Annotated in this window: 51 protein-coding genes and 1 pseudogene; 39 read left to right on the top strand and 13 right to left on the bottom strand. The window is 41.5% G+C overall.

What is annotated here, in order from left to right:
- Window positions 1–123: 123 nt before the first annotated feature.
- A complete protein-coding gene (gene orn / locus BTO21_RS18690) occupies window positions 124–669 on the bottom strand; it encodes an oligoribonuclease (protein ID WP_045031432.1) in 546 nt (181 codons plus the stop codon).
- Window positions 670–741: 72 nt separating this feature from the next.
- Here orn and rsgA point away from each other — a divergent pair, with 72 nt between their 5' ends.
- From rsgA to BTO21_RS18705, 3 genes are all read left to right on the top strand, one after another.
- Entirely contained in the window at window positions 742–1794 is a 1053-nt protein-coding gene (rsgA, locus tag BTO21_RS18695; protein WP_045031429.1) for a small ribosomal subunit biogenesis GTPase RsgA, read from the top strand.
- A gap of 226 nt (window positions 1795–2020) precedes the next feature.
- Window positions 2021–2887: an archaetidylserine decarboxylase gene (gene asd, locus BTO21_RS18700; protein WP_045031427.1), complete on the top strand. Its 867-nt coding sequence runs from the start codon at window positions 2021–2023 to the stop codon at window positions 2885–2887.
- Between the two features lie 254 nt (window positions 2888–3141).
- A complete protein-coding gene (locus BTO21_RS18705) occupies window positions 3142–3867 on the top strand; it encodes a carbonic anhydrase (RefSeq protein ID WP_105026974.1) in 726 nt (241 codons plus the stop codon).
- A 304-nt stretch (window positions 3868–4171) separates the two neighbouring features.
- On the opposite strand, the gene epmA is transcribed toward BTO21_RS18705, so the two are convergent.
- A complete protein-coding gene (gene epmA, locus BTO21_RS18710) occupies window positions 4172–5143 on the bottom strand; it encodes an elongation factor P--(R)-beta-lysine ligase (RefSeq protein WP_045031423.1) in 972 nt (323 codons plus the stop codon).
- 555 nt (window positions 5144–5698) lie between these two features.
- Between epmA and frdA the strand changes: the two genes are divergently transcribed.
- The 4 genes from frdA to frdD are packed head-to-tail and all read left to right on the top strand — an operon-like array spanning window position 5699 to window position 9033.
- The gene (gene frdA, locus BTO21_RS18715) at window positions 5699–7534 is read left to right on the top strand and encodes a fumarate reductase (quinol) flavoprotein subunit (protein WP_105026975.1); all 1836 of its coding nucleotides are present in this window, start codon (window positions 5699–5701) and stop codon (window positions 7532–7534) included.
- A complete protein-coding gene (locus BTO21_RS18720; RefSeq protein WP_045031421.1) occupies window positions 7534–8274 on the top strand; it encodes a succinate dehydrogenase/fumarate reductase iron-sulfur subunit in 741 nt (246 codons plus the stop codon). Before frdA ends, BTO21_RS18720 begins: the two co-directional genes overlap by 1 nt.
- A gap of 2 nt (window positions 8275–8276) precedes the next feature.
- Complete coding sequence (frdC, locus tag BTO21_RS18725) at window positions 8277–8660, top strand: fumarate reductase subunit FrdC (protein WP_045031420.1); 384 nt, start codon at window positions 8277–8279, stop codon at window positions 8658–8660.
- A 10-nt stretch (window positions 8661–8670) separates the two neighbouring features.
- A complete protein-coding gene (gene frdD / locus BTO21_RS18730; protein ID WP_036788863.1) occupies window positions 8671–9033 on the top strand; it encodes a fumarate reductase subunit FrdD in 363 nt (120 codons plus the stop codon).
- Window positions 9034–9178: 145 nt separating this feature from the next.
- Here the strand turns inward: frdD and efp are convergent, their stop codons facing one another.
- Window positions 9179–9745, bottom strand: a complete 567-nt coding sequence (gene efp / locus BTO21_RS18735; protein ID WP_045031418.1) for an elongation factor P — start codon at window positions 9743–9745, stop codon at window positions 9179–9181.
- 33 nt (window positions 9746–9778) lie between these two features.
- On the opposite strand from efp, the gene epmB reads away from it, so the two are divergent.
- The 3 genes from epmB (at window position 9779) to BTO21_RS18750 (ending at window position 13041) form a co-directional block, all read left to right on the top strand.
- The gene (gene epmB / locus BTO21_RS18740; protein WP_045031416.1) at window positions 9779–10801 is read left to right on the top strand and encodes an EF-P beta-lysylation protein EpmB; all 1023 of its coding nucleotides are present in this window, start codon (window positions 9779–9781) and stop codon (window positions 10799–10801) included.
- A gap of 461 nt (window positions 10802–11262) precedes the next feature.
- On the top strand, window positions 11263–12165 hold the full coding sequence (gene rimK, locus BTO21_RS18745; RefSeq protein ID WP_045031413.1) for a 30S ribosomal protein S6--L-glutamate ligase: 903 nt from the start codon (window positions 11263–11265) through the stop codon (window positions 12163–12165).
- A gap of 423 nt (window positions 12166–12588) precedes the next feature.
- Window positions 12589–13041 carry a hypothetical protein gene (locus BTO21_RS18750; protein ID WP_045031412.1) on the top strand — a complete coding sequence of 151 codons (453 nt, stop codon included), beginning with the start codon at window positions 12589–12591 and terminating at the stop codon, window positions 13039–13041.
- Between the two features lie 1012 nt (window positions 13042–14053).
- On the opposite strand, the gene groL is transcribed toward BTO21_RS18750, so the two are convergent.
- On the bottom strand, window positions 14054–15697 hold the full coding sequence (groL, locus tag BTO21_RS18760) for a chaperonin GroEL (RefSeq protein ID WP_045031408.1): 1644 nt from the start codon (window positions 15695–15697) through the stop codon (window positions 14054–14056).
- 42 nt (window positions 15698–15739) lie between these two features.
- Window positions 15740–16030 (bottom strand): co-chaperone GroES, encoded by a 291-nt coding sequence (locus BTO21_RS18765; RefSeq protein ID WP_045031406.1) that lies wholly within the window; start codon window positions 16028–16030, stop codon window positions 15740–15742.
- Window positions 16031–16236: 206 nt separating this feature from the next.
- Here BTO21_RS18765 and BTO21_RS18770 point away from each other — a divergent pair, with 206 nt between their 5' ends.
- Window positions 16237–17592 (top strand): MATE family efflux transporter, encoded by a 1356-nt coding sequence (locus BTO21_RS18770; RefSeq protein WP_045031404.1) that lies wholly within the window; start codon window positions 16237–16239, stop codon window positions 17590–17592.
- Window positions 17593–17673: 81 nt separating this feature from the next.
- Here BTO21_RS18770 and BTO21_RS18775 read toward each other — a convergent pair whose 3' ends face one another.
- Window positions 17674–18168 carry an FxsA family protein gene (locus BTO21_RS18775; protein WP_045031402.1) on the bottom strand — a complete coding sequence of 165 codons (495 nt, stop codon included), beginning with the start codon at window positions 18166–18168 and terminating at the stop codon, window positions 17674–17676.
- Between the two features lie 448 nt (window positions 18169–18616).
- On the opposite strand from BTO21_RS18775, the gene aspA reads away from it, so the two are divergent.
- From aspA to BTO21_RS18795, 4 genes are all read left to right on the top strand, one after another.
- Window positions 18617–20077: an aspartate ammonia-lyase gene (aspA, locus tag BTO21_RS18780; RefSeq protein ID WP_082056898.1), complete on the top strand. Its 1461-nt coding sequence runs from the start codon at window positions 18617–18619 to the stop codon at window positions 20075–20077.
- A 114-nt stretch (window positions 20078–20191) separates the two neighbouring features.
- On the top strand, window positions 20192–21499 hold the full coding sequence (locus BTO21_RS18785; RefSeq protein WP_045031400.1) for an anaerobic C4-dicarboxylate transporter: 1308 nt from the start codon (window positions 20192–20194) through the stop codon (window positions 21497–21499).
- A gap of 136 nt (window positions 21500–21635) precedes the next feature.
- On the top strand, window positions 21636–22136 hold the full coding sequence (locus BTO21_RS18790; protein WP_052672702.1) for a thioredoxin family protein: 501 nt from the start codon (window positions 21636–21638) through the stop codon (window positions 22134–22136).
- A gap of 127 nt (window positions 22137–22263) precedes the next feature.
- Window positions 22264–22893 carry a response regulator gene (locus BTO21_RS18795; RefSeq protein WP_045031399.1) on the top strand — a complete coding sequence of 210 codons (630 nt, stop codon included), beginning with the start codon at window positions 22264–22266 and terminating at the stop codon, window positions 22891–22893.
- Window positions 22894–22969: 76 nt separating this feature from the next.
- Here the strand turns inward: BTO21_RS18795 and BTO21_RS18800 are convergent.
- Together BTO21_RS18800 and BTO21_RS18805 are read right to left on the bottom strand one after the other, a co-directional pair.
- Window positions 22970–24820, bottom strand: a pseudogene (locus BTO21_RS18800) (hybrid sensor histidine kinase/response regulator); the annotation flags it as partial.
- A 202-nt stretch (window positions 24821–25022) separates the two neighbouring features.
- Window positions 25023–26195 carry a 3-phenylpropionate MFS transporter gene (locus BTO21_RS18805; RefSeq protein ID WP_045031397.1) on the bottom strand — a complete coding sequence of 391 codons (1173 nt, stop codon included), beginning with the start codon at window positions 26193–26195 and terminating at the stop codon, window positions 25023–25025.
- 362 nt (window positions 26196–26557) lie between these two features.
- On the opposite strand from BTO21_RS18805, the gene acs reads away from it, so the two are divergent.
- The 21 genes from acs to BTO21_RS18915 all read left to right on the top strand — a co-directional run bounded on the left by acs (window position 26558) and on the right by BTO21_RS18915 (window position 47846).
- Window positions 26558–28507, top strand: a complete 1950-nt coding sequence (gene acs, locus BTO21_RS18810) for an acetate--CoA ligase (RefSeq protein WP_045031396.1) — start codon at window positions 26558–26560, stop codon at window positions 28505–28507.
- Window positions 28508–29022: 515 nt separating this feature from the next.
- Window positions 29023–29475 carry a type II 3-dehydroquinate dehydratase gene (aroQ, locus tag BTO21_RS18815; protein ID WP_045031394.1) on the top strand — a complete coding sequence of 151 codons (453 nt, stop codon included), beginning with the start codon at window positions 29023–29025 and terminating at the stop codon, window positions 29473–29475.
- Window positions 29476–29501: 26 nt separating this feature from the next.
- A complete protein-coding gene (gene accB / locus BTO21_RS18820) occupies window positions 29502–29963 on the top strand; it encodes an acetyl-CoA carboxylase biotin carboxyl carrier protein (RefSeq protein ID WP_045031391.1) in 462 nt (153 codons plus the stop codon).
- Window positions 29964–29978: 15 nt separating this feature from the next.
- On the top strand, window positions 29979–31322 hold the full coding sequence (accC, locus tag BTO21_RS18825) for an acetyl-CoA carboxylase biotin carboxylase subunit (RefSeq protein WP_045031389.1): 1344 nt from the start codon (window positions 29979–29981) through the stop codon (window positions 31320–31322).
- A 195-nt stretch (window positions 31323–31517) separates the two neighbouring features.
- On the top strand, window positions 31518–31799 hold the full coding sequence (locus BTO21_RS18830; RefSeq protein ID WP_045031387.1) for a YhdT family protein: 282 nt from the start codon (window positions 31518–31520) through the stop codon (window positions 31797–31799).
- On the top strand, window positions 31792–33246 hold the full coding sequence (gene panF, locus BTO21_RS18835; RefSeq protein ID WP_045031385.1) for a sodium/pantothenate symporter: 1455 nt from the start codon (window positions 31792–31794) through the stop codon (window positions 33244–33246). The genes BTO21_RS18830 and panF overlap by 8 nt, the downstream gene beginning before the upstream one ends.
- 167 nt (window positions 33247–33413) lie before the next feature.
- Window positions 33414–34298 carry a 50S ribosomal protein L11 methyltransferase gene (gene prmA / locus BTO21_RS18840; RefSeq protein WP_045031383.1) on the top strand — a complete coding sequence of 295 codons (885 nt, stop codon included), beginning with the start codon at window positions 33414–33416 and terminating at the stop codon, window positions 34296–34298.
- Window positions 34299–34474: 176 nt separating this feature from the next.
- Window positions 34475–35440: a tRNA dihydrouridine synthase DusB gene (dusB, locus tag BTO21_RS18845; protein ID WP_045031435.1), complete on the top strand. Its 966-nt coding sequence runs from the start codon at window positions 34475–34477 to the stop codon at window positions 35438–35440.
- 23 nt (window positions 35441–35463) lie between these two features.
- Complete coding sequence (gene fis / locus BTO21_RS18850) at window positions 35464–35760, top strand: DNA-binding transcriptional regulator Fis (protein WP_005372656.1); 297 nt, start codon at window positions 35464–35466, stop codon at window positions 35758–35760.
- A 135-nt stretch (window positions 35761–35895) separates the two neighbouring features.
- Complete coding sequence (locus tag BTO21_RS18855) at window positions 35896–36441, top strand: hypothetical protein (RefSeq protein ID WP_128973093.1); 546 nt, start codon at window positions 35896–35898, stop codon at window positions 36439–36441.
- An 87-nt stretch (window positions 36442–36528) separates the two neighbouring features.
- The gene (locus tag BTO21_RS18860; RefSeq protein ID WP_036788905.1) at window positions 36529–36735 is read left to right on the top strand and encodes a helix-turn-helix transcriptional regulator; all 207 of its coding nucleotides are present in this window, start codon (window positions 36529–36531) and stop codon (window positions 36733–36735) included.
- Between the two features lie 2 nt (window positions 36736–36737).
- On the top strand, window positions 36738–37148 hold the full coding sequence (locus tag BTO21_RS18865) for a hypothetical protein (protein ID WP_052672701.1): 411 nt from the start codon (window positions 36738–36740) through the stop codon (window positions 37146–37148).
- Window positions 37149–37616: 468 nt separating this feature from the next.
- The gene (locus tag BTO21_RS18875) at window positions 37617–38186 is read left to right on the top strand and encodes an HGGxSTG domain-containing protein (RefSeq protein WP_045031371.1); all 570 of its coding nucleotides are present in this window, start codon (window positions 37617–37619) and stop codon (window positions 38184–38186) included.
- A gap of 116 nt (window positions 38187–38302) precedes the next feature.
- Window positions 38303–40687: a type I restriction-modification system subunit M gene (locus BTO21_RS18880; protein WP_045031369.1), complete on the top strand. Its 2385-nt coding sequence runs from the start codon at window positions 38303–38305 to the stop codon at window positions 40685–40687.
- Complete coding sequence (locus tag BTO21_RS18885) at window positions 40687–42138, top strand: restriction endonuclease subunit S (RefSeq protein WP_045031367.1); 1452 nt, start codon at window positions 40687–40689, stop codon at window positions 42136–42138. Before BTO21_RS18880 ends, BTO21_RS18885 begins: the two co-directional genes overlap by 1 nt.
- Entirely contained in the window at window positions 42135–45383 is a 3249-nt protein-coding gene (locus BTO21_RS18890; RefSeq protein ID WP_105026978.1) for a type I restriction endonuclease subunit R, read from the top strand. Before BTO21_RS18885 ends, BTO21_RS18890 begins: the two co-directional genes overlap by 4 nt.
- A gap of 193 nt (window positions 45384–45576) precedes the next feature.
- Window positions 45577–45906 (top strand): hypothetical protein, encoded by a 330-nt coding sequence (locus BTO21_RS18895; protein WP_045032916.1) that lies wholly within the window; start codon window positions 45577–45579, stop codon window positions 45904–45906.
- 428 nt (window positions 45907–46334) lie between these two features.
- Window positions 46335–46544, top strand: coding sequence for a hypothetical protein (locus tag BTO21_RS20185; RefSeq protein WP_205068425.1), 210 nt, complete (start codon window positions 46335–46337; stop codon window positions 46542–46544).
- Between the two features lie 298 nt (window positions 46545–46842).
- Window positions 46843–46962, top strand: a complete 120-nt coding sequence (locus tag BTO21_RS18910; protein WP_045032638.1) for a hypothetical protein — start codon at window positions 46843–46845, stop codon at window positions 46960–46962.
- A gap of 3 nt (window positions 46963–46965) precedes the next feature.
- Complete coding sequence (locus tag BTO21_RS20360; RefSeq protein WP_258179316.1) at window positions 46966–47100, top strand: hypothetical protein; 135 nt, start codon at window positions 46966–46968, stop codon at window positions 47098–47100.
- A gap of 59 nt (window positions 47101–47159) precedes the next feature.
- Entirely contained in the window at window positions 47160–47846 is a 687-nt protein-coding gene (locus tag BTO21_RS18915; protein ID WP_045032636.1) for a hypothetical protein, read from the top strand.
- A 293-nt stretch (window positions 47847–48139) separates the two neighbouring features.
- Here the strand turns inward: BTO21_RS18915 and BTO21_RS18920 are convergent, their stop codons facing one another.
- The 3 genes from BTO21_RS18920 to malX form a co-directional block, all read right to left on the bottom strand.
- Window positions 48140–49363, bottom strand: a complete 1224-nt coding sequence (locus BTO21_RS18920; RefSeq protein WP_045032635.1) for a tyrosine-type recombinase/integrase — start codon at window positions 49361–49363, stop codon at window positions 48140–48142.
- 1040 nt (window positions 49364–50403) lie between these two features.
- Complete coding sequence (locus BTO21_RS18925) at window positions 50404–51582, bottom strand: MalY/PatB family protein (protein WP_045032633.1); 1179 nt, start codon at window positions 51580–51582, stop codon at window positions 50404–50406.
- A 76-nt stretch (window positions 51583–51658) separates the two neighbouring features.
- Window positions 51659–53236: a maltose/glucose-specific PTS transporter subunit IIBC gene (malX, locus tag BTO21_RS18930; RefSeq protein WP_045032631.1), complete on the bottom strand. Its 1578-nt coding sequence runs from the start codon at window positions 53234–53236 to the stop codon at window positions 51659–51661.
- A gap of 284 nt (window positions 53237–53520) precedes the next feature.
- Between malX and malI the strand changes: the two genes are divergently transcribed.
- A complete protein-coding gene (malI, locus tag BTO21_RS18935; RefSeq protein ID WP_045032630.1) occupies window positions 53521–54549 on the top strand; it encodes a Mal regulon transcriptional regulator MalI in 1029 nt (342 codons plus the stop codon).
- A 73-nt stretch (window positions 54550–54622) separates the two neighbouring features.
- On the opposite strand, the gene ppnP is transcribed toward malI, so the two are convergent.
- On the bottom strand, window positions 54623–54904 hold the full coding sequence (gene ppnP, locus BTO21_RS18940; protein ID WP_036788928.1) for a pyrimidine/purine nucleoside phosphorylase: 282 nt from the start codon (window positions 54902–54904) through the stop codon (window positions 54623–54625).
- A gap of 183 nt (window positions 54905–55087) precedes the next feature.
- Between ppnP and BTO21_RS18945 the strand changes: the two genes are divergently transcribed.
- Window positions 55088–55288 carry a hypothetical protein gene (locus BTO21_RS18945; RefSeq protein ID WP_045032641.1) on the top strand — a complete coding sequence of 67 codons (201 nt, stop codon included), beginning with the start codon at window positions 55088–55090 and terminating at the stop codon, window positions 55286–55288.
- Here the strand turns inward: BTO21_RS18945 and zntR are convergent.
- Entirely contained in the window at window positions 55285–55755 is a 471-nt protein-coding gene (gene zntR, locus BTO21_RS18950; protein ID WP_045032629.1) for a Zn(2+)-responsive transcriptional regulator, read from the bottom strand. The two genes, BTO21_RS18945 and zntR, sit on opposite strands and share 4 nt — an antisense overlap.
- Before the next feature lie 227 nt (window positions 55756–55982).
- On the opposite strand from zntR, the gene purH reads away from it, so the two are divergent.
- A complete protein-coding gene (purH, locus tag BTO21_RS18955; RefSeq protein ID WP_045032628.1) occupies window positions 55983–57593 on the top strand; it encodes a bifunctional phosphoribosylaminoimidazolecarboxamide formyltransferase/IMP cyclohydrolase in 1611 nt (536 codons plus the stop codon).
- The last annotated feature ends 78 nt before the right edge of the window (window positions 57594–57671 follow it).

Genomic DNA, 57671 nt, shown 5'->3' on the forward strand with positions numbered 1-57671 from the left:
ACAACGAAAGAAAACAAACTCGTTATCTCCTTTCGAGGCTGCGCATTATACGACTAAAATTATCGGATGCAATAGATCTTCATCTAAAAAACGCAGATTTTTTTCTAACTGCTTATTTTCATATCAAATATTGAAAATATGCTCACGATAATAGCGTAACTCGGCAATTGAATCATGAATATCATCTAATGCTAAGTGACTTCCTTTCTTAGAAAAACCATCCAGTAACTCAGGTTTCCAACGACGGGTTAATTCCTTAAGTGTACTGACGTCAAGATAACGGTAATGGAAATACTGTTCAAGGATTGGCATGTGCTTATATAAAAAACGACGATCTTGGCCAATACTGTTACCACAAATTGGAGATACGCCCTTTGGCACCCACTGCTCTAAAAAATCGATGGTTTGAGCAACCGCTTGTGCTTCTATAATCGTACTTTGACGAATACGTTCGACTAAACCACTATTAGTATGTGTGGTTGTACACCAATCATCCATTTTTGCTAATTCAGCTTCTGGCTGATAAATAGCTAGAACAGGGCCTTCAGCCAACACATTAAGCTGTGGATCGGTCACAACTGTGGCGATTTCAATGATTTTATGAGTTTCTGGATCTAATCCGGTCATTTCCAGATCAATCCAAATAAGGTTCTGATCGCTGATTGTCATTCGATATTGCCTCTTTTGTGACTAAACCATGTATGATAATACCGAAAGCCAACCAAATAGAACGATATTCTTGTGGCAAAAAAGAAAAAATTGACTCAAGGTCAGAGCCGACGTGTCCGCTCTAACCAAAATAAGCGCTTAGATCGTGCTAAAAATGAAGTCCAATGGGACGAAGCTCTATTGGAAAGTGCCCGTGAAGGGCTGGTTATTACTCGATTCGGTCAACACGCTGATGTTGAAGATCCGCAAACGGGTATTATTCACCGTTGTAACTTACGTCGCAGTATTCAGAGCCTTGTTTCTGGAGATCGTGTCGTCTGGCGTCCCGGTGTTGAAGCATTACAAGGCATTGCTGGTGTTGTAGAAGCAGTACATGAACGAAAAACAATGCTGACGCGTCCTGATTACTACGACGGTGTAAAAGCGGTTGCAGCTAACGTTGATCGAATTGTGATTGTGTCGTCAATACTGCCAGAGCTATCACTGAACATTATTGACCGTTACATTATTGCAGCTGAAACCATCGGCATTAAACCTCTAATTGTCGTCAACAAAGTTGATTTATTGACGCCAGAACAACGGGTTGAGGTTGAGCGTAAATTAACGCAATACCAAAACATTGGCTATAGCGTGCGCCTAGTTAGTACTGATACCGGTGAAGGACTTGATGATCTTAAAGTTGATTTAAAAGATCATGTCAGTATCTTTGCAGGCCAATCAGGTGTTGGTAAATCCAGCATGGTTAACTCATTAATGCCTGACGTTGAAGCTGATATTGGTGATGTTTCGACAAACTCGGGTTTAGGTCAACACACGACCACCGCAGCAAGACTGTATCACTTTGCTGATGGCGGCGATTTAATTGACTCCCCAGGTGTGCGTGAATTTGGTTTATGGCATCTAGAGCCTGAACAAATTACCGAAGCCTTTGTTGAATTTCGTCAACACTTAGGTGGCTGTAAATTCCGTGATTGTAAGCACGGTAACGATCCTGGTTGTATTATCCGCGAAGCGGTTGAACGTGGTGATATTAGTCGTGCACGTTATAACAGCTACCATAAAATCATTGAAAGCATGTCGGAAACTGTCGCGAACCGTCAATTTTCACGTAACAAGCCAAACTGATAATCAATATATGCCTAAGAGAACTGATTATTTTCTTAGGCTTATTTTTTTATCGACTATAATGCTAATTAACACTGACAAGCTTGCCTTACCCCCTCCCTGCGTAACACTAGAATAACTGACATTATTACAATAATTCGGTACTATTATGGGTTGACGTTATTCTTCCAAATAAGCAAAGAATAACTAACTTATTGATTAATTAATATTTAGTGGAAGAATAATTGTGTTAGATAAGATTAAGATTGGCCTTCAATATAGTATGCCCAAACATGCATTAACCCGCCTCGTGGGTAAATTAGCAGCTTTTGAAGGTGGCAAGCTAACCACCGCCGTTATTCGCTGGTTCATCAAACAATATAACGTCAATATGGCAGAAGCACGTAATCCAGATCCAACGGCTTACCCTACCTTTAATGCTTTTTTTGTACGTGAACTAATGGAAGGTGCTCGCCCAATTAATAATGACCCACAAATTATCAGCCATCCAGCAGATGCTTGTGTAAGTCAATTCGGTCCAATTAAAGCAGGACGCTTATTCCAAGCTAAAGGACACTATTTTAGTGCCTGTGAATTATTAGGCGGTGATAGCGACTTAGCGGATGAGTTTATGGGCGGTGAATTTGCGACATTATATCTGTCACCGAGTGACTATCACCGCGTTCATATGCCATGTGATGGTGTATTACGCCAAATGATTTATATTCCTGGCGATCTTTTTTCAGTAAACCCACTAACAGCAACTAACGTACCTAATTTATTTGCGCGTAATGAACGGGTTGTGTGCGTGTTTGAAACTGAATTTGGCCCACTCGTTCAAGTTTTGGTTGGTGCCACTATTGTTGGTAGCATCGAAACAGTATGGGCTGGTACGGTAACGCCACCGACAGGTCCTGAAATTCGTCGTTGGAATTACCCAATCGCTGGCGAGCAAGCAATCAGTTTAAAGAAAGGCCAAGAAATGGGGCGTTTTAAGTTAGGATCTACTGTCATTAACTTATTCCCTAAAGACAGCATCCGTTTTGTAGAAAGCATGCAACCACGCCAAGTAACACGCATGGGACAACCTTATGCTGAATATCTAGTCAAATAAGCCATCTAAAAAATACTATTACACAGGGTAGCAATTGCCCTGTGTTTTTTCTTTTACTACTCCATATTCCGCAACTCTATCTTTTCACTTAGCGTCATTTCCCCTGCTTTATATTACTGCTATCGACCAAGTCTATTCCATAAAGGTACTTTTCAATACCAAATCAAAAGATTACTGTGCTAACGTTAGTGCTTCATCTCGCGTATCAAGTGCTACTATTAGGTCGGGATAATTATCACTCATAGGTAATCATAATGAAAAAAAACACAGTATCCGCATTAGTACTCGCCTTAGCGACCTGCTTCTCTCTTTCTGCACACGCTAATGCAGCATGGGGATATGGTGACCAGCAAGGTTCCGAGCACTGGGTAGCGAGTTATCCGACTTGTGGTGGGGAGAACCAAAGCCCAATTGATATTCAAGATCCTATTCAAGCCCAAACGCAGCCATTACAAATCGACTATGATGGTAAAATAACCAGCATCACCAATAACGGCCACACTATCTCAGCTAATGTCAGTGGCGATAATAAAGTTATTATCGATGGGGATACTTATACCCTGAAGCAATTCCACTTTCATACCCCGTCTGAGAACTATATTGACGGTAAACAATACCCGCTAGAAGCACATTTCGTTAACGTTGATGCTAACGGTCATATTGCCGTGATTGCGGTTATGTTTGAAAATGGTCCTCGGGCTAATAATGAACTAACCACCTTACTAAAAACAATTCCGACCAAAGGCGAGACCATTGACTTTAATGGTGATCTAACCCCTAATGCACTCCTTCCAAGAGAGCGTCAATATTTCCGTTACAATGGCTCATTAACCACACCACCATGTACAGAAGGTGTACGTTGGTATGTCATGCAAAGTCATCTCACCAGTTCAGCCGCTCAAATTGAACAACTTAACCAAATGATGGGTGACAATAACCGTCCATTACAACCACTCAATGCTAGAATTGTGATCGACTAATCACTGATGTAAATGATAACCAGTTGCATTAACGACCAAGTCAAGCTACACTTTTTTCACGGTTAAAATGCCTTGAAATCCTACTTGTCGTTTAACTTAATCATTTACACTAAATAAATCGTCGATGTTCATTGCACGTTCCCTCAGTATGCGGTTTTTGAACAATAATCACAGACATCAGCTGGTGCATAACGAATAATTGATAACTAAAAAAGCACGGTCATAATCACCGTGCTTTTTTAGCTCAATCTATTTTAGGACGAATTAAGCCTACTTAGAGTCAAACAGATATTGTCGAGAACGATTAGGCGATTTCGATAGGAAAAGCCGTAACTTGATCAATATGATCGCGTTCTAATGCCAACATAATCACCCGATCAATCCCTAATGCCACTCCAGCGCAATCTGGAAATCCAGCCCGTAATGCTTCAACGAGATGCATGTCGATAGGTTGAGGCTGTAAACCCATGCTGACCCGCTTTTTATTATCATCTTCAAACCGCTGCAATTGTTCATCACCATTAGCTAGTTCATGAAAACCATTGGCAAGCTCAATGCCTTTAAAATAAACTTCAAACCGTTCAGCAACGCGTGGATCTTGCGGGTTAATTTGTGCCAATGCCGCTTGTGAGGCAGGGAAATCATACACAAAAGCAGGTACTGTTTGGCCTATTTTAGCTTCAACGCCAACACTAAACAGTAACTGTAATAAGGTATCACGATCTTGCTCAGGCTCGGCAATATCAGCCAATCCTAATCGAGCAGCAACTGCTTTTAGCGCCGTCAGCGAACCTTCTAGTGGGCACACACCTAATACATCAACAAAGGCTTGTTGATAAGTCATTTTTTCAGCCGCACCACAGCCTAATACTTGCTGCAATAACAGATCCATCTCAGCCATTAATTGATGATGGTCGAACCCTGGTCGATACCACTCTAGCATTGTAAATTCAGGGTTATGATAACGTCCCGATTCTTCATTTCGAAATGATTTACAAATCTGATAGATAGCACCACTACCCGCCGCTAATAACCGCTTCATATGAAACTCAGGGCTAGTCATCAAATACAATGTTTGCCCATTAGCATAACCTGGGCCAACAAATTGGGTTTTAAAAGCATGTAAATGAACATCCGTCACTGTCGCCTGACTCATGGCAGGCGTATCCACTTCGATAACATCACGATCAGCAAAAAATTGACGAATTGTCGCGAGTAAAATAGCACGCTGTTTTAATTGAGTAATATCAGCAGTAGGCTGCCAAGGCTGAGACATAACCGTTTCTTCTTATATAAAAGGAAATCTGGTCATTATTCTAACAAAGCCACGCTTCTAACCAAGTATTGAGCGCATTATATTTATAGCTAACTCATGCTCATTATGAATAAAAATGAATGGCATTAACAAAAGTAACCCTAATATCGACGAACAACAGCAGCAATTCTGGCAACTAAATGAACCATACCTAATAACAAAACAAACACACTAACACCATAAGCATCACATTAACGATTAGTTAAATGCATCTCGGAGCTTATAAAATCTTTTGCAACAAGGTGTTACACCTCAACTTTGTTACACACAGTTAATGATTTACAAACAACTCATCACAAACAAAACAACTCACTAACAACAACAAGACATGACAACTTGTGACAATAATCACATTTTTTGTAATCAGATTACATTTTTTGATTATTTCATTAAAAAGACGCGTCTACATCATATTTTATCTTAATGAGGTTTCATAAAATACGCGCAGGATTTCAAGGATAGGTACGCATGACGTACCTTTTCATTTTTTTACCGTCTTACCTTCGGAGGATAGCTGTGAAGACTATTACCACAGATATCGCTGTAATTGGCGCGGGTGGTGCAGGCCTACGTTCTGCCATCGCTGCTGCAGAAGCAAACCCAGAACTAGAAATCGCACTTATTTCAAAAGTCTATCCAATGCGCTCGCACACAGTTGCCGCTGAAGGTGGATCTGCTGCTGTTATCAAAGACGAAGATAGCTTTGATAATCACTTCAACGATACTGTTGGTGGTGGTGACTGGCTATGCGAACAAGATGTGGTTGAATATTTCGTAGAAAACTCAACCCGCGAAATGATTCAAATGGAACAATGGGGCTGCCCATGGAGCCGTAAAGAAAACGGTGAAGTGAACGTTCGTCGTTTTGGTGGCATGAAAGTTGAACGTACATGGTTCGCGGCAGATAAAACTGGCTTCCATATGCTACACACCCTATTCCAGACTTCTATCAAATACCCACAAATCAAACGTTACGATGAATACTTCGTGGTTGATCTTTTAATTGAGAATGGCGAAGTTCAAGGTCTGATTGCAATTCATATGGCTGAAGGTGAACTGGTTTGTATTAAAGCAAAATCAGTGATCTTAGCAACCGGTGGCGCGGGTCGCGTTTACCACTGTAATACTAACGGCGGTATTGTAACTGGCGATGGTATGGCAATGGCGTTCCGTCATGGTATTCCACTGCGTGACATGGAATTTGTTCAATACCACCCAACAGGCTTACCTGGTACGGGTATTTTGATGACCGAAGGTTGTCGTGGTGAAGGCGGTATTATCGTTAATAAAAACGGTTACCGTTACCTACAAGATTATGGCATGGGCCCTGAAACACCAGTGGGCGAGCCAAAAAACAAATACATGGAACTGGGTCCTCGTGACAAGGTTTCACAAGCGTTCTGGCATGAACAACAAAAAGGCAACACTATTCAGCACCCACTAGGTGATGTAGTAATGCTTGATTTACGCCACCTTGGTGAAGAATACTTACATGAGCGTCTACCGTTCATCTGTGAGCTAGCGAAAGCATACGTTAACGTTGATCCCGCTAAAGAGCCGATTCCAATTCGCCCAACAGTGCACTACACCATGGGTGGTATTGAAACTAACGGTACCTGTGAAACCCGCATTAAAGGTCTATTTGCTGTTGGTGAATGTGCCTCTGTCGGTCTTCACGGTGCTAACCGCCTAGGTTCAAACTCACTGGCTGAGTTTGTCGTATTTGGTCGCGTTGCAGGTGAACACGCAGTTAAACGCGCTGAAGAATTCAAAGGCTGGAACGACGCTTCAATCAATACCCAAATTGACGCAGTACAAGCACGTATTGATGCCCTAATGGCACAAGAGGGTGATGAAAACTGGGCTCAAATCCGTACTGAAATGGGTCACACCATGGAAGCGGGTTGCGGTATTTACCGTCAACAAGATTTGATGCAAGCAACTATTGATAAGCTAGCAGAACTAAAGCAACGCTTTAAACATATTAGTATTCAAGATAAAGGCAAAGTCTTTAACACTGATCTACTGTATGCCATTGAAGTCGGTTATGGTCTTGATGTTGCAGAAGCAATGGCACACTCAGCGATTCTACGTACAGAATCTCGTGGTGCGCACCAGCGTCTAGATGATGGTTGTACTGAACGTGATGATGTGAACTTCCTGAAACATACATTGGCATTCTATAACAATGGTGATGCGCCAATTATTGATTACAGCGATGTAAAAATCACTAAATCACAACCAAAAGCGCGTCTATACGGTGCAGAAGCAGAAGCTCACGAAGCACAAGAAAAAGCACTCGCTCAAGAGCAACAAGCAGCACAGTCAGAAGTACAAGAGGAAAAGGCATAATGTCAGACAATCGCATTCAAAAAATTGAAATTCTGCGTTATGACCCAGCAACAGATGCAGAACCGTATTTACAACCTTTTGAAGTACCGTTCAACGACACCATGTCAGTACTTGATGCACTTGGTTATATCAAAGATCATCTTGATAAAAACCTAAGCTACCGCTGGTCTTGCCGTATGGCGATCTGTGGTTCATGCGGCATGATGGTTAATGGTGTTCCTAAGTTGGCTTGTAAGAGCTTCCTTCGTGATTACCCTAACGGCGTTAAAATTGAGCCATTAGCAAACTTTGCGATTGAAAAAGACTTAATTGTTGATATGACACCCTTTATTGAACGTCTTGAAGCAATTAAACCTTACATCATTGGTAACAACCGTACACCTGAAGATGGTACGAACATCCAAACACCAGAGCAAATGGCAAAATACAAGCAATTTGCAGGATGTATTAACTGTGGCCTTTGCTACTCAGCGTGTCCGCAATTCGGCCTAAACCCTGAATTTATCGGTCCTGCGGCACTGACACTGGCACACCGTTACAACCTTGATAGCCGTGACCATGGTCAACATGAGCGTATGGCACTTATCAACAGTGAAAATGGTGCTTGGGGTTGTACATTCGTGGGTTACTGTTCTGAAGTATGTCCAAAGAGTGTTGATCCAGCAGCCGCGGTAAACCAAGGCAAAGTGGAATCATCAAAAGATTTCGTTATTGCAATGTTGAAGCCTCAGGAGGCATAAGGATGAGCAACCGTAAACCTTACGTTCGTGAAATGACGCGTACTTGGTGGAAAGACAGTTCTTTCTACCGTTTTTACATGCTGCGTGAAGCCACTGTATTACCGCTCATTTTCTTTACTATCTGCTTAACCTTCGGCTTAGGTTGTTTAGTAAAAGGTCCTGAAGCATGGCAAGGTTGGCTGAATTTTATGGCTAATCCTATTGTGATCATTCTAAATATTCTTGCGTTAGCGGGCAGTTTATTCCACGCGCAAACATTTTTTAGCATGATGCCGCAAGTGGTGCCAATTCGCATTAAGGGTAATAAATTAGATAAGAGAATTATCGTTCTTGCACAGTGGGCAGTTGTTGCTGTCATCACCGCCATTGTTTTAGCGCTAGTTTAAGGAGCCGCTCGTGATTAATTTACATCCAAAACGTTCCGATGAACCAGTATGGTGGAGTTTATTTGGTGCCGGTGGTACTTGGTTTGCCATGATCTCCCCGGTGACTATTTTAGTGCTTGGTATCATGGTTCCACTAGGTATTATTAGCCCAGAAGCAGTAAGCTATGAGCGCGCTGCAGACTTCGCAACCAGCTTTATTGGTGCTTTGTTTGTTATTGCGACCTTATCACTACCAATGTGGCATGGTATGCACCGTCTACACCATGGTATGCATGACCTTAAGTTCCATACTGGTGTTGCTGGTAAAATTGCTTGCTACGCTGCGGCGTTCTTAGTAACTGCATTATCGATTATCTTTGTGTTCATGATTTAATTATCACGTCATCACACTCTAAAAAGCATCGCTCACTCGCGGTGCTTTTTTTATGGCTTCAATTTATAAGCCGCGATCAGTCGTTATAAATTTCAGCCAACAAAAAAGGCCGCCTAAGCGACCTTTTTTAAAGCTCAATATGAAATTACTTCACACGGCTTACGTATTCACCTGAGCGGGTATCAACTTTGATAACTTCGCCAATCGAGATGAATAAAGGAACACGTACTACAGCGCCTGTAGTCAGTGTTGCTGGCTTACCACCAGTACCTTGTGTATCGCCCTTAAGACCAGGATCAGTCTCTGTTACTTCAAGCTCAACAAAGTTTTGAGGAGTAACAACGATAGGGTTACCGTTCCAAAGCGTTAGCGTACACGCATCGTTTTCTACTAACCATTTAGCATTATCACCAACAGCTTTAACGTCTGCTGCGATTTGCTCAAAGGTTTCATTGTTCATGAAATGGTAGAATTCACCGTCGTTGTATAGGTAATCAAGTTCAGTATCGATTACGTCCGCAGCTTCAACTGATTCGCCTGATTTAAACGTTTTTTCAAGAACTTTACCTGAAATAAGTTTACGGATTCGTACGCGGCTGAACGCTTGACCTTTACCAGGTTTAACAAATTCGTTTTCGATAATGACACATGGTTCATTATCAAGCATAATTTTCATTCCGCTGCGGAATTCATTGGTGCTGAAAGACGCCATTCTAATCCTCTTAACATCTTCGAGTTGTATTTAATGTCGCATATCATACCCCGAAACGTGCCATCTGTTGAGCAAAACTGGCTGAATGATCTAGCTAATGCGATATCCGATCCGTTAAAGCTACTCAATATGCTTAAAATTGATCCAACACCTTGGCAAAAAGGCCTTGCTGCTAAAAAATTATTTGCGCTTCGCGTTCCTGTAAGTTTTGTCGAAAGAATGGAAATTGGCAACCCATATGATCCATTGTTGCGCCAAGTACTGCCACTAGAGCAAGAATTCGAAGTTCATCAAGGCTACTCAACCGATCCTCTTGATGAGCAAGATAACCCTATTCCAGGGCTATTACACAAGTATCACAATCGTGTGTTGATGATCGTTAAAGGTGGCTGTGCGGTGAATTGTCGCTATTGTTTTCGCCGTCATTTCCCTTATCAAGATAACAAAGGCAATAAAGCCGTCTGGCAACAAAGTCTTGATTACATCGCCACCCAACCACAAATTAATGAAGTGATTTTATCGGGTGGTGATCCACTGATGGCAAAAGATCACGAACTAACATGGTTACTGGAGCATATAGCCGCGATTCCACATATTAAACGGTTACGTATTCATAGTCGGTTACCGGTCGTGATCCCACATCGCATCACTCCAGCACTGTGTGCATTGTTTGCCAGCAGTCGCTTACAAATTATCATGGTGACCCATATTAACCATGCCAATGAAATCAATAACGCGCTCACCATGGCAATGACACAGCTCAAGCTCGCTAAGGTCACACTGCTAAACCAAAGCGTACTCCTTAAAGATGTTAATGACTCCGTCACAGCGCTTACAGACCTCAGCGAAGCCTTATTTGATGCTGGAATATTACCTTACTACTTACACGTACTGGATCACGTACAGGGCGCGGCGCATTTCTTTGTTTGTGACCAGCAAGCACGCAGCTTAATAGCAGGATTAATCAACAATGTCTCAGGCTATTTAGTCCCCACATTAGCGCGTGAAATTGGCGGCAGAAGCAGTAAAACCCCACTTGATCTTCACCTTGAATAACCGCTATTGATTGATATTCTTGCCCTACGCCACCTAATTTCTCTCATTATTTCATCGAATTAATGCTGACTTGTCATTACGAGTCAGCAAGATCTCCACCTCAATATCAGCGCCAAATTCACAACGTACAGCTTTCATCGCTAAAAACACCAAAAACATACACCCATCTTTTGGCCTATCATGGGCCATACAATAATACGACATAACTCATTGTTTTATAACAAGCGTACAGCTTGTACAGCTTTAGTAGCTATATATCTAAAAAGCTATCTGCCTATGATGTTACTTTTACTATTCTGCCAATTTTATTGCAGCTCACCATTAGAAAAAATCATCGTGGCAGATCTCGATTTTTTAATGATTTACGTGCATAGTCGCGATTCATACAGCAGCCCTTTATCGTATAGGCGTTCGCCAAACGTCATCGCTGCTGCCACTAGCTCCTTTACATGAGTATCGCAATGAAAATTGGCATTTTGTCACAGGACGCAAACTTATATTCAACCCGCCGTCTGCATGAAGCTTGTCAGCAACGAGGTCATGAAGCCGTTATTATCAATGCTCTCCGTTGTTATATGAATATCAACTCGGTACAACCTTCGATTCATTTTAAAGGTACTGATCTGATTGGCTTTGATGCCATCATTCCACGTATTGGCTCCGACATTACCTTTTATGGTTGTGCTGTATTACGTCAATTTGAAATGATGGATGTGTTTGCTGTGAATCAATCTATTGCGATTTCACGTTCTCGCGACAAACTACGTTCATTACAATTACTGAGCCGTGAAGGTGTCGGTATGCCTGTTACTGGTTTTGCGAGTAAACCTGATGATGTTTTAGATCTGATTAAAATGGTTGGCGGTGCGCCTCTAGTCATAAAGCTTTTAGAAGGCACTCAAGGGATTGGTGTCGTACTGGCTGAAACCCAAAAAGCAGCAGAAAGTGTAATTGAAGCATTTCTGGGCCTTAAGGCTCACATTATGGTGCAAGAATATATAGAAGAAGCCGGTGGTGCCGATATTCGTTGCTTTGTGATTGGAGGGAAAGTCATCGCTTCAATGAAACGTCAAGCAGCAGAAGGTGAGTTCCGCTCCAACTTACACCGCGGGGGCAGTGCTTCATTAATTCGTATTACCCCTGAAGAGCGCAAAACAGCGATTGCAGCAGCCAAAGCAATGGGACTCAGTGTCGCAGGCGTTGATTTATTACGTTCTAAACGCGGACCACTGATCATGGAGGTTAACTCCTCCCCTGGTCTTGAAGGTATTGAAGCGGCAACAGGCAAAGATATTGCGGGTATGATCATTGATTATATTGAAAAAAATGCTGGAAAAAGCCGTCGTAACTTACAAAATCAATAAGTTATAAATAATACGTTATCGATAAGCAGCCTTATAATGGCTGCTTTTTTATTACTTAAACAAGGCCGTTCAGCTTTTAATTAAAATAACAGCTAAAAGGTGCCATTTATCACTCTCTGATTGTAATGAACAAAATAAACCGTAAGTCATTGATGGTAAACAAAAAATAACCGTACAGCTTTTTAAGCTTTTTGCACCACGAACTACAGCTAAAGTAACATGGCAATCAAACCCATCTAAATCGTCAATTTTTCATGAATAAACCTAGAACCAGCCTATTATCAAAAAAAGACAGGTTATGAATCAATAATGTGATCTTTCAAACACTCAGCAAGCAAGACATTGATTAGTGCTACCTCGAACTATCAAATTACGCTAACGTATAAACAATTCGATGACGATAAAACTAAAAAAGGATTAGCCATGATTGATTTTAGCTATGATGTTGAAATGGTAGAAGATGATAAGCCATATAGTATGGGACAGGTAAATACCAATGATGTTCCAGCAGAGGCATTGACGACCTACACCCAACTGATCTCACAGTTACTGCAGCAACCAGAACAAGGCAAACGTTATGCGGGTTTTGGCTTTGAGGGTGCAGAAAAGCTAGCGTTCAGTGCATTACAAATTACTGAGCATGATCAAATTGGCGCGGGAATGGTCTACAACCCCGATGATAATGGTGATAATTTTGTATTAATTGGCCGCGTTTTCTTTAGTATCAAAGATAATAAGGTCTCGTTTAATATGGAACCCAATGCGGATGATGTGCTAGTACAAGGGGATAGTGATCTACGCGGCTACATTCAATCATTTGTGATCTGCTTTATGGCTGCATGGGTCGCTTTAAACCAAGAACATCTACCGAGCTAGAATTAATAGACACTTCTTTTTTATAGTGTGTCTTTATATTTAAATCGCCTCTGCTATCACTACAGGGGCTTTTTTACACTTAACTTATATATAAAGTAGTAATAATTAGCCAATAACCTTACATCTAACAATAAAAGTGGATCACCACACTAACAAGTACAGCTTAATAGAAAAATATCACCTTTTTTATGCACAAAAACAAGCACATAATCACACTGCGGCCAAAACTCAATAAGCTACTGATAATTAAAGAATTAAAATGCGTACAGCTTTTCGAGCTTTTTACACCTCAAGCAATAGGTAGCGGTGTTCTTTTACCTGCTAAAATCTCGCAACAACCTAATACTTCCCATTCAGCCGCGAACAAAACACTAAAACTAAAACTAAAACTAAAACTAAAACTAAAACTAGGTAATCAAAGCTCAATCTTGTTATGTCGACTTGTATTGTTCTTCTTTTTATTAAAAGTACAGCTAAAATAAAATCATCAAATTAATAGCTGCTTACGTAACAATAATAAGATAAACAAGTAATAATATAGGATTAAACACTTTGATTAAAAATCATCAAATATACATAAGCACTCTTTAAAGAGTAAATGTGATGTAAAAGATTACATTTATAAATAAACATGTACTTGGTTTTTATGCTCACACTTATATCGATAATAATCCGTTTTAAACACCCTTCGCTTTATCTTCCATAATAAGAAAAGCAACCAACCAAGATCAGCTTTTAATAAAAAACACAGCTAATAGCTGTACTTATTTACACTGTTCGATACGTAGACTTATCGATACCGTAACTCTTTGTTTTAACTTGATTTTATTTGCGTACAGCTTTTTGACGAATATTCCAAGTGAACTGTTCACAAAGAACAACAGCTAATCAATTACTCAGATTAATAAAGAATTGCTTTTATAGAGGCAATAAAAAAGTCGAGCTATGCTCGACTTTTTTGACACTGCTTTTTATAACAAAGAGAGCTTAATCTCTATTGTTACAAAGAACTTTACATCATACCGCCCATGCCACCCATACCGCCCATGCCACCCATATCAGGCATAGAAGGAGCATCAGAGGCTTTATCAGTAATCATTGCTTCAGTGGTGATCATAAGACCCGCTACAGATGCTGCAAACTGAAGTGCTGAACGGGTTACTTTTGTTGGGTCAAGAATACCCATATCAATCATATCGCCGTATACGCCAGTCGCTGCGTTGTAACCGTAGTTACCTTCACCAGCACGAACGTTGTTAGCAACAACAGATTCTTCATCACCTGCGTTCTTAACGATTTGACGTAATGGTGATTCCATCGCACGAAGTGCTAAACGAATACCCACAGTTTGTTCTTCATTGTCGCCTTCAAGACCAACAACTTTAGATGCAGCGCGGATAAGTGCAACACCACCACCGGCAACCACACCTTCTTCAACCGCAGCACGTGTTGCATGCAATGCATCTTCTACGCGATCTTTTTTCTCTTTCATTTCAACTTCAGTTGCTGCGCCAACTTTAATGACCGCAACGCCACCAGCAAGTTTAGCTACGCGCTCTTGAAGTTTTTCTTTATCGTAATCAGAAGTCGCATCTTCAATTTGTTGACGGATCTGAGTTACTCGACCTTGAATCATGGTTTCTTCACCAGCACCATCAATGATAGTAGTGGTTTCTTTAGTGATAGTAATACGCTTCGCTTGACCAAGATCTTCTAGTTGAACTTTCTCAAGCTCTAAACCAATCTCTTCAGAAATAACCGTACCAGCAGTCAGTACTGCGATATCTTGTAGCATTGCTTTACGACGATCACCAAAGCCAGGTGCTTTAACAGCAGCAACTTTAACGATACCACGCATGTTGTTAACCACTAATGTTGCTAATGCTTCACCTTCAACATCTTCAGCAACGATAAGCAGTGGACGAGATGCTTTTGCTACGCCCTCTAGTGCTGGAAGAAGTTCACGGATATTTGAAACTTTCTTATCAACCAATAGGATAAATGGGCTTTCTAGATCCACTGAACCCGCTTCTTGGTTGTTAATGAAATATGGTGATAGGTAACCACGATCAAACTGCATACCTTCAACAACATCAAGTTCGTCTTGAAGTGCTTGACCTTCTTCAACCGTAATAACACCATCACGGCCTACTTTTTCCATTGCTTCAGCAATAAGGTTACCAACAGTTGTGTCAGAGTTTGCAGAAATAGTACCTACCTGTGCGATAGCTTTTGTATCTGCACAAGGAACAGATAATGCTTTTAGCTCTTCAACTGCAGCGATAACTGCTTTGTCGATACCGCGCTTAAGATCCATTGGGTTCATGCCCGCAGCAACCGCTTTTAGACCTTCTGCGATAATCGCTTGTGCAAGTACTGTTGCTGTTGTTGTTCCGTCACCAGCGGCATCATTTGCTTGTGATGCTACTTCTTTCACCATTTGTGCGCCCATGTTCTGGAATTTATCTTCCAGTTCAATTTCACGCGCAACAGAAACACCATCTTTAGTGATTGTTGGAGCACCAAATGATTTATCTAGTACAACGTTACGGCCTTTAGGACCTAATGTTACTTTTACCGCATCAGCTAGAATGTTAACACCTTCTAGCATTTTAATTCGTGCGTCGTTACCAAACTTAACGTCTTTAGCAGCCATCTTGGGATTTCCTTTCTTAATTTTTAATTTAATGTGATCGGATTATTCAACGATTGCCATAATGTCATTTTCAGACATGATAAGAACTTCTTTACCGTCAATTTTTTCAGTTTTAGTGCCGTAGCCTTCTGCAAAAATAACCACATCGCCCACTTGTACATCAAGCGGTTGAATCGTGCCATTTTCAAGAATGCGACCTTTACCTACTGCAAGGATTTTACCGCGAGTAGATTTTTCAGCTGCAGAACCAGTTAACACGATGCCACCGGCAGACTTAGATTCAACTTCTTGGCGTTCAACGATAACACGGTCGTGTAAAGGACGAATGTTCATTGGTCGTCTCTCCTGATAATTAAGGTAATGTCCATGATTTGAAGCCCACAAGCTCTCACTTGTATGACTTCTATATGGGTAAGATGTTGGGTCTAATTTCTAAATCGCAAGGTTTAGGCGGTTTTTTTTTGTTATTTATTTGAGAAATTTTGCCCGATCACACACTTTGCATTAGGGTATGCAAGCATCCTTATTTTGAGACCACTATGGCAACACTACTCAAGTCAGATAAACATGGATTATTATCGGCCCCTATACCTGATGCATTACGTCGTTTAGCAGTGCCAATGGTATTTGGCATGATCGCGATTTTAATGTTTAATTTAGTCGATACTTTCTTTATTTCACGCTTGGGCACAAATGCACTCGCAGCGGTGAGTTTTACTTTTCCAGTCACCTTTGGCCTTAACTGTATCACCATGGGGATGAACGTCGGTATCTCGACCAGTATTGGACGTATGCTGGGTCAAGGTGATAGTCACAGTGCGGCTCGGATTACCACTCATGGGCTATTACTAAGCCTGTTATTAATGATTATCGGCTCCAGTATTGGCTTGCTCACCATTAAGCCATTATTCACCTTAATGGGAGCGTCAGCTGAATTACTGCCAATCATCGAACAGTATATGACGGTGTGGTACATCGCGATCCCTTTACTGGTGATCCCAATGGCAGGTAATAGTGCCATTCGCGCTACAGGAGATGCCAAAAGTCCGGCTAAGATCATGGTGATCGCGGGGATTATAAACGGTTTATTAGATCCGCTATTGATCTTTGGTTATGGCTCTTTTCCTGCTTTAGGCGTCAAAGGCGCAGCCATTGCCAGTGGCATTAGTTGGGTGTTTGCACTTATTGCATCGTTATATCTGCTTTATCAACGCGAAAAATTACTGATCTTGCCGCAATGGCGCTTATTAAAAAACGACTGGCAACAAATTTTACATATTGGTGTACCTGCCGGTTTATCAACGGCACTTAATCCACTGTCAGGGGCATTATTAATGGCTTTACTCGCAAGTCAGAGTACTGCCTCGGTTGCCGCTTATGGTGCCGCGATGCGGGTCGAATCATTATTAGTAATTGTAATGATGGCACTTGGCTCTGCATTAATGCCTTTTATGGCGCAAAACTTAGGCGCACAAAAACCACAGCGGGCATTTAGCGCGCTCTTTACTGCCATGCATTTTGCGCTTGGATTTCAGTTATTGGTTTTTATTGCGATGGTGCCATTAAGCATGCCTTTAGCGGCACTGTTCTCTAAAGATGGTGTGGTTCAAAATCAATTGTGGCATTACTTATTAGTAGTGCCTGCCAGTTATGGATTACAAGCAATTTGTATGCTGTTAATTAGTGCGCTTAATGCGTTACATAAAACCATTTATGCACTGTGTTGGAATCTGCTGCGACTGTTTGTGTTATTACTGCCTGCAGCATGGATTGGCAGTTATCTTTATGGGACTGAAGGGCTATTTATTGGCATTGCTGCTGCCAATGTTGTCAGTGGGATTGGTGCTTATTACTATGCGCGAAAACTGCGTAATAGCATGCTTTCACCGCAGTAATAAATATGAATAGCATGAATAAAAAAAGCAGCCATGGCTGCTTTTTTTATTTAGTAAATTTCAGCTATATCGATGTTACATTTAAGGCAGACGAGGATTGGAATTGTTATTATTATGGTCATCCTTACGTTCAAACTCACCATCAAACACATCACCATTGGCTGCATCTTTTGAATGAGTATGATGTGAAAAACCACCACCGAATGGATTAAAGCTATTTTTCAAGGTCACTTTCTGCATTAATAGTCGTGCGACCTTAGCTCGTGAAAGTGGCAATAATAAGACTAACCCTAACGCATCGGTCATAAATCCTGGCGTTAGTAATAATACTCCAGCCACGGCTAACAACATCCCTTCAATAATTTCTTGAGTTGGTACTTCACCTTGTTGCAGCTTCTTCTGAACAGAGATTAAGGTTGCAATACCTTGGCTTCTCACTAACGATGCTCCAATAACTGCCGTTAAAAAAACAATCGCGATCGTTGGCCAAAGCCCTAATAAGCCACCCACCTGAATGAATAAGCCAATTTCAACCATTGGCACCACAATAAACAGCAACATTAATAGTGGAAACACAAATAACCCCTTTGATTAAATGATTTTATACTGACGCATAGCAATAAACCTTACCTGATTTTACGTCTAATTACTCATTACTAATGCCATTAACACATCGAAAAGTGTTAACAAATAATACAATATTATAATTTGAATCAGATCCCAAAACCTTTGCCTACTTTCCTACATTTTATTCACATCTTGTCATTTTTATTCATTTTAAGAGCAAAATAACGTGCTACTGTTAACAGAAAATGTGAAAGAGATCGCGTTTCTGTGCAAAGATTAACAAGCTCTCGTAAAAAGTGATCTGGATTATGTTTTTAGCGGTTGAGGGGAGTATTATCAGCCTCAATTAAGATGTCAGGTACGATCATCTCGCCACAACGTTGCGACAATGGATTATCGCTCTAACTGTTGGCTTACTCATTGATTTTAATTATAAAGATTTGCTAAGGGCTATATTATGTCTCAGATGATTGATCTTGAAAAAAATGAAGCGACACTGAATGTTGCAACCCGTATAGAAGAAGATCTACTTGGCGAACGCCATGTTCCTGCAGATGCTTATTGGGGTATTCACACGCTACGTGCTATTGAGAACTTCAATATTTCAAACACAACAATTTCAGATGTTCCTGAATTTGTACGTGGTATGGTCTTTACCAAAAAAGCAGCAGCAATGGCCAACAAAGAGCTTGGCGCAATTCCTTCTGATATCGGTAACTACATTGTTCAAGCGTGTGATCTTATCCTTGATACTGGCCGTTGCATGGATCAATTCCCATCAGACGTTTTTCAAGGTGGCGCAGGCACATCAGTTAACATGAACACCAACGAAGTTATTGCTAACCTTGCGCTTGAAATCATGGGCGAAGAAAAAGGTCGCTACGATATCGTTAACCCAAATGATCACGTTAACAAGTCACAATCAACAAACTGTGCTTACCCAACAGGCTTCCGCGTTGCGGTATACAACAGCATCATTAGCATGCTAGAAGCACTAGATTACTTAAAAACCGCATTCGATGTTAAAGCAACTGAATTTGCAAGCATTCTAAAAATGGGTCGTACCCAACTTCAAGACGCAGTGCCAATGACTGTTGGTCAAGAATTCCATGCGTACGGCGTATTACTAAAAGAAGAAATTAAAAACCTTCAATACACTGCGCAACTATTGCTTGAAGTTAACCTAGGTGCGACAGCGATTGGTACTGGTCTAAACGCGGCAACGGGTTACCAACAACTGTCTGTTCAACGTCTTGCTGAAATCACAGGTTTGCCTGTTGTTGCAGCTGAAGATCTTATCGAAGCAACATCAGACTGTGGTGCTTACGTAATGGTTCACGGCGCGTTAAAACGTACAGCAGTTAAATTATCTAAGATTTGTAACGACTTACGTTTACTTTCTTCAGGCCCTCGTACTGGCCTAAATGAAATTAACCTACCAGAAATGCAAGCAGGCTCTTCTATCATGCCAGCAAAAGTAAACCCAGTGATCCCTGAAGTGGTAAACCAAGTTTGCTTTAAAGTTATTGGTAATGACACCACAATTACCTTTGCAGCAGAAGCGGGTCAATTACAATTAAACGTAATGGAACCTGTTATTGGTCAAGCAATCTTTGAATCCATTAGCCTTCTTAAAAATGCATGTATCAACCTACGTGATAAGTGCATCGAAGGTATTACGGTTAATAAAGAAGTCTGTGAAAGCTACGTCTTTAATTCTATCGGTATCGTGACTTACCTAAACCCATTCATTGGCCACCACGAAGGTGACATTGTTGGTAAGATTTGTGCAGAGACAGGTAAGAGCGTCCGTGAAGTGGTGCTTGAGCGTGGATTGCTGACGGCAGAGCAATTAGATGATATCTTCTCTATCGAGAACTTAATGCATCCTCAATATAAAGCGAAACGTTACAACTAAAAGCGTTAGCGCCAGAGAATACCAGCGGATTGTCACTTGATTATCCGCTTTTTTTTTGTGAACAAATCCTCTTTTTTATTTTTATCTTTTAAACTTTTAGACAGGAAAAATTCTATGACTGGAATTGAACTCTTGGTCGTTCTGGGCTTTATTTATTTAGGCTCCAGAATTGGCGGTATTGGTATTGGTTTTGCCGGCGGTGCTGGTGTGTTGGTATTATCATTAGTGTTTGGAATGCCCACTAGTGAGTCATTGATCCCTATTGATGTTATTTTAATTATCATGTCAGTGATCACCGCGATTGCAGCAATGCAAGTGGCTGGCGGAATGGATTGGCTGGTAGAAATTGCAGAAAACTTTCTTCGTAAACACCCTAAGCGCATTACCTTCTATGCGCCTATAGTCACTTATTTAATGACAGTGTTAGCCGGAACTGGGCATACCGCTTTTTCAACCTTACCTGTTATTGCTGAAGTAGCTAAAGGTCAAGGCATTCGCCCTTCTCGTCCCCTTTCTATTGCCGTTATTGCCTCACAGATCGCGATCACTGCCTCTCCTATCTCAGCGGCGGTAGTCTTCTTCTCTGGTATCCTTGAACCTGTTGGCGTGAGTTACATTACGCTACTGGCTATTTGTATTCCAACCACCTTTATTGCTTGTATGGTCGGTGCTTTTGTCGCTAACTTCATGGGATGTGAGCTAAAAGATGATCCTGTTTACCAAGATCGTTTAGCCAAAGGCTTAGTTAATATTGAACAAGCAGGTAAACGTGACATTAAGCCAACCGCACGCAAAGCAACCTATATTTTCATTACTGCGATTGTATTAGTGGTTTGTTATGCCGCAGCTATCTCTCACTCTATTGGTTTAATTACTAATCCAACATTAGGCCGTAATGAGGCCATTATTGCAGTGATGCTTACCTCTGCTGCAGTAACGGTATGGGTAACCAAAATTGATGCAGCTGAAATCCCATCCGCACCAACGTTCCGCTCAGGCATGACCGCCTGTATTTGTGTACTGGGTGTGGCATGGTTAGGCGCAACCTTTGTGAATGCTCACGTTGACGGCATTAAAGAAATCGCAGGATCGTTATTAAGCAGCCACCCTTGGATGCTAGCACTGATTCTATTCTTTGCTTCAATGTTACTTTACTCACAAGGTGCAACCACTACAGCATTAATGCCTGCAGCTTTAGCTATTGGTGTTGCTCCACTGACCATGGTTGCTTCTTTTGCAGCGGTAAGTGCTTTGTTTGTATTACCAACCTACCCAACACTACTGGCTGCGGTGGAAATGGATGATACCGGTTCAACCCGAATTGGTAACTTAGTCTTTAACCACCCATTTTTTATACCAGGTGTGGTTACCATTTCTACATCAGTGGCTTTAGGCTTCTTATTCGGTAGTTTTATTTTATAATTAACAACTTGCTCGAGGTTATTCAAAAGCTGCTTTCGAGCAGCTTTTTTTTCGCTAAAGATAAATAATTGCTAAGCTGATAATAGGGTATCGTAAAAGTTAAAATGACCAATAGCGACAACAAGGATGTTTATTGATGATCAATCTCAAGACAAAATACGCTTTTGGAGGCTTAGTCATAGCTATTATGATAATAGTGAGTGGTTACTTTTATTGGAAAAAACCCGCGCCAATGGCGTTAACTTTTACCCCGATAACTTCGATTGTAGAATTAAACCGAGCCCTTAAAATAGCTGCTCAACAACAACACCCAGTATTACTTGATGTCTATGCTGAATGGTGTTCCCCCTGTATAGCCTTAACTCAAAAAACCTTTCCTGCGACCAAAGTGATCCCTCAACTCAATAAATTCACCCGTTTAAAAGCGAACGTTACCGCCAATAACGCAGCTGATATCGCCTTAATGCAACACCTTCAAATTATCGGTTTTCCTAGTTTGTTATTTTGGGATCCTCAAGGTAACCCGTTACCCCAAGCAACGATCAGCGGCTTTATTAACGCTGATGATTTTAGTCACTATTTACAGCTACCGATGTTCTCTCCAGCACCATCATCAGCCTCACAAAAGACCCCATAATAACCAGAATAATTGCAATATAAATAACGCTAAGCGCGATCAAGATCTAATCTCAACCGTGACTAAATTGCACCTTAGTTACTGAGGTGTTAACGTGAAAATACTAACTACTACCACAGGCATCGCCATGGACGTGCAATACACTATTGTTATCGCCGATGATCACCCATTGTTTCGTAGTGCCTTATTTCAATCGCTTCAGATGGCTATCAGCGGTGCTAACCTCATTGAAGCAGATTCACAAAATTCGTTATTTTTATTGTTAGAAAAAACCGATGATGTCGACCTATTATTACTCGATCTGAAAATGCCGGGATCAAATGGTATGTCTGGGCTTATTCAATTACGTCAACAATACCCTGAACTGGCGATTGTGGTCATTTCTGCCAGCGAAGAAGACTGCGTTGTTCAACAAGTTTATAATCATGGCGCATTTGGGTTTATTCCCAAATCCAGTGATATGCAGACATTATTAAATGCCTTAAAACAAATTCTTAATGGTGAACCTTATTTTCCGACTACCATCACTCCCAATGATCATCATCAACAACTTGCCACTAAAATTGCCGCGCTAACACCACAGCAATATAAAGTATTAACCATGCTGACCGAAGGCTCACTCAACAAACAAATAGCCTATGACTTGAGTGTCTCTGAAGCCACAATCAAAGCGCATATGACGGCTATTTTTCGCAAATTAAACGTTAAAAATCGCACCCAAGCCGTCATTTTATTACAACAGTTAGAAATCGATTAATCCGCCAAGCACAGTAATCTTATTACGAGATAACTTTGCTATACCTTAATTATGACGCCCTTTTTTAAGCGTCATTTTATGGTGCGGATATTAGGCACTGATTTAATATCGCTCGTAACTTCAAAGGTTTTACGGGCTTACTTAAGAAGCTAAAACCATGGTCCCGAATCATCGTTTGATTGTCAGTTAACCGATCAGCACTAATCACTACCCCCTTAAAATGCGATCCCAATTGCGTTCGACACCACAAGAGAATCTCCAATCCTGTTTGCTGCTTGGCAAGATGATAATCACTTAAGATTACGTCAGGCAGCCAACCATCTGTAAGTTGTTTCATCGTTTGGGCTTTATTTACAGCAGTACGCACCTCACAATGCCATTGTTCTAATAAGGTCGTCATCGCGACTAATATATTCGATTCATTATCTATGCACAGAACCTTTAATCCCGCTAATGATCCCCCTGCCGAATGCGATAATTGCGGCGTTTTTAATGGCAACATTGAAGGCGAAATACGCCCAACTGATAATGAGAATACTGTGCCGTGTTGAGGCCATGATCGCAATCCCAATGGATGATCTAAAACCCGTGAAATTCCTCGCGCTATCGCTAGCCCCAACCCTAATCCATGCTCTGCTCCCGTTTGATCCATTCGCGTAAATTCATCAAAAATATCGGCTTGTTTATCAATAGGGATACCGGGACCATTGTCCCACACCTCAATCAAGAGTCGGTCACCACGACGACGCACACCTAATAACACTCGTCCTTGAGGATTATAACGAAAAGCATTGGTTAAAAAGTTTTGTAATGCACGTCGCAGTAATTTACCGTCAGAAAGGATCACCGCATCACTCATCACGACGTTAAAATCAATTTGCTGATCTAACGCCAAGATGCCAAATTCGGCTTGCAGCACACTTAAAACATCACTTACTCGCAATGGCACACGATGAGAAGCTAGTTTTCCAGCTTCTAAACGTGATACATCTAATAAGTCGCCAATTAAATCCTCAGCAGCACTTAATGCACTGGTGATATGGGATGCAAGTCGAGCGCTTTGCTGACCCTCACTAACTTCAACTAATGATGATGAGAATAACCTTGCTGCATTAAGCGGTTGCATTAAATCATGACTCACCGCTGCTAAAAATCGGCTTTTAGAACGGGCTTGTGATTCTGCTTGTTGCGTTGCCACCACCAATTGCTGATTGAGTTGTTCTAATTGCTGAGTCCGTTTTTTAACGCGTGCTTCTAAATTCTCATTGGACTCTTTAAGTGCCGCTTCGGCTTGGCGAAAAGCGGTAATATCACTAAAACTCATCACAAATCCGCCGCCAGGCATCGGATTACCTTGAACCTCAATCACCTGACCATCAGCGCGCACCCGTGACGAAGTATGGGCGGTTCTTCGTTGTAGATGTTGAACTCGTTTGGCCACATGCAGTTCAGGATCCCCCTCACCACATAATCCTTGTTGGGCGTTATACCGAATCACATCTGTAATAGGTCGCCCTACTTGAATAAGTTCGGCCGGAAAGGTAAATAATTCTAAATAACGTTGATTCCATGCCACCAGCCGCAACTGTTTATCAACCACAGCAATACCTTGGCTAATATGCTCAATTGCTCCTTGTAATAAGCCGCGGCTAAAATCAAACATCTCTGATGCTTCATCAACGATAGTTGCAACATCCTCCAGTTGCATATTTCGCCCTTGCAGTGCAGAAGTAAGTACCAACTTCGCTGATACTTCTCCGAAAACAGAGGCTAATACTTTTTCTGTGTGTGAAATTATAGCGGGTGATGCTTGTTGGTCAGCTAACAACGGACATTGTTGTTGCTTTGAAAATTGACTAAAAGCTTGCTGTATACGTTTACGGCCAACAAACCTTGCCGCTAATGTTTCAAGCTCCATCACTGTTATTATGGCATCCATTATCAACGTCTCTTAATTATCCCCTCCCACTGTAACGGAGTTCCTGACCTTGGCTCAATCGACACTGATCACAAATATTAGGGTAACGTTAATATTGTTATTACGCGCTAAGGAGCAATATTTAGACAAAAAAAGCGTACCCGTTAAATAGGTACGCTTCATATCACCGTTATTATTATGTTTTGAGCTTTTAATTTATTTGTGGCGTTAACGACTGTGGTTGCTTACCCGGTAACGGTAAACGAATAAAGAACACGGGCACAGCCATCACCGCCATAACCCAGAACACATCCGCGCCCCAATCGCCATAAACCCAACCACTGATTGACGTTAAAATTGCCATTACAGCACCTAACGGAATCGCGTTATACAACGACTGCAGAGCCACCATATGATTGCTTGGTGAACGCTCAATATAACGAATAGCTGCCAAGTGAGCCGCAGCAAATGTCACGCTGTGCAATGACTGCACCGCAAACATTGCCCATTGATCAGTAATGGTCGCGGTTAATCCCCAACGCACTAACACACCCACAGCGGCTAAACGGAACATGTTGTTAATCGACCAATTAGCAAATAAGCGCTTACTTACTAGGAACATCCCTACTTCTGCGGCAACACTGAAACTCCATAAATAACCAATCATGGATTCATCAAAGCCAATTTTTTGCCAATAAATTGAGCTAAAGCCATAATATGCGGCATGACTGCCCTGCAACAGTGCCGCAATTAACATTAATTTAATCACTGAGCTATCGCGTAAAATATGCATTAATGCTGGGCGAGCTTGTTGGTGGCTATTAACATCAACTGGCATCACGACTGGGTTACGGGCTGCCATTATTTGTGCAAAGCCTAAACCTGCTAACGCCACCCACGGAATAATATCTGCGCCATAACGCTGAGCACATAAACCAACCACAGTCGAGCCAGCAATAAACGCAATTGAACCCCATAAACGAGTGCGACCATAATCTAAATGGCCTTCTTTAGCATAATGGTTAGTAATGGCATCTGAAATTGGCACAATTGGCCCAGCAGATAAATTAAATAAAACGGTTACTGCCGCCAATGCCAATAAATTTCCACCGCAGACAATATAAATAATACACGCCACCAGCCCAAGTAATGTAAAACCACGCAGTGCTGGAATTAAATGTTCAACTTTATGAATCCGTGGCGTGATCACCAGATTAGCAATACAGCGCACAGCGAAACCTAACCCTAATAGCAATCCAATATTAGAGTCATCAACCCCTACATGTTTAAACCAAATCGCCCAAAAGGGTAAATACACCCCATAAGAAAAGAAAAATCCCAATAAATATTGGGATGTCCAGCCATAAGGCTTACTTTTAAACATAATAGATCTCAAAATGTGGTAGATGAAAAACTAAGCTATTATGCCGTAAATCAACCACTACCCCGTAATAGTTAGGTCATTTTTACTCGTAAATAACACATCTTTGCAAGCTAGTTGCGATCATTGTCACACTCTATTTTCCAATAAAATCACTGTTAACAAATAAGACAGCGCACAAAACAAAATGTAACCTTTATGCAACATGCAAAACACACCACTTTATGCTTCGATCTCATCCTAAAGTCTAATTGTCGATAATCACATAATCATCCACTTTAACTGCTAATACCGTCTAAACCATTGTTTGTTAGATATTACAGACATCAATACCCACGCAGGGAAAGAACTCAAGGAGAACAAGGATGAGTGAGGTTCATATTTATCCGGTCGATAGTGCAATTGCCACCAATGCCCATATTAATGATGACCAATATCGTGAGATGTACCAACAATCAACTATAAATCCTCAAGGTTTCTGGCGTCAGCATGGACAAATCCTTGATTGGATCACTCCTTACACTAAAGTGAAGAACACCTCATTTGATAGCGGCCATGTCAGTATTAAATGGTTTGAAGATGGTGAGCTTAATGTCTCAGCCAACTGTATTGATCGTCATCTTGCTGATCGGGGTGATCAAGCGGCGATTATTTGGGAAGGCGATGATCCTAATGACGATGCAACCCTAACTTATAACGATCTTCATCAACAAGTGTGTCAATTTTCCAACGCCCTCAAAAGCCAAGGGGTGCGTAAAGGCGATGTAGTGTGTCTTTACATGCCAATGGTCGCAGAAGCCGCTATTGCAATGCTAGCGTGTACCCGTATTGGCGCAGTACACACCATCGTATTTGGGGGGTTCTCCCCCGAGGCTCTTGCTGGCCGAATTATTGATTCCAAAGCAAAAGTTGTGATCACCGCAGATGAAGGTGTTCGTGGTGGTCGCGCTGTACCTTTAAAGCAAAACGTTGATGATGCACTCGCTAACCCACTCGTCACCAGTATTGAAAAAGTAGTGGTATTTAAACGCACTGGCGGCAATGTAGAATGGCATAGTGAACGCGATGTATGGTGGCACCAAATAACAGCAGTCGCTTCTAACCATTGCGCACCAGAGCCAATGAACGCAGAAGATCCACTGTTTATCCTCTACACCTCCGGCTCAACGGGCAAACCTAAAGGCGTATTACATACCACTGGTGGGTATCTGGTTTATGCGACAATGACCTTTAAATATGTCTTCGATTATCAACCAGGGGATGTTTACTGGTGTACCGCCGATGTGGGTTGGATCACCGGTCACAGTTATCTCGTTTATGGGCCATTAGCCAATGGAGCAACCACAGTATTGTTTGAAGGGGTACCAAACTATCCATCGACCAGTCGTATGAGCGAAGTGGTTGATAAACATCAAGTCAATATTCTCTACACTGCCCCAACCGCGATTCGTGCATTAATGGCGAAAGGTGATGAAGCTATCGCAGGCACCAACCGTTCATCATTACGTATCATGGGCTCGGTAGGCGAGCCGATTAACCCTGAAGCATGGGAATGGTATCACCGCACCATAGGCAATAGTCACTGCCCCATTGTCGATACGTGGTGGCAAACAGAAACAGGTGGGATTCTTATCACCCCACTTCCTGGCGCAACAGCACTCAAGCCCGGTTCAGCAACTCGACCATTTTTTGGTGTGCAACCTGCGTTGGTTGATAATATCGGTAACATCTTAGACGGCGCAACGGATGGTAACTTAGTCATGACCGATTCATGGCCGGGACAAATGCGTACTCTATGGGGCGATCACGAACGTTTCGAGCAAACCTACTTCTCCACTTTCCCTGGTATGTATTTTACTGGCGATGGTGCCCGTCGTGACGAAGATGGTTACTACTGGATCACTGGTCGCGTTGATGACGTATTGAATATTTCCGGTCACCGCATGGGCACTGCTGAAATTGAATCTGCGTTGGTGGCATTTGATAAAATAGCCGAAGCAGCGATAGTCGGTGTACCGCATGCGATCAAAGGCCAAGCGATTTACGCCTATATCACCCTTAATGACGGTGAATTTCCAAGCGCAGAATTACATAAGCAAGTGAAAGATTGGGTACGTAAAGAAATCGGTCCAATTGCAACCCCTGACTTCCTTCACTGGACAACAGCACTGCCTAAAACCCGTTCAGGTAAAATTATGCGCCGTATTCTTCGCAAAATAGCCACAGGCGATACCGACTCCTTGGGTGATACATCGACACTGGCCGATCCCAGTGTGGTTGATAAACTGATTGCAGAAAAACAGCAATTACTTTGAAGCTAATTAACAAAATAAAAAATCAATAAAACGGAACCCAAAAGACCGCAACACGTGGTCTTTTTTTACGCCGCCATTAATGATAATTTAAAACTAATTCAGCTTAGGATAAGCTACTTAACGCTAAAATATCGTGTTAACCGGTTCGATATTGATAATATTTATTGAAATAACACCATGAAACAACCCTATAAATTGTCTTTTTTTTAGCCCTATTATCACTGCATAGTAATGACTAACAAAAACACAGTTTTATTACTAAATTCTTGCACTTAGTTACGCTACATTAACGTAGGATGAGTACATTCACATTCGCTAACATTCTTACAACGGCTTACACCTGTTCGCGTAAAAAGTGGTGATTAGACCAGTATTTTGCTGCGATTTGCGTTGAATTCTCTATAATTGGTTCACAATTAATGTTTAGCAGTAAAAAACGGACACATGGAAGTCAACTTGTAGATAGCTACAAGTTGTTCGAGTTTAACCTCATAAATAACTAATGAGACCTCAAGATGCCGACCGTTAAACGAATTTTACTTATAAATGGACCGAACCTAAATTTACTCGGTTTACGTGAGCCGGATCATTATGGCCAACAAACACTCACGCAATTGGTCCATCAATTAACAATGAAAGCCGTCGATCTCGGCGTGACATTAGAACACATTCAATCAAATGCGGAACATGAGTTGATTGATGCGATTCACCAAGCCTATGCTAACGTGGATTTCATTATTATAAACCCAGCAGCCTTCACTCACACTAGTATTGCTATTCGTGATGCCTTACTTGGGGTTGCTATTCCGTTTATTGAAGTACATTTATCTAACGTTCACGCACGTGAACCTTTTCGTCATCATTCTTACTTATCGGATAAAGCGGTAGGAGTGATTTGCGGCCTCGGCCCTGACGGTTATGAATTCGCCCTACAGGCAGCGGCTAATCGCCTGCATGCAGATAGCTAACTGAACAATATATAAAGAGAAAAATAATGGATATTCGTAAAATTAAGAAGCTAATTGAACTGGTTGAAGAATCTGGTATTGCAGAGCTAGAGATTTCTGAAGGTGAAGAATCTGTTCGAATCAGTCGTAATGTACCACTACAGGCAATGCCACAACAATATGCTGTTGCCCCTATGGCTGCACCTGTTCAAGCAGCACCTGTTGTGGAAGCACCCGCAGCATTCCAAGCACCCGTAGCACCTGCTGTTGCTGCTGGTCATCAAATTCTTTCTCCAATGGTTGGTACTTTCTACCGCGCACCAAGCCCTGAAGCAAAGAACTTTGCTGAAGTAGGTCAATCAGTCAACATTGGCGATACCCTATGTATCGTTGAAGCAATGAAGATGATGAACCAAATTCAAGCAGACAAAGCAGGTAAGATCGTTGCAATTCTTGCTCAAGAAGGCGATGCAATTGAATTCGACCAACCGCTTGTAATCATCGAGTAATCGAGGCTCCTGGCTATGTTAGATAAATTAGTAATTGCGAACCGAGGTGAAATTGCACTTCGAATTCTTCGCGCATGTAAAGAATTAGGTATTAAAACGGTTGCTGTTCACTCAACCGCAGATCGTGATCTTAAACACGTATTATTAGCAGATGAATCAGTGTGTATTGGTCCCGCACGCGGTATCGACAGTTACCTGAATATTCCTCGTATTATCAGTGCAGCAGAAATCACAGGCGCAGTAGCGATTCACCCTGGCTACGGTTTCTTGTCTGAAAATGCTGATTTTGCCGAGCAAGTAGAACGTTCTGGTTTTATTTTTGTTGGCCCGAAAGCAGAAACTATTCGTCTAATGGGCGATAAAGTTTCAGCGATCAGCGCGATGAAAAAAGCCGGTGTCCCTTGTGTACCAGGTTCTGATGGTCCACTTGATGACGATGAAGCGAAAAATAAATCTTTCGCTAAACGTATTGGTTACCCAGTTATCATTAAAGCATCTGGTGGCGGCGGTGGTCGTGGTATGCGTGTAGTACGTTCTGAAAATGAACTGACTGAAGCGATTGCTATGACTCGCGCAGAAGCAAAATCTTGCTTTAATAATGACATGGTTTACATGGAAAAATACCTTGAAAACCCTCGTCACATCGAAGTACAAATACTGGCAGACGGTCAAGGTGGCGCAATCCATTTAGGTGAGCGCGATTGTTCAATGCAACGTCGTCACCAAAAAGTAGTTGAAGAAGCACCAGCACCCGGTATTACCGAAGAAATGCGTAAATACATCGGTGAGCGTTGTACTCGTGCTTGTCTTGAAATCAATTACCGTGGTGCAGGTACGTTTGAATTCCTTTATGAAAACGGTGAGTTCTACTTCATTGAAATGAACACTCGTATTCAAGTTGAACACCCTGTGACTGAAATGATTACGGGTATTGATCTGATTAAAGAGCAATTACGTATTGCGGCAGGTCAACCGTTATCATTTAGCCAAAAAGATATTCAAATTCGCGGTCACGCAGTTGAATGTCGTATTAATGCTGAAGATCCAGAGCGTTTCCTTCCTTGCCCTGGTACGATCACACGTTTCCACTCACCGGGTGGCATGGGTATTCGTTGGGAATCTCATATCTACACTGGCTACACCGTACCGCCTTACTACGATTCAATGATTGGTAAGTTGATCGCGTATGGTGAAAACCGTGATGTGGCAATCTCACGTATGCGTAATGCATTAAGTGAAATGATCATTGATGGCATTAAAACCAATATTCCACTTCAGCAAGAAATCATGGCTGATGAAAACTTCCAAAAAGGTGGCGCTAACATCCACTACCTTGAGAAGAAGCTTGGTTTACAATAATAACGTTATTTAACGTTAAAAAGGCTACCTAAGGGTGGCCTTTTTTATTTTTAACAACAGCACATTTTATACGCTGGATACTAGACATGGCATAAACCCCTATCTTTTGCCACAATAGCGCCCTTTTTTAACCACTATCAGTGATTATTTCAATTCACTGATCAGTCTTTTACTCATCACAACTGGAGAAACCGCATGAAAACGCTTTCTGCCCGCTACCGTCAAGCGCATAAAGAAGCGCGCTGGGCGATAGGACTTGCGTTAGCTTATTTTCTTTGGTGGTACGTTTCCGCCTATGGCTTCGCCCCTGCTATTAATGACCTCAGCATGCCAACCCTCTATTTTGGTTTCCCATTATGGTTTTTGCTGTCATGTGTCATTGGTCCAATTGTTTTTACCATTCTGTGTGCCTTAATGGTGAAATTTATTTACCGCGATCTTCCTCTTGAAATAACTGACGATAAACCACATGAATAGCCAACTTATCATTCCTTTGGTGCTGTATTTAGCCGCTGTTTTTGGCGTTGCACTCTATACCCGCCGTTTTCAGAGTAAAGGTAACTTCCTTACTGAATACCTCGTCGGTGGTCGCAGCATGGGTGGCTTTGTCCTTGCCATGACCCTTGCCGCTACTTATGCCAGCGCCAGCACCTTTATTGGTGGCCCAGGAGCGGCTTATAAAATGGGGCTAGGATGGGTATTACTCGCCATGATCCAGTTACCCGCTGCATGGCTGACATTGGGTGTGCTCGGTAAAAAATTTGCGATTGAATCTCGACGTCATAATGCGTTAACCCTCAATGATATTTTATATGCGCGTTACCAACATAAGGGGGTGGTGATCTTTGCATCCTTATCACTGCTACTGGCTTTCTTTGGCACCATGGTAGTGCAATTTGTTGGTGGAGCACGCTTGCTGCAAACCGTCACTGGGTTATCTTATACTCACGGGCTGATGCTATTTGCTATTACGGTTGGGCTCTATACCACTATTGGTGGCTTTAGAGCGGTCGTCATGACCGATACCATTCAAGGGATCATGATGATCATTGGCACGATCGCGCTTCTGGTCGGGATCGTTCACACTGGCGGCAGTATTGGTGCCCTTGTCACTAAGCTGCATTCCATTGATCCAGCATTAGTATCACCTTATGGCCCTCACCATTTTTTAAGCCAACCATTTATGTTGAGCTTTTGGATCTTAGTCTGTTTTGGGGTTATCGGATTGCCCCATGCTGCAGTACGTTGCATGTCCTACAAAGACAGTCGCTCACTGCACAAAGGAATGGTGATCAGTACCATTATGGTCGCGCTATTAATGTTTGGTATGCATTTAGCCGGTGCGCTAGGCCGTGCCATCGTGCCAAATATCGCCAGTCCTGATCAGATCATGCCAATCTTAATGGTGACAGTATTGCCACCAGCGGTTGCAGGGATCTTCTTAGCAGGTCCAATGGCAGCCATTATGTCGACGATTGATTCCCAATTAATTCAAGCGTCTGCAACCTTGCTTAAAGATTTATATATTAATTATATCAATCCTAAAATTGCCGAGGGTGAAGCCGCTGAAACCAAGTTACCTAAATTATCATTATGGGTAACGGCTATTTTTTCAGCATTGGTTTTTGTAGCGGCAATGAACCCACCCAATATGATCATCTGGCTCAACTTATTGGCCTTTGGTAGCTTACAAGCCGTATTCCTATGGCCTTTAGTACTGGGACTGTATTGGGAAAAAGCATCAGCAACGGGTGCTTTTGCATCAATGATTGTTGGGCTAACCACTTACTTAGCGTTATCGTTAGGTAAACCTGATATGGGGGGTATGCATGCCATCGTACCGACATTAATCATTGGTTTGATCGCGTTTATTATCGGCAGCTATGCGCGCCCCAATAAATTGAAAATCGCCGACGTTAACTGATTTTTCACCGTTAATTGCGCTAACATAGCCACACATTAATCAGAGAGAGCCAACCCGCTCTCTCTTTTTTTTATCGATTGTTTGCTATCTGCTAATGGGGATTGGTGAAATTTCATGCTAGACTGCGCCCCCTATGTTCAAGTAGTCACAAAATAAGCGAATAAACCATGCCTTGGATTCAAATTAAACTGAACGCTACTGCAGAGAACGCAGAAGCAATTGGCGATATGCTAATGGAAGAGACTGGTGCTCTATCCGCCACTTTCCTTGATGCACAAGACACGCCAGTTTTCGAGCCGATGCCAGGTGAAACCCGTTTATGGGGCGATACTGACGTGATTGGTTTGTATGATGCTGAAGCCGACATGGATTTCGTGCTGAACATGCTTAACAATAGCCCGCTAATTGCTGACGATTTTGCTTATAAAATTGAGCAATTAGAAGATAAAGACTGGGAACGTGAGTGGATGGATAATTTCCACCCAATGCGTTTTGGTCGCCGTTTGTGGATTTGCCCAAGCTGGCATGAAGCACCAGAACCCAATGCCGTCAATGTATTGTTAGACCCAGGTTTAGCATTTGGTACTGGTACTCACCCAACCACATCATTGTGTCTTGAATGGTTAGACGGTCAAGATCTAGTTGGTAAAACCATCATCGATTTTGGTTGTGGTTCAGGTATTTTAGCCATTGCTGCACTTAAATTAGGCGCAGCAAAAGTGATCGGTATTGATATCGATCCACAAGCTATTTTAGCTTCTCGTGATAACGCTGAACGCAATGGTGTTTCAGACAATCTAGAGCTATACCTGCCACAAGATCAACCACAAGGTATTCAAGCTGACGTCGTTGTTGCGAACATTCTCGCTGGCCCATTGCGTGAACTATCACCCGTGATTAAGAGCCTAGTGAAACATGGCGGTGACTTAGCCATCTCTGGTGTACTTGAAAGCCAAGCCGAAGATGTTGCTACCTATTACAGCGATGAAATTACATTAGATCCAGTAATGGCACGCGAAGAATGGTGTCGTATCTCAGGTCATAAAGCATAATATTTACGGTAATTGGTTGCTGCTGTTGATTATTTTTAATTAATTTAACGGTTCAATTGATTGAAAGTCATACGATTTTGACAAACAAAATCATCATGCTCAATTATTGGCCTTTTCAGCAGCGTAAAAAATGCGTAAAATGCGCGCCCTTACTGGCACAGTCAGGTAGAGACATTTTGCATATCGGTCCATATCAACTTAAAAACCAACTGATAGTCGCGCCAATGGCGGGTGTGACCGATCGGCCATTTCGTGAATTATGCCTTCGCTACGGTGCGGGCATGGCTGTTAGCGAGATGATGTCGTCGAATCCAGATCTCTGGAAGACGTCTAAATCGCTCAATCGCATGGTTCACGAAGGTGAATCAGGGATTCGTTCGGTTCAGATAGCAGGTGCTGATCCAAAATTGATGGCCGAAGCTGCGCAATTCAGTGTTGAAAACGGTGCGCAAATCATCGATATCAACATGGGATGCCCAGCCAAGAAAGTAAATAAACGATTAGCCGGTTCTGCGCTACTGCAGTATCCCAATCTTATCGAAGACATTCTTCGTACAGTGGTGGACGCAGTAGATGTGCCCGTTACGCTTAAAACCCGTACTGGCTGGGACTTGGACAACAGAAACTGTGTCAACATAGCCAAACTCGCCGAACAATGCGGCATACAGGCCCTCGCCCTTCATGGACGTACCAAGGCTTGCATGTACAAAGGTGAGGCGGAATATGACTACATTAGAGCGGTGAAACAAGCCATCTCGATCCCAGTTATCGCTAACGGTGATATCGATAGCCCGGAGAAAGCACGCTTTGTACTCGATTATACCGGTGCCGACGCTCTAATGATTGGCCGACCTGCACAAGGAAAGCCGTGGATTTTTAGAGAAATCCACCATTACTTAACAACCGGTGAACACCTCGCTGCACCGTCAATTGACGAAATCAGCGAAATTATGTTGGGTCATGTTACGGCACTTCACCAATTTTATGGTGATTACCTAGGATTACGCATTGCACGTAAACACGTGTCTTGGTATTTGAAAGAGCATGCACCAGCAGGTGATTTCCGCCGGACCTTCAACGCACTCGAGGATGCTCAACAGCAAATCGATGCGCTGCAAGGCTACTTCGAAAACGTTGCATAAATACTAGAAGAGCTTACAGAATTATGTTCGAACAAAATCTGACTTCCGAAGCGTTAACAGTTACAACTGTAACTTCACAAGACCAAATCACACAGAAACCATTACGTGATTCAGTGAAGGCATCCCTTAAAAACTACCTTGCTCAATTAAATGGTCAGGAAGTCGACGATCTGTACGAGCTTGTGCTTGCAGAAGTTGAACAACCACTACTAGACACTATCATGCAATACACGCGCGGTAACCAAACTCGCGCTGCAACCATGATGGGTATCAACCGTGGTACGCTACGTAAGAAACTAAAGAAATATGGCATGAACTAGTCAAAACTGACTAAACTGTTGTAAAGAAAGCCATTTTCATTCGTATGGAAATGGCTTTTTCTTTATATGTACCCTCATATGTACCCCTGAATATTTGTTAACCCCTTATACCCATCCAAAGTAAGACGTAAAATAATGACGAATACTCGCTTTATTCATATCGACATAAACAAAATGTCATCAGAACTTGAGCAGATCTCTAGCCCACTCAATGCTATCACTCAAGAAATTCGTAAAATCACTTACACATCAGTAAAAAAAGAACACCTGCAGTATATCGATGATATTTATCAGTTAGTCTTACGCCATCACGAAATCCAAGAATACATCAAGATTCAACACCCCATAACACCTGCATTAAAGCGAGCTATAACGAGTATTGTTCAAGTTATTTATGGTGGTCGAGTTAGCTATCTGGCTAAACGCCCGCTCATCGAAAAACTTGTACAAACAGTTATAAAGTTTGTCGAATTTACAGATGGCCAACGTGTGAAAGTAGGTGCGCTACTCCAATACCTTGGGAATTACTTATTCGTAAGCTTACCTATTCCTTCAGTTAGCATTATTCGAAAAGCATTAACGAATCTTGTACCTGAGTATATCTTAAGTCGAGGCCGAAGTTGCGCGGCAGCGCTTCCACTGCTAGAAGCATTTTTTAAACAAAACCCAAATTTAATCTAAATCGCTGGCGGCTGTCGAGCATCAGCATTTTCCTTTATTCATAATGAATTCCATTGAATACATATGAAATCAAAAGAGGATTATCTGATGACATCAACTTTCAGTCCTAAAAATGCAACGATTACTACCGAACGTCTTATTAGAGAAGATGAGCGGCGCTTGATCACGTCTATTAGTCGTGCACAGTGCTATCAATTAGAAAAAAAAGGCCTATTCCCTGCTCGTATTCATCTTGGTGCCAGAAGTTGCGCGTGGCGGCTTAGTGAGCTTTTAGCATGGATTGAGGCTCGTTAATCATGGGAAGAAAAGCTAATAGTAAAGGTATGCTTCCAAATGGACGCCATAAAAATAGTGAGCGTTTTACTAAAGCATTACATCAAATTTTCGACCATCCAGACTACAAAACATTAAATCATGACGCACAGGCATTACTTTGGCTTATAACGAAGCAATATACAGGCTTCAATAATGGCATGCTAAAAGCAACACTCTCCATCATGCAAGAATGGGGATGGAAGAAAAAACGTTTATACAAGTGCCGTGATGAGCTAGAAAAACATGATTGGATTCGTATCAGTAGGGCACAACATTTTCATAAACAGCCAATTTTATATGCGCTGTCATGGCTAGATATCGATGAGCCATCAGCCAATATTCGTTTTGACGATGGTGTAGTCACATACAAAAAACGTTCTTTACGTTTTTGAGGTTCCCTATAAACCCCATAAATATAATTTAAGGTCGCTGATAAACACCAAAAGGTGAATTCATCACCACTTTACAATGATTTATGGGGTAGTTTAGACACCTTAACAAGCCGTTTTTCGATTGTTTATGGGGTCAAAATGAGCCTCATCTATATATATCTACCATGCTTTGAGTAATTAAAATGGTCACTAATAAAGTATTTAATAACACCCAACCTAATCCTATAGCCCCAATAACGGAAATGCTGGTCTTACTCTCAACCCCTAGCTATAACAAACAAACGCCGCAATACGTACAGAAGGTTGAACAATTCAGTCAAAATTTGAAAACAATGCTATTGAATGACACACCTTTAAAGCTAACAAGTGGTCATTAAATTAATTTCCCTTCAAACAAACCCCATGAACCGAACCAATAAGTGCGCAATTAGCCCACCAGCATAATTCGCACTTATAGGAGCTAACCTAATGAATAAACGGTTTAACCTTGAATCATTGCCATTATGTGGTGCTAAAACTCGCAATGGTGAATCCTGTAAGCGAAAGGGGAATAAGCGCAATGGAAGATGCAAACTACATGGCGGTAAGTCAACAGGTGCAAAAACAGAACAAGGAAAGATGGCATCTCGCCTCAATGCGTTAAAACAGTTTCCTAGTTGGTACTTTGGCGAACCTATACCCATACACTACCAACAACGGGCATACCAATGTTTTGAGCGACTACACGCGCTAATGACCGCCCAACCTATCGACTGGCAACAGGTATTTTATTTAATTGATGTAGACCGTATACCACTTGAAATGCTCAAGTATCAAATCATGGAATTAACATCAGCCAATGAGTTATTGATGCTGCAAGTCGCCCTAGACCGTTATTACCAAGAACAACATAGTGCGCACCTTAGCTTTACCGTTTACCTGCCTCAGTTAACGCCTAATAGCTACAATAGTGAATTAAGTAAACCACAACGTGAATATCTTGATCAGTGGCTCAACAAGCATAGCCCCCTTAAAGGTACAGCCTTAGATATAAAATAATAATTATTCGTCCACCAGCTAACCATCCAAATAGAGATGCTGGTGGATGTTCACCATAATCCCTTCTGCTACAATGCGCGCAATTATCTTATTGTTACTTTGATTAAGAAGCCTTCATGCCTAATTCTAATTTTACCCAAACCGCAGCCTTCATTTGGTCTGTAGCTGACCTACTTCGCGGTGATTTCAAACAGTCCCAATACGGGCGTGTGATTCTGCCGTTTACCCTGCTACGTCGTCTTGAGTGTGTACTGGAAGAAAGTAAAGATGCGGTTGTTGCTCAAGCAGCAACAATCAATGCTATGAGTATCACGGAAGAAGCTAAAGAAAAAATGCTCAAACGTCATACTGTTTCAGCATCAGCACCTAAAGGCTTGTCGTTCTTTAACACCTCACCGATGGATCTAGGAAAAATAGGTCAAAGTGACATTAAAGATAACCTAGAAAACTACATTCAGTGTTTCTCTGCCGATGCTCGTGAAATCTTTGAACACTTCAAGTTTGATGAATTTGTCGGTTTATTGGATGACGCTAACCTGCTGTTCAAGGTAGTAAAGAAATTCGCTACCACTGACCTTAGCCCAAAGGCAGTATCAAACCATCAGATGGGGTTAATCTTTGAAGAATTAATCCGTCGCTTTGCTGAAAGCTCTAATGAAACCGCAGGTGAACACTTTACCCCTCGTGATATCGTTCGCTTAACCACATCACTGGTGTTCATGGAAGATGATGAAGCCCTGACACAAGATGGCATCATTCGTACTATCTATGACCCAACAGCAGGTACAGGTGGTTTCTTATCATCAGGCATGGAATACGTTCACGAATTGAACCCTAAAGCCGTAATGCGTGCTTTTGGTCAGGAGTTAAACCCAGAGTCTTACGCTATCTGTAAAGCCGATATGCTCATCAAAGGGCAAGACGTTAGCCGTATCAAGCTAGGTAACACCCTATCTAACGACCAACTACCAGCAGACCAATTCGATTACATGCTGTCTAACCCACCGTTTGGTGTCGATTGGAAGAAAATCGAAGGTGAAATCAAAGACGAGCATACCCTAAAAGGTTTTGATGGTCGCTTTGGTGCAGGTTTACCGCGTGTATCTGATGGCTCATTACTGTTCTTGATGCACCTTATCAGCAAGATGCGTGACACTCATAACGTTGATGGCAGCGTAAATGATGGTGGTCGTATCGGTATCATCCTAAATGGCTCTCCACTGTTTACGGGCGGTGCTGGTAGCGGTGAAAGCGAAATTCGTCGTTACATCCTTGAAGCTGACTTATTAGAAGGCATCATCGCCCTACCGACTGATATGTTCTACAACACAGGTATTGCGACCTATGTGTGGGTACTGTCCAACAAGAAAAAATCTGAGCGTAAGGGCAAAGTTCAACTGATTGATGGCTCGAACCTGTGTGGCAAGATGCGTAAATCGTTAGGCTCTAAGCGTAACCTAATGAGCGAAGATGACATCAAACTCATCACCCGTACTTTTGGTAACTTTGAAGTGGTTGATGCCCGTGAGCTAGATAAGCCAGCAGAGCAAAAATCTAACCGTGGTCGTCAATCGTCCACCAGCAAAACAGCAGCACCAAAGACATTCGCTAGTAAGATTTTCAACAGCACCGACTTTGGCTACCGTCGCTTAACCATTGAGCGTCCATTGCGTCTATCAGCACAAATCACCGATGCAGCGATTGAAAGCCTACGCTTTGCACCCAAGCCATTCAATGCGCCTATGGAGCGTTTATATAACGCATTTGGTACAGCATGGAGCGAGACTGACTACGGCTACCTTACAGCAGTAGAAACCGAAGTGCGTGCACTTATCAAAGCTGAGTTTAGCGAACTGAAAGAAAAACAAATCAAAGATCTGTTAGACAGCAAGTTATGGTTATTCCAACGCTCGCTAATGGACAAAGCCCAACAGCTACAAACCGCAGTATCTGCTATGTCTGTTGGTAAAGAGATGGCTGGTGGTCGGAATGTGGTAAGCAATGATTTCAACCAATTCGACATCACCATGAAAGGCGCATTCAAAGCAACGAGCATTAAGTTTGATACCAAAGAGAAGAAGCAATTCTTTGATGCGGTAACGTTTAAGAACCCAGAAGCTGAGCCTGTAATCAAGAAAGTCATCAAAGAAGCCGCACAACCGTTATATGGTTCATTTAACTACAACGGTAAAGTGGTTGAGTTCCAACCAGATGGCGACCTACGTGATAACGAAAACGTACCGCTTGATTCTAGCGTTACCACCACAGAGTCAATTGAAAGCTACGTCAAACGTGAAGTATTGCCACACGTTAGCGATGCGTGGATCAATGCTGATAAGCGCGATGAGAAAGACAATGAGATTGGCATTGTAGGTTATGAAATCCCGTTTAACCGCCATTTCTACGTGTATCAGCCACCTCGTGCGCTAGAAGCCATTGATGAAGATTTAGCATTGGTCAGCGATGAAATTATGAGCCTACTTCAAGAGGTGCGTTCGTAATGAGTAAAGCAGCCTTGAGCGGGAAATACGCAGCGTATCCAGAATATAAGGATTCGGGCGTTGAGTGGGTTGGATCTATACCATCCTCATGGGAAATGTGGAAACTGTCACATGCTTATGAATTAATTGGTTCAGGAACGACACCCACCTCTAATAATGAAAAGTGGTTTCAAGGAGATATACCTTGGATTACAACAGGTGAGCTTCGTGAAAATATAATTACGGATACAACGAAAAAAGTCTCACCTCTAACTATAGAGACTTTCACGGCTTTGAAAATTTACCCTAAAGGTTCAATTGCTATCGCTATGTATGGCGCAACAATTGGCAGACTAGGGATTTTAGGAGTAGATGCAACTACAAACCAAGCTTGTTGTGTAATGACAAAATCAAAGGTGCTTAAGAATAAGTATCTTTTTTATTGGTTACAGGCATTTAAAGACGACATTGTTCAATTATCATCAGGTGGCGGACAGCCAAACATTAACCAAGAAAAAGTTGCTGCATTAAAAATCTCAGCACCAGTGCTAAAAGAACAAACCCAAATCGCAGCCTTCCTCGATCACGAAACGGTAAAAATCGACACGCTTATCGAAAAGCAGCAGCAACTTATCGAACTGCTTAAAGAAAAACGCCAAGCGGTGATTAGCCATGCCGTCACAAAAGGGCTAAACCCTGATGTACCAATGAAAGATTCGGGTGTTGAGTGGTTGGGTGAAGTGCCAGCGCATTGGGATATAACAAAGTTTGGCTATATTTCATCAGTTGTCCGAGGAGGATCACCTCGCCCTGCTGGCGATCCCACGCTATTCAATGGTGACTACTCCCCTTGGGTAACAGTTGCAGAAATCACTAAAGATAATGATATTTATCTAAATCAAACAGAAACATTCCTCACAAAAAAAGGAAGTGATCAATGTCGAGTATTTCAGTCTGGGACTCTACTGTTATCAAATAGTGGCGCAACACTCGGTGTACCTAAAATACTAAGCATTGATGCCAATGCTAATGATGGGGTTGTTGGCTTTGAAAATTTACAAATTAATTCTGAATTCGCTTATTTCTATTTATCAACGTTAACCCATAATTTAAGAGAAAGGATCAAACAAGGCTCTGGTCAACCAAACTTAAATACAGATATTGTAAAAGAAATTTCTGTGCCAATTCCCTCTAGTAATGAAGTTAAATTAATAGTTAATTCAATAAAGGAAACTATTAACCGTTATTCACTACTCACATCGAAAGCACAAGATGCTATCAATCTAATGCAAGAACGCCGCACTGCCCTTATTTCAGCAGCCGTCACAGGCAAGATTGACGTTCGGCACTTTACCTTGAAAGACGGGATAGCACCCACCACCAACAGTGATACCAATGAGGCAGTACAAGAGGCAGTACAAGAGGCAGCACAAGAGGCAGCACAAGAGGCAGCACAAGAGGCGATGGCATGAGCAAAGACACCACTCAAGAACGTATATTTCAAGATGAAATGATCGCTCAAATGGTCGCTAACGGTTGGAAGCTAGGTAAATCTGACCGTTATGATCGTAAACGTGCTTTGTATTGTGAAGATGCACTGCACTTTGTTCAAACGACTCAACCCAAAGAGTGGGAAAAGTTTGCCAAGGTGTACCCCAATGACACCGAGCGTCACTTTCTTGATGCGCTGGTGGCACAACTAAAAAAAGCCGACAGTAACGCTACAGATGCCGTTTCTCGCACTTACGGTACACTAGGTGTGCTGCGTCACGGCTTAAAGATCCGTAACGCCCGTTTCTCGCTGTGTCAGTTTAAACCAGAGCACAACCTTAACCCTGAAACGCTGGCACGTTATGAGCAGAACATCTGCCGCGTAGTGCCAGAATTAGTTTACAGCCCTTACGCCACCGCAGAGCACTTAGCCCTAACAGGCAAGAAAGCCAAAGCATGGCGTATTGATTTGGTGTTGTTTGTAAACGGCTTACCAGTATCAACCCTTGAGTTGAAATCTGAGTTCAAACAAGCGGTACACAACGCCATTAAGCAATACAAACAAACCCGTTTGCCGAAAGATCCTGAAACCAAAAAGCCTGAGCCATTACTGACCTTCAAACGTGGTGCATTGGTACACTTTGCTGCAAGCCAATACGAAGTCTTCATGGCAACTAAGCTAGCTGGTGATGACACCTTCTTCCTACCGTTTAACAAAGGCACGAAAGAAGGCGGTAAAGGTAACGATGTACCCGAAGATCAAAACCGCTACGCCACTGATTACCTGTGGAATGAAGTATTACTGCCTGAGAACCTATTAAAAATATTAGGTAGCTTCATTCACCTGCAAATTGAAGAAAAAGAAGATTGGGAAGGACGCAAGTACAAGAAAGAAACCCTGATCTTCCCTCGTTACCATCAGTGGGATGTGGTGCGTAAACTTATCGGTGCAGCCGTTGCTGAAGGTACGGGGAATAAATACCTGATTCAGCACAGTGCAGGTTCAGGTAAATCAAACTCGATTGCATGGACAGCCCACCAGCTATCTACCCTTTATGATGAGCAAGGTGAAAAGCAGTTCCATTCAGTGATTGTGGTAACAGACCGCACCGTATTAGATGATCAGCTTCAAGATACCATCTATCAGTTTGAACATGCTGATGGTGTGGTGGGACGTATCAACAACAAAGAAGGTGACGGCTCTAAATCTGAAAAGCTGGCGGCTGCGCTTGAGAACTCTCAACCTATCATCATTGTGACGATTCAAACCTTCCCGTATGTACTGCGTGCGATTGAAAACAGCGTGAGCTTAAAGCAGCGTAAGTATGCGGTGATTGCCGATGAAGCCCACTCATCACAAAGCGGCTCTACCGCTCGTCAGCTTAAAGAAGTATTGATGACCGAAGAAGCCGATGATGATGTGATGCTATCGTCAGAAGATATTCTTGATGCAACCATGGCGGCACGTAAGAACAGTAATAATCTTAATTACTATGCGTTCACTGCAACACCGAAAGCGAAAACCTTAGAGTTGTTTGGACGCCGACCAAATCTTGATGAACCAGCGTCTAAAACCAACAAGCCACACGCCTACCATGTGTATTCTATGCGTCAGGCAATCGAAGAAGGCTTTATTCTAGATGTACTCAAGAACTACACCAGCTATCAAGTGGCATACAAGCTCGTTCAAAAGATGGAAGCCGCTGATAAAGAAGTAGACAGCAAGAAAGCAAAAACCAAGCTTAATCAGTGGGTACGCTTGCATGATTACAACATTTCACAAAAAGTAAAAGTGATTGTTGAGCACTACAAAAACCATGTAATGCACTTATTAGGTGGTCAAGCAAAAGCTATGGTAGTGACGAGCTCTCGTAAAGAAGCGGTACGCTATAAGCTGGCGTTTGATAAATACATTACCGATAACAACTACCAACGCATTGCAGCAATGGTGGCGTTCTCTGGTGAAGTGGAATTTAACGACAACGATCCTGATAGCCTTGCGCTGCTTAATAAGAAATTCACTGAAAACAACATGAACCCTAACTTAAAGGGTCGTGATATGCGTAAAGCGTTTGATAGTGATGATTACCAAGTGATGCTGGTGGCTAATAAGTTCCAGACAGGCTTTGACCAACCTAAACTGTGTGCAATGTATGTTGATAAGCCTTTAGGTGGTGTGGAGTGCGTACAGACCCTCTCACGCTTAAACCGTACTTATCTCGGCAAGGCTGAAAGTGGTACGTTTGTATTAGACTTCTTTAACGAGCCTGATGATATTCTCGAAGCGTTCCAACCTTACTATCAAACCGCTGAGCTGGTGGATGTCACCGATCCTAACCTTGTGTTTGATTTGTATGAAAAGCTACGTTCTAGCGGTATTTTCTTATGGAATGAAGTTGAGCAATTCTGTGTTGCCTTCCTGACTAAGAAGAAATCTAACGCTGCGGTGAGTAATATCTGCAAACCTGCGGTTGACCGTTGGCAGCATCGTTATAAATCTGCGATTGATGCTTATATTCAATCAAAAGATATGTTCGAGCGCACCAAGAAGACCCAAGATGCGGTTCTAATTGCTAATGCTGAAAATGCTTTTAAAGAGTGTAAGCAGGAAAAAGACCGCCTAGAAATCTTCAAGAAAGACTTAGGTAGTTTTGTACGCTTCTTTGAGTTCATGTCACAGATTGTCGATTATGAAGATAAAGAGCTTGAGAAACTGAGCCTGTTTGCCCGTTATCTACGTCCACTCCTGCATGAACAAAACGTGCAAGAGGATGAGATTGATTTAAGCAACGTCGAGATGAGCCACTACCGCTTATCAAAGATCCGTGAACAAGACATCAAGCTCAAAGAAGACGCAGCAGATTACAAGCTAGAGCCAAGTAATGATGTCGGTACGGCTAAGCCTAAGAACAAGGAAGAAGACTTCTTATCGCTGATCCTTAACCGCTTAAACGAGTTGTTTAGCACTGAGAACTTAACTGATAGTGACATGATCAACTATGCCAAGACGGTACGTGACAAGTTATCAGAGAACGAATCAGTAATGACCCAGATTAATAACAATACTCGTGATCAAGCCATGCTAGGCGACTTCCCTCAAGCGATTGATGATGCGGTAATGGATAGTAATGAATCACACCAAGAAATGATGATGCAGTACCTATCAAACCCAGAACTGGCAAAAGGCTTTGCTCGGGTAGTGTTTGATATGTTGAAGGGCAGTTGAAGTAATAAAACTAAGTAACTATTGTCTTAACAAACGATAGTTACTTTTACATGACTATTTTTAATTTCATTGCACTCCAATCAATATATTCCTGAGTCCACTTGGGTAGATAATAGACCATTAATGATGGTTAATTTCATTCTATTATGCTAATTAAGTATATTGCGTATATAAAATCAGAACTAATAAAACAATGACATTAAATTACATCAAAATAGAAAAAGAATACGTTGAACTTTATTCACCTTATTCGGGTAATTGCTTCAATAATGGCGAAGAAGTGTTATATGAGCCTGAAAACGACCCGACATGTTTATTCACATACATTGGCGGCGCTGGGGAATGGGGCTATATCTCACCGAGAGTCGAAGCTATTCTCAAAAATCTAGATCTTAATATTGAAGATATTGAACCAAAGATAATTTCGAAAATGTTAACTATCGATGGTGGCGTTGTTTTTGAATGTAATGATGGGTGGAATGGCACTATCTGGTTTGCTTTTGCTCCTGCTCTTGAGGAATAGCAAATAGAATTAAATAGAAAAGGCAGCAAAGCTTAGTAGCTCAACTGCCTTTTATTCTTACAGAAAGAGATCTGACTACATCTTCCTGATAATTTACTTCCAATCGACTGTTTAAATAGCTAATTGCTTAATCTGAGTTCTGCCGTCTTACATTAAATGGATGTTTTTGGGTACCCGCTAATTAGGTTTTATTTATTTCCCATCATTCGTTGAAACTGCTTGAACTGCTCCTCCATATCTGAAGAAGTGCCCTCTGCTGGTTTGGCTAGTTTCCGCAATAACTAGGCCTGCTTGTAGTCAGGTACATCACCATAACTATAAAAACTAGTCAGTACGCTTTCATGCCCTAAATTTTGACTCCATACTTTAAACTCTTCAGGAGTTCGGCAAAGTCTTTCACCTAGTCGAACCAAAGTATTACGGAAGCTATGAGGGTTAAAAACTTCTTATCGCTGATCCTTAACCGCTTAAACGAGTTGTTTAGCACTGAGAACTTAACTGATAATGACATGATCAACTACGCCAAGACTGTACGTGACAAGTTATCAGAGAACGAATCAGTAATGACCCAGATTAATAACAATACTCGTGATCAAGCAATGCTAGGCGACTTCCCACAAGCCATTGATGATGCGTAATGGATAGTAATGAATCACACCAAGAAATGATGATGCAATACCTATCCAACCCAGAACTGGCAAAAGGCTTTGCTCGGGTAGTGTTTGATATGTTGAAGGGACAGTAATAAGCCCTGACATCATAATATTTAAGGCTATAGGCACTTTCCTATAGCCTTTTTATTGTTTGTTTTTCAACCAATTGATTAAGTATCACTGATAATCACCAAATATCACTGAGTTATCACCATTTCATCACTTAATATTTATTCTTTATAGTCATATAGTTACCTCAACGAAACGAATGAGGTAACACATTATGAGCAATAACAATCACAAAGCAGATCAAGCAAATAAAAACAAAGGAACAACAGGTACGAATAAAACTTATCAAAAAGTTTTAGATAACCGTAGCCGCCAATTAAAAGATAAGGAGTAAGCTATGCCTGACTCATCAGATATGACTCAAGATGAACTAGATATTTGGTCTGATATCAACAACCCCAATAATGATGCTGATATGGATGATTGGGCTGATGCACATAATCCAAATAATGACGATTATCTAGATAATTAAGTACTTCGCTGGTGGATATAAAATCAATCCACCAGCCATTTTCAATGGTTAGTAAGACAATGACAGAACAAAAAGAAAAGTCTCAAAAAAAGTACCGCTACACAAAGCAATTAATCAGACTAGCTATCGAAAATGGTTATACAAATAAAGATATAGCAAAAAAGGCAGGATTCTCATCTGAAGGTCAAGTATCTAAGTGGCGTAATGGAAAAGCACTGGCAACAGAACGCCAAGTACAGTTTTTCATCAATGAATTTGGACACCTATTGAAGCGAAAGATGGAACATCTTTTTTATAGCCAAACAGAAAACCCATATGAATTTATTTATCATAAAATAGAGGGTGAAATACTCTTAACTCACACCTTAAACTACAGAGATAGCAGATCAAAGCCAATAGGAAAAGTTGGAGTTTGTAAGTTTGCCATACTTAATTTAGGTAGTGTTTTTCATCTATTAGAGCAAAAAAAAGTAGGCTTAGATGATGATGGTTCAAATGTTGATAAATTATTAAAAAACAAGAAAATAAGCAATAATGAACAAGCCAACTGGTATTTAGTAAAAACACATAAAAATTTATCACCACAAGAACTTGTGGATACCATAGATTCTATTGTGAATACATTCTGTCATTCAGAAAATAAGTTAGCCAGAAATATACGTAATGATGCACTTTATCTTAAGTACATAATCAGACAATTTTTACTTAAAAATGGATACGCTATCAATGATATAGTTGATCTTTAAGTAGATATGCTGATAATAACCGAACCCAAATAGCCCGAGGAGAGCTAATCTCCCACATGAAGTTGGACACACAACTTTACAATCAATGCGAAGGCAATAAGCCACACCACCTAATTGCCTAAATGGTGTTAGGTCGTGTTAAAGCATTTCCGGTACTAAGTGATTTGCCACTGGCTAGGTGAAAACGGTGAGCCAAGTAGCCGAAATGATCCTTAGTAATATGGGATAGGGGTGGGTAAAGCCAGACCATTTGTCTTTATGACTTATCGTCTGGCTTTTTTACATTTGAAAACTTAATGTTGCTTCATTACTAATACATTATCAGCAGGATTTATCAGTAAATCTAATCTATCTAACCATAGATCTAACGCAGCCTTTTTCTCAGGTAAATATTGGCTTCTATTATAAATAGCCATCACTCCGCCGAGACTATGACCTAGTAATTGTTCAACCACATGCGGTGCGACACCTAAATCATTCAGTTTAGTGGCTAGCGTTCGACGTAAATCATGTAACGTCCATTTTTCTTTATGGTCTAATCGCTTCCACATTTTACCACCTTGAACACTTACCGCTTCTGGTAACTTCAACTCACCTAGTACGTATTCATTACCACTCATTGACTTTAATTCTAATAGCCAACTAACAATCTCTACAGGTATTGGGCGAATAATAACAGCATCCGTTTTACTATGACTTTTAGGGACAGTCCAAAAACCTTGTTCAAAATCCCACTCATCCCATGTAGATAAACGAATCTCTTGCGTTCGAGCACCAAAAATAATTAATAATTTAATTAAATTAGGATAATAAGCCATGTAACGCGCATTGGGTTTTTGTACCATTTCCCATATATCTGCCAGTTCTTTATCGGTTAATACTCGATCTTTTTTTCGTTGTTTAGAACCAACATCAGAAATCATCAAATCATCTAAAGCTCTAGTATGTGCATAATGACGAACACGACAGAAACGCAATGCCTGTTTTGTGTTTTGTAAAACATATCCAGCAGCAACTGGTGCTGCTTTTTGCTCGCCCTTCACCCCTTTTCGAATACGATCAAAACACTCTAACCAATGTCGAGTTTCCAGCTGCTCTATAGGTAAATCACCAATATAGGTATAAATATGTCGCTTAAACTGAGCACGATGTTTTTCAACATTAGCTCGATTTCCCTCAGCATACTCAACTAACCAATACTCTAACGCCTCTTTCACCGTTACTGGATTCAATGTTTTTGTTATTTGAATCGTGCGTTGATGTTTTGGGTCTAACCCGTCAGCTAACCATGAACGACACTGCATCACAACTTCTCGTGCTTTTGATAGTGAAAGCTCAGGGTAATCCCCTAAATCAAACCGCTTATTTTTATTATTTATTTTATAGCGGTATTGCCAACGAATCTTACCTGTTAATGACACCCTTGCACCTAAGCCATCCCCATCAGAGTAAGTTACTATTCCTGTCTGAGGTTTATCTAGCATTGCTTTTAAATGTTTATCAAATAACCGTGGCATTTATTTTCTCCATGGGCACGAACCATTCATGTACCCTCACGTGTACCCCTAGTTAATCATAAAAATCAAAACCTGCCAATACCAACACATACATAAAAACAATTTAAACCAACTACAAACAAACACTTACAACAACAACCAAACACAACTCAATACAAACCAAAACACTAAATTAATTCATATGGCATGAACTAAACCTTATTGGTTTAATGATTGTAAAAAAGCCCATTTCATCATCACGATGAAATGGGCTTTTTCGTTATATAGTAATCGGTTAATCATCATGTTATTTATTTTTAGCTGTATCAGCCTTATTTAAAAGATCATACTTAAAAAATTTCTGCATATGCTCACATTGACGACATTGAATAATCCGGCGAATAAATAACCGTTGATAAAATTTACGGTGTACTCGTTCAATATCATATGACTGGCAGTGACTACACTGATTCACTCTAAACTCCTTTAATGCACAGATACGCAACAACGAGCATACACTAAATCAGAACCAAGATAAATTGATTGCATATTAGCAGCAGTACTTATAGGTATTAAGAGCTTGATTATTTAGGTTAAATATTAAATAAAAAATTCCTTTCCTTCATCAATCTATCATTAGTGAGTTGCCATATAAAAAAAGCCCACTCATATAAAATGACATAGGCTCTTTAATAACGACTATTTGTAACAACAATCAACGTACTTACTAAATATTTTATAATTGGCGTACGGTTTAAAATACAACAGACAAAACCTAACTGTCTGATTTATTTAAAAACGTATACTTAAAGTGTTTATGCACATGACCACATTCATTACAAATTCTGACACGTTTAATTAATAAACGTTGGTAAAACCTCCGATGTATTCTTTTAATATCATAAGATTGACATTTATCACACTTGAGCATAATAAAACTCGCTAATCATTTAAGAGTGCGATAAATTATACCTTAAAGGCAATTATCACTATATGATATCAATTACAAAAAAACGCTATCTCAATAAATAGCGTTAATTACCCAACAGATGATCTCAATATTATCGAGTGATCAATTCATTCAACGCTGCAATCAAAGCTGTTACTCCCATTTCTACCTTGCTACGTGGGCACCCAACATTTAAACGTACATATCCTGTACCTTCGATGCCATACGTATCACCACGCATGATCGCGACCCGATGATCATTAATCAATACTTGCTGTAAAGCATCCATATCAATCTTCAGGGGATTTAAATCAATCCAAGCTAAATAGGTTCCTTGCGGCACTTGATAGTATAATTCAGGAAAAGCCTGATTTAATTGTTCAGCAACATAATGCAAATTAGCGTGCAGATACTCTTTAAGACAATCAAGCCACTCTTCCCCTTCATTATAAGCAGCGATATGACCAATAACGCCAAGAATAGAGGGTGATGACAGTCCATGAGCGGCTTTGAGCTGTGTTAAGTACCCATCACGCAGACTCTCATCAGCAATCACAGCATACGCACCTGTCAGCGCAGGAATATTAAACGATTTAGAGGCTGAAGAAACCAATGCCCATTGCTGATCAACCGCGACTTGTGGCCAAGGAATATAATCACTAAAAGCAATGTCCATATGAATATCATCGGAAATGACGTTAACGTTATGGTGCTGACAAATCTGCGCCATACGCGTTAATTCATCACGGGTCCATACTCGCCCTGTTGGATTTTGGGGGCTACACAATAACAACACCTTGCACTCAATACGCGCCGCTTGCGCTTCAAACTGTGGCCAGTCAATCTCATAACTGCCCGTATCGGTTTTCAATAGTGGGCTGGTTAGCAACTGGCGTTGATTAGCATTAAGCATATTGGCAAACGCATCATAAGCTGGAGTATGAACTAATACGCCATCACCAACTTCAGTCCATAATTGTACTAACTGCGAAATGATATAAATCACTGACGGCCCGTAAACGATACTATGGCTATCAAGCTCAGTGTGATAACGACGCTCAAACCAACCACAGATCGCCAATTTAAAATCATCGTGATTCCAGCGACTATAACCAAACACTGAATGCTCTAATCGCGTCGCTAACGCCTTTTGAATACAGGGCGCCACCGCAAAATCCATATCTGAAATCGTAAACGGCAATAAATCATCACAACCAAAACGATCTGCAACATAATCCCACTGAGTGCAATAAGTACCGTAACGATTTACTGGAACAGAGAAATCAAACATAACAACCTCGCAGGCAATCGAGCCTAAACAATAAAAATACAATAAAAAAGCGGAGCCTTAAGCTCCGCGGTTTAAATTATGCGCTAGCAGGTAGCAAGCCTTGTATTTCGTTTTTCACCATATGAACTTGAGGTCCAATCACCACTTGTAGATTATGCGCATCAAGTTTGACCACCCCTAAGGCACCATTGGCTTTTAACACAGCATCATTGACTAAACTCATGTCATTGACTGACAGACGTAAACGGGTAATACAATTATCAAGTGAGACTAAATTATCCGCACCACCTAATGCCGCTAAAATAATATCGCCTTTATAACCCGTTGTTTTCTCACCCGTCACCGCAAAGGCTAATGCTTCTTTGGTTTCAACTTCACGCCCCGGTGTTTTAAGGTTAAAGCGAGTGATTGCAAATCGGAATACGCTGTAATAAACCACAAACCATACCGCTGCTACCATTGGCACTAAATACCACTTGGTTGCAGTGCCTTGCAATACACCAAAGATCAAGAAGTCGATAATATTGCCATCGGTATTACCAATGGTAACGCCTAATAAGCCCATAACCATAAAGCCCACACCCGTTAAAATGGCATGTACCACATACAATGCAGGCGCAACAAACAAGAACAAGAATTCTAATGGCTCAGTGATGCCTCCGATAATACAAGCGATCACACCTGATAATAATAACGCTTTCACCTTGCCGCGATTTTCAAGACGCGCACAATGATACATCGCTAACGCAGCGCCCGGTAAACCACCTAAGAACACTGGCATTTTACCTTGAGATAAAAATGCGGTTGCAGAGCCAGAGAACCCTTGAGAGGTTGGGCAGGCTAACTCAGAATAGAAAATATTAAGTGCACCACTAACGGTTTTACCACACACTTCTAACGAACCACCAGCCTCAGTAAAACGTACCAATGCAACTAAAACATGGTGTAAACCAAACGGTAATAATAAGCGCTCACCAGTACCAAATAAGAATGGACCAAACGGACCGGCATGAGAAATCAGGTTACCAATACCAGCAATGCCCATCGCAAAATATGGCCACACCACAGGAACAACTAAACCCACCACGCCTAAAACTAGCGTTGAAATAATAGGTACAAAACGTGCGCCACCAAAGAAAGCTAATGCATCGGGCATTTTATAGGTGTAAAAGCGCGCATGCAGTTTAGCGACAATAATACCGACAATTACAGCCCCTAAAATACCGGTATCAATTGACTCAACCCCAAGAATTAACTTAACCCCATATGCTTTTTCTTCGGTGGAATTTCCAATAACGCCAGCAACGGTTAAATAGAAATTAATCGACAAGTTTAAAGCGGCGTAACCAACAAAACCTGCAAACGCCGCCACCCCTTTTTCTTCCCGCGCCAATCCTAATGGAATCGCAACAGCAAACATAATCGGCAGATAAATAAAGGCCACTAAGCCAATTTTAGTCATCCACATGAACAACAATTGTAAAAGGGTATTATCTAAAAAGGGGATGCTTTCTTTAACAGCGGCACTCGATAGTGAACTACCAATGCCCAATAAAATGCCCGAGAACGCTAATAAAGCGACCGGGAGCATGAAGGTTTTGCCTAAGCTTTGAAAAAATTCCCAGAGGGTCGTTTTAGGTGCAGATTTAGCCATAATGAGTCACTCACTAACGAGACATTCAACATCGATAATAAAGAGGTAAATCGTTTTAGCTCTTTATTGAAAAAAAACGTCGACAAAAATGAGCTCAAGACTTCGGTCAACGCTTTTGATAAATTACGTAGCAAATGATAAAACGTTTTACCTATTTTTATCGCTAGCAAGATCACGGAAATATAGCGAGTTAGCACCCATTTCCAAATTTGTGATCCTGTTACAATAATTGCCACCAAGATAACGTTTTTAAATGCAACCGCATGAATAGGAGCCATTCACTGATGACGAGTAAGACACCCAAAATAAAAATTACTGATGTCGCAGCCTACGCTGATGTCTCTGTGTCTACCGTCTCGTTAGTACTCAGTAATAAAGGCCGAATATCCACCGCAACCATTGATAAAGTTAATCAAGCTGTTGCTGAATTAGGCTATGTTCGTAATACTGCAGCGGCTAATCTACGTACCTCCCATTCCAATTTAATTGGCTTAGTCTTAAGCGACATTACTGATCCGTTTTATACTGAGATTACCGCAGGTATTAGTGAGGAATTAGAACAACAAGGTTATTTGTTATTTTTGGCTCAATCGAATCACAGTCCACAAAAATTAATCCAATGTGTGCAATCAATGATCCAACAAGGTGTCGCCGGCATTGCTTTTAGTCCGGTAAGAGAAGCGACGGCAACGGTTATTGCAATGGCACAACAAGCGGGGATCCCTGCGGTTTGCTTAGCGCGTGCAGCAATGAATAATGAGGTTGATTATATTGGCCCTGATAATCATCAAGCTGCCGTTCTTGCCACTCAACATTTCATTGAGCAAGGTCACCGCCATATTGCTTATATCGGCGGCTCGGGTGAGTCATTAACACGTGCGGAACGGTTAGGCGGCTTTGGGAGTACTTTGATTCAATACGGATTACCCTTTAAAAATGAATGGATCATTGAAACCAACAATCAACAACAACATGCCGCAACAACAGTGCAGCAATTATTAACTCAACATCCAAAGATAACAGCCATTTTATGTCATAGCCCAACGGTGGCATTAGGGGCTATATATGGGGTAAAACGAAGCGGAAAAAGTGTTGGGAAAGATAACTATATTGATCAACAAGTGGCGATCATTAGCTTTGATGATATTGCAGAAGCCACATTAATTCAGCCATCACTGACCGTTGTAAGCTCGCCAGTAAGAGAAATTGGCCAACAAGCAGGTAAGCGCTTACTTTCAAAAATGACTAACAATAATACTGACATTCAACGTTTAATTCTCGCGCCACAACTTATCTGTCGTGATTCAGCCTAAATCATAGCCAATAAAAAAGCTTCGTCGTAACGAAGCTTTTTTACTGACCAATCTACCAATCTACTTAGATAACTTATAGGTAGTCACATAAGTAAGCAGTGGTTTTGGTAACTTTTACGTGGAATGCGCTATCACCTGGGACTTCAAAATCATCACCAGCACCATAAGTTTCCCAATCGACATGACCCGGTAATTTTACGGTAAGTTCGCCTTTTACGACTGTCATACGCTCAGGGGCAGCGGTCGAAAAGGTATATTCACCCGCAACCATCACACCAACACTGGCATGATCACCTGCAGATTCAAAGCCAACAGATTTTACTTGGCCATCAAAATATTCATTCACTTTTAACATTGAATTTCCTTATTGCTAAACGGGTAAAGCAAATTTTCGAAGCCCTGAAACTATCACAATTTCAAATGAACCACTAACGAAAAATAGTTGTCAAAAATATGACGAACTAACCTGATTTTGACTTGGATCATGATAAAAAAACGCTACACTAACGCCAACCATTATTTGTTGGAATCATTAACATTGAAAAAGATAACTATTGTAGCCATCATATTTAGCCTTTTTGTAATTGCAGGTTGTTCAAGCCAAAACAAACAAGATATGAAACAAGGCTTGACGGAAGTCGGTCATGCCACCAGAGATGCAACCACAGCAACGGGTCACTTCTTTCGTGATACCACCAAAGATGTGATTGAAAATGTCAAAGATGCCACTAATAATTAATCATCACAATGACACTGTCCTGAACTACAAGGCTCGGGTTTTACTGCTGGGTTCGCCATATCATCGCTGTCATTCAGTGCCCCTAAAATCGAGCAATGACTAGCATCATCATTACGATGACCACAACAAGCATCATTGATTTTTTTTAATGCGCCTCGAATCCGTTGTAGTTCAGCGATTTTAGTATCAACTTCATCTAATTTCGCTTGCGTGATTGCTTTTACTTCAGCGCAACTGTGAAGGCTTGCCTCAAGTCGAATATCTAATAACTCACAAATTTCACCAAGGCTCAAGCCTATCGCTTTAGCACGTAAAATAAATTTAACCCGCGATAAATCACCCTCACTGTAAAGACGATAACCACTGTCACTACGGCCTGCGGGTTCAATCAAACCATTCTTTTCATAAAAACGTAATGTATCACTGCTGACATTACATAATTTTGCTAATTGTCCAATTAAATACATTCAAACGCCCTTTTGCTTAACCCGCTATTTCAGTGTCAACCCTAAATAGCAAACGTTTGCGCAATGCTAATATTCATGTAGAATGAGCACTAGATTGATACGTATCGTTCACTACTTCTTGGCTTTGCTCGATTTTAGCCGAGGATATTTCCCAACGCCAATCTAATCCTATCTAAGCTTGGCGTTGGAAAATATCCTATTCACTGTGTATTAGAGAGATGGTAGCAATGGAAAACGTTCGTCCTATTCGCCGTGCGCTGCTTAGCGTATCCGACAAAACAGGTATTGTTGAATTCGCTCACGCCCTCGCCAACCGCGGCGTAGAAATTTTATCTACAGGTGGCACCGCGCGTTTACTTGCAGAACAAAACATTCAAGTCACTGAAGTTTCTGACTACACCGGTTTTCCTGAAATGATGGATGGTCGTGTCAAAACCCTTCACCCTAAAGTACACGGTGGCGTTTTAGGCCGTCGAGGTATTGATGATGCAATTATGGCACAACACGGTATTAACCCAATTGATATGGTGGTGGTTAACCTGTACCCATTTGCAGAAACCGTTGCGAATCCCAATTGTCGTTTAGAAGATGCGGTCGAAAATATTGATATCGGCGGTCCAACAATGGTGCGTTCAGCGGCTAAAAACCATAAAGATGTCACAATTGTGGTTAATGCTCATGATTATGATCGCGTTCTTACCGAAATGAGTGCCAATGATGGCTCATTAAGCCATGCAACTCGCTTTGATTTAGCCATCTCAGCCTTTGAGCATACTGCTGCCTACGACGGAATGATTGCGAATTACTTTGGGACTATGGTGCCATCTTACGGTGCTTCTCTGCTTGATGACGAAGCGCAACAAGCCGATGCCGAATCAAAATTCCCACGTACTTTTAATCAACAGTTCGAGAAAAAACAAGACATGCGCTACGGTGAGAACAGCCACCAAGCAGCTGCATTCTATGTTGAAGCAAATCCACAAGAAGCATCCGTGGCAACTGCAACTCAACTGCAAGGCAAAGCACTGTCTTACAATAATATTGCAGATACTGACGCGGCCCTTGAGTGCGTCAAAGAATTTGACCTTCCTGCTTGTGTGATTGTTAAGCACGCGAACCCTTGTGGGGTTGCGCTCGGTGACAATCTCCTTGAAGCTTATGATCGCGCTTACAAAACCGATCCAACCTCTGCCTTTGGTGGCATCATTGCTTTTAACCGCGAACTGGACGCAGCGACCGCACAAGCGATTGTTGATCGTCAATTTGTTGAAGTGATCATTGCACCTAAAGTCTCTCCACAAGCAACCGCAATTATCGCTGCTAAGAAAAACCTGCGTTTACTTGAATGTGGTGAATGGTCAACTAAAACCACTGGCTTTGATGTTAAGCGTGTTAATGGTGGTTTACTGGTTCAAGATCGTGACCAAGGCATGGTATCAGTTGATGATCTCACCGTGGTCTCACAACGCCAACCAACGACTGATGAGTTACGTGATGCACTCTTCTGCTGGAAAGTGGCTAAATACGTTAAATCAAACGCGATTGTGTATGCTAAAGGTAATATGACTATCGGCGTCGGAGCGGGTCAAATGAGCCGTGTATATTCTGCCAAAATCGCCGGTATTAAAGCCGCGGATGAAAATCTTGAAGTCGCTGGTAGCGTAATGGCATCCGATGCTTTCTTCCCGTTCCGTGATGGTATTGATGCCGCAGCAGAAGCGGGCATTACCTGTGTAATTCAACCTGGCGGTTCGATGCGTGACGATGAAGTCATTGCAGCTGCTAATGAACACGGCATGGCAATGGTGTTTACCGGTATGCGTCACTTCCGTCACTAAGTTGTTATCACTTTAGTGAAAAAGCAATGTCGATTTAGTCTCTGCTCTTATTGTAAAGAGTAGGGATTTTTAAGTATT

The organism is Photobacterium phosphoreum (assembly GCF_002954725.1).
Lineage (GTDB): Bacteria > Pseudomonadota > Gammaproteobacteria > Enterobacterales > Vibrionaceae > Photobacterium > Photobacterium phosphoreum.

What these genes read in the sequence shown, in the direction of transcription:
- orn (WP_045031432.1), bottom strand. Translation starts at nt 669, where the DNA reads ATGACAATCAGCGATCAGAACCTTATTTGGATTGATCTGGAAATGACC.
- BTO21_RS18705 (WP_105026974.1), top strand. Translation starts at nt 3,142, where the DNA reads ATGAAAAAAAACACAGTATCCGCATTAGTACTCGCCTTAGCGACCTGC.
- epmA (WP_045031423.1), bottom strand. Translation starts at nt 5,143, where the DNA reads ATGTCTCAGCCTTGGCAGCCTACTGCTGATATTACTCAATTAAAACAG.
- BTO21_RS18720 (WP_045031421.1), top strand. Translation starts at nt 7,534, where the DNA reads ATGTCAGACAATCGCATTCAAAAAATTGAAATTCTGCGTTATGACCCA.
- frdC (WP_045031420.1), top strand. Translation starts at nt 8,277, where the DNA reads ATGAGCAACCGTAAACCTTACGTTCGTGAAATGACGCGTACTTGGTGG.
- efp (WP_045031418.1), bottom strand. Translation starts at nt 9,745, where the DNA reads ATGGCGTCTTTCAGCACCAATGAATTCCGCAGCGGAATGAAAATTATG.
- epmB (WP_045031416.1), top strand. Translation starts at nt 9,779, where the DNA reads ATGTCGCATATCATACCCCGAAACGTGCCATCTGTTGAGCAAAACTGG.
- rimK (WP_045031413.1), top strand. Translation starts at nt 11,263, where the DNA reads ATGAAAATTGGCATTTTGTCACAGGACGCAAACTTATATTCAACCCGC.
- BTO21_RS18750 (WP_045031412.1), top strand. Translation starts at nt 12,589, where the DNA reads ATGATTGATTTTAGCTATGATGTTGAAATGGTAGAAGATGATAAGCCA.
- groL (WP_045031408.1), bottom strand. Translation starts at nt 15,697, where the DNA reads ATGGCTGCTAAAGACGTTAAGTTTGGTAACGACGCACGAATTAAAATG.
- BTO21_RS18765 (WP_045031406.1), bottom strand. Translation starts at nt 16,030, where the DNA reads ATGAACATTCGTCCTTTACACGACCGTGTTATCGTTGAACGCCAAGAA.
- BTO21_RS18770 (WP_045031404.1), top strand. Translation starts at nt 16,237, where the DNA reads ATGGCAACACTACTCAAGTCAGATAAACATGGATTATTATCGGCCCCT.
- aspA (WP_082056898.1), top strand. Translation starts at nt 18,617, where the DNA reads ATGTCTCAGATGATTGATCTTGAAAAAAATGAAGCGACACTGAATGTT.
- BTO21_RS18785 (WP_045031400.1), top strand. Translation starts at nt 20,192, where the DNA reads ATGACTGGAATTGAACTCTTGGTCGTTCTGGGCTTTATTTATTTAGGC.
- BTO21_RS18790 (WP_052672702.1), top strand. Translation starts at nt 21,636, where the DNA reads ATGATCAATCTCAAGACAAAATACGCTTTTGGAGGCTTAGTCATAGCT.
- BTO21_RS18795 (WP_045031399.1), top strand. Translation starts at nt 22,264, where the DNA reads ATGGACGTGCAATACACTATTGTTATCGCCGATGATCACCCATTGTTT.
- BTO21_RS18805 (WP_045031397.1), bottom strand. Translation starts at nt 26,195, where the DNA reads ATGTTTAAAAGTAAGCCTTATGGCTGGACATCCCAATATTTATTGGGA.
- acs (WP_045031396.1), top strand. Translation starts at nt 26,558, where the DNA reads ATGAGTGAGGTTCATATTTATCCGGTCGATAGTGCAATTGCCACCAAT.
- aroQ (WP_045031394.1), top strand. Translation starts at nt 29,023, where the DNA reads ATGCCGACCGTTAAACGAATTTTACTTATAAATGGACCGAACCTAAAT.
- accB (WP_045031391.1), top strand. Translation starts at nt 29,502, where the DNA reads ATGGATATTCGTAAAATTAAGAAGCTAATTGAACTGGTTGAAGAATCT.
- accC (WP_045031389.1), top strand. Translation starts at nt 29,979, where the DNA reads ATGTTAGATAAATTAGTAATTGCGAACCGAGGTGAAATTGCACTTCGA.
- BTO21_RS18830 (WP_045031387.1), top strand. Translation starts at nt 31,518, where the DNA reads ATGAAAACGCTTTCTGCCCGCTACCGTCAAGCGCATAAAGAAGCGCGC.
- panF (WP_045031385.1), top strand. Translation starts at nt 31,792, where the DNA reads ATGAATAGCCAACTTATCATTCCTTTGGTGCTGTATTTAGCCGCTGTT.
- prmA (WP_045031383.1), top strand. Translation starts at nt 33,414, where the DNA reads ATGCCTTGGATTCAAATTAAACTGAACGCTACTGCAGAGAACGCAGAA.
- fis (WP_005372656.1), top strand. Translation starts at nt 35,464, where the DNA reads ATGTTCGAACAAAATCTGACTTCCGAAGCGTTAACAGTTACAACTGTA.
- BTO21_RS18855 (WP_128973093.1), top strand. Translation starts at nt 35,896, where the DNA reads ATGACGAATACTCGCTTTATTCATATCGACATAAACAAAATGTCATCA.
- BTO21_RS18860 (WP_036788905.1), top strand. Translation starts at nt 36,529, where the DNA reads ATGACATCAACTTTCAGTCCTAAAAATGCAACGATTACTACCGAACGT.
- BTO21_RS18865 (WP_052672701.1), top strand. Translation starts at nt 36,738, where the DNA reads ATGGGAAGAAAAGCTAATAGTAAAGGTATGCTTCCAAATGGACGCCAT.
- BTO21_RS18875 (WP_045031371.1), top strand. Translation starts at nt 37,617, where the DNA reads ATGAATAAACGGTTTAACCTTGAATCATTGCCATTATGTGGTGCTAAA.
- BTO21_RS18880 (WP_045031369.1), top strand. Translation starts at nt 38,303, where the DNA reads ATGCCTAATTCTAATTTTACCCAAACCGCAGCCTTCATTTGGTCTGTA.
- BTO21_RS18885 (WP_045031367.1), top strand. Translation starts at nt 40,687, where the DNA reads ATGAGTAAAGCAGCCTTGAGCGGGAAATACGCAGCGTATCCAGAATAT.
- BTO21_RS18890 (WP_105026978.1), top strand. Translation starts at nt 42,135, where the DNA reads ATGAGCAAAGACACCACTCAAGAACGTATATTTCAAGATGAAATGATC.
- BTO21_RS18895 (WP_045032916.1), top strand. Translation starts at nt 45,577, where the DNA reads ATGACATTAAATTACATCAAAATAGAAAAAGAATACGTTGAACTTTAT.
- BTO21_RS20185 (WP_205068425.1), top strand. Translation starts at nt 46,335, where the DNA reads ATGAGGGTTAAAAACTTCTTATCGCTGATCCTTAACCGCTTAAACGAG.
- BTO21_RS18910 (WP_045032638.1), top strand. Translation starts at nt 46,843, where the DNA reads ATGAGCAATAACAATCACAAAGCAGATCAAGCAAATAAAAACAAAGGA.
- BTO21_RS20360 (WP_258179316.1), top strand. Translation starts at nt 46,966, where the DNA reads ATGCCTGACTCATCAGATATGACTCAAGATGAACTAGATATTTGGTCT.
- BTO21_RS18915 (WP_045032636.1), top strand. Translation starts at nt 47,160, where the DNA reads ATGACAGAACAAAAAGAAAAGTCTCAAAAAAAGTACCGCTACACAAAG.
- BTO21_RS18920 (WP_045032635.1), bottom strand. Translation starts at nt 49,363, where the DNA reads ATGCCACGGTTATTTGATAAACATTTAAAAGCAATGCTAGATAAACCT.
- BTO21_RS18925 (WP_045032633.1), bottom strand. Translation starts at nt 51,582, where the DNA reads ATGTTTGATTTCTCTGTTCCAGTAAATCGTTACGGTACTTATTGCACT.
- malX (WP_045032631.1), bottom strand. Translation starts at nt 53,236, where the DNA reads ATGGCTAAATCTGCACCTAAAACGACCCTCTGGGAATTTTTTCAAAGC.
- malI (WP_045032630.1), top strand. Translation starts at nt 53,521, where the DNA reads ATGACGAGTAAGACACCCAAAATAAAAATTACTGATGTCGCAGCCTAC.
- ppnP (WP_036788928.1), bottom strand. Translation starts at nt 54,904, where the DNA reads ATGTTAAAAGTGAATGAATATTTTGATGGCCAAGTAAAATCTGTTGGC.
- zntR (WP_045032629.1), bottom strand. Translation starts at nt 55,755, where the DNA reads ATGTATTTAATTGGACAATTAGCAAAATTATGTAATGTCAGCAGTGAT.
- purH (WP_045032628.1), top strand. Translation starts at nt 55,983, where the DNA reads ATGGAAAACGTTCGTCCTATTCGCCGTGCGCTGCTTAGCGTATCCGAC.